Raw genomic sequence first — 55,499 nt, 5'->3', positions numbered from 1 at the left:
TGGGCTGCAATGCCCGATCCAGCAGGGGGCTGATATGCGCCACTTCCGTCACATGCTCACAGTTTGTCTGGCTGTCCTTGCCGCCGGACCCGGCGTGGCAGAGGTCGACGCCGATGCGGTTGCGCGGATGCGCGCCGCCGATATCGTCATCCTGGGCGAGGTGCATGACAATGCCGCGCACCACATTGGACAGGCGGAACTGATTGCCCGGATCGCGCCAAAGGCCATTGTTTTCGAAATGCTGTCACTGGAGCAGGCAACACAGGTCAATGCGGACAGCCGCGAGGATCTGACCGCACTGGCGCAGCAGATCGGCTGGGCGGAGTCGGGCTGGCCGGATTTTGCGCTCTACCGTCCGGTGTTCGAGGCGGCAGGGCAAACCCCCGTGGTTGGCGCCGCCCTGCCCCGTGACAAGGTGCGTGCGGCTTTTGAACGCGGCGCGGCAGAGGTGTTCGGTGCCGGGGCCTGCCGGTTCGGATTGGATGCCCCCCTGCCGCCGGCCGAGCACGAGGCGCGCGCGGCATTGCAGTTCGAGGCGCATTGCGCGGCGATGCCGATGGAAATGATGGGCGGCATGGTCGAGGCGCAGCGCCTGCGCGACGCCGCCTTTTCCGCAGCGACACTCGACGCGCTTGCCACCTATGGCGCGCCCGTGGTGGTGATCACCGGCAACGGACATGCGCGCAAGGATTGGGCCATGCCGGCCCTGATTGCCCGCGCCGCAGCGCAGACCAGGGTGCATGTGACGGGCTTTGTCGAAGCCCCCGCAGAGGGCGGTGATCCGCGTTATGATACCACCATCGTCACCGCCCCGGCGGACCGGCCAGATCCCTGCGCCGCATTCAACAAGTAAGGACCTGCCATGTACATCGCGATGAACCGTTTCACCGTCCCGTCGGAAAACGCCGAAGCCTTCGAGGCGCTCTGGCTGGGCCGCGACAGCCATCTCAAGGAGATGGTGGGCTTTGTGGAATTCCACATGCTGCGCGGTCCCGAAAAAGACGGCAAGGTGCTTTTCGCCTCGCATACGGTCTGGGCGTCGGAGGATGCCTTTCGCAACTGGACCCGCAGCGACGCTTTCCGGGCCTCGCACAAGAGCGCGGGCACCACGGCAAAGTTGCATGAGGGTGCTCCGGTCTTTGAAGGGTTTTCGACGATCCAGCATATCACCTGACCTCATTGCCCCTGCCACGCTTGCGCTTTGCCTCCCGCCCCTTCATATTCAAGGTTACGAATTTTTAACGGGGAGGACAGGCGATGCATATCACCAGACGGCGTTTCGTGGCGGGCAGCATCGGCGCGGCGGGCATGGCCGGGATTGGCCTTGGGCCGCGGGTTGCACATGCGCAGATTGATCTGGGCAATGTCCGGCTTGATGTGGTCAGCGACGGCGCGCTTGCACTGCCGGGCAGCTTTGTCTTTGATCCGATGCCCAAGGATGAACTGCAGGCCGTGCTGGAGGCGCAGGGCATCTCTCCCGAGGTGCTGACCCCGCCCTGCAATGTGACCCTGATGCGCAGCGGTGACCGGACGGTGCTGTTCGATGTGGGCTCTGGCCCGGATTTTGCGGCGACCGCCGGAACCCTGGGTGCCTCACTGGATGCCCTGGGCGTCGCGCCGGAGGAGGTGACCGATGTGGTTTTCACCCATGGCCATCCGGACCACCTTTGGGGGCTTCTGGATGATTTCGGCGATCCGCTGTTTGCCGGGGCGCGCTATATGATGGGGCGGGCGGAGTGGGACTATTGGCTCAACCCCGCCACGGTCGATCAGATTGGCGAGGCGCGTGTCGCCTTTGCGGTGGGGGCGGAGCGGCGTTTGCGGATGATCGAAGAGGACATGACATTGTTCGATGACGGCGACGAGGTTCTGCCGGGTGTTCTGGCCCGCGCCACATCGGGTCACACGCCGGGCCATATGGCGCTGGAAGTGCGGGACGGCACGGAATCCGTGATGATCCTGGGTGATTGCATCGGCAACCACCATGTCGCCTTTGCGCGGCCGGGCTGGTTGTCGGGGTCGGATCAGGATCAGGAACTTGCCGCCACAACGCGGGTGGCCCTGCTGGATCAGCTGGCACATGAACAGACCCGCATCATCGGCTTTCACCTGCCGCAGGGGTTCGGCCGGGTGGAAAAGACGGCGGATGCCTATCGCTTTGTGCCGGGGGTCGACTGACGCGCTGCGGTGCGGGTCAGATCCAGCGCCGGACCCGGGCGCAATAGGCGTCTGCCTCCTCCCCGAAGGTCTGGCGCAGCAGGGCCTCTTCCGGCGCGGCAAAACGACGGTCGAGCACCAGCCAAAGCACAGCTGTCAGCACAAAGCCCAGCAGTGACCCGTTGCCCATGGCAAAGGACAATGTGAGCATCACCAGCGCGAGGTAGATCGGGTTGCGGGACCATTGAAACGGCCCCTCCTCGATCAGGACCTTGGGGGTGTGATGTGGCTCTATCGTGGTTTTGCGGGCAAAGAAGTACCAGGCGGACCAGATGATGATCGCCAGCGCCGCCAGAAGCACGAGCCAGGACAGGGCATCCAGCCACCAGATGTCCGGGTGCAGGCCGGGCGCGACGAACTTGAACAGATAGATCGCGGCAATGCTGCCAAGCCACCAGACCGGCGGCAGATCGGGAAAGGCGCGCATCAGTTGGCCACGGCCTCTTGCACGATCTCATCCAGCAGGGCCTGAACCTCCTGCATCGGGCCTTCGGGATAGGTCCGGTATCCCACGACGACCTCTCCCTCGCGGTCCGCCACGAAGATGCCATAGGGGCAATGGGCGATGTTCATCGGATCCGCCTCCATCACCTTGCGGGACAGAACGGCAGAGCAGAACAGGAACACATCCGCAGCATCGAAAATCCTGGTATCGCTGCCAACATCGCTTGCCGTGCGGCTCAGCATTTCGCCGGTATGGCTGACATGGTCGATGACCAGCCCCTGACCGACTATCGCGCTTTCCACATTGAAGGTGGCGTCGTCAAAGCTGCCGTCAAAAGGATAGGTAACCGCCTCCTGCGCGAGGGCCGGGGCGGCGCAGCAGATCAGAGCGGCAAGGATGAGGGGCTTCATGACGAGTCTCCGTTATGCGGGGTCTGGAAAGTGTAGCAGAAAACCGGGGGAAATGGGAAAGGCCAAAGCCCCGGCCGCGAGTTTCAGCCGAAGATTTCTGCGGCGGGGAAGGGTTTGCCGCAGGTTGCGTGAACCTCCGGTCAGGGGCCTTTCGGCCATTCTTCAGATGAACTTTTCAAAAAACACGCGGTTGAAACCATCTTCTGTCTTTCGCTCGGTCTCCCGATAGCCAAGATGCGGGTAGATCGACAGATTTTCAGTCATCTTCTCATTCGTATAGAGCTTGACCGAGGTTGCGTTTGATCGTTTTGCCTCTGCTTCGCAAAAGGCGATCAGGTGTTTTCCAATACCGCGACCCGCTGCGGTTGGGCGCACAGCGACGTTTTCAAGAAGAACTTGCTCACCCTCCTGATAAAACACGATAAATCCGAGCACCTCTGCATCCTGCCCGACAGCAACATGCACCACCCCGGCGGCGATCAGGGCGGCAAAATCGGCGACCATCGGGGCGGGCTTCCTGCCCATTGCCGCAACGTAGCGTTCATAGGCACCTTCGGCGCATTCCCTGACAGCCGTTTCATCCGCAGCCTGCGCCTGCCTGATGTCAAAACCCTTGTCCAAACGCGCTCCATACCGGCTTTGTTTTGATGGTACTGCTGGCACGCAGCGATAGGCAAGGAGCGTTCCAAGCGGCATTTGCCATGGCCCCGTTTGGCGCAGCGGCCACATAAAGCCCCTGCCCGGCGCAAGCCGGGTCAGTCACCGGCCGACTTGAGATATTCGATCACGGCGGTCAGGTCTTCCTGCTTGTTCAGCCCGCGAAAGGACATCCGGGTGCCTTTCATGTAGCTTTTCGGTGCGGCGAGGAAGCTGGAGAGCTCCGCCTCGTTCCAGATCAGACCCTCCCCGGCGGCGGAGGTCATCGCCCGTGAATATTTGAAACCGTCCACGGCAGCGGCGGCGCGGCCGACCACGCCGGTCAGCAGCGGGCCGGATCGGTTCTTGGCCCCCGCACCGATCTGGTGGCAGGATTTGCATTTGCGAAAGACCTTTTCGCCTGCCTTGGCCAGTTCGGGGTCGAATGCGGCGGCGGCTGCCGGCGCTTCCTCTGCCGGTGCTTCCTCTGCCGATGCCACTTGCGTCGCAGTGGCTTTTACCACCTCTGCGGAAGACGCCTGCGGCTCTGCGTCCTCGTCCTGCGGTGTCACATCCAGCACCATGGCGCGCATGGTGACCTTGACGGGCGCATCCTTGCAATTCTCCATGCAGGGCTCGCCCTGCCAGAGTGCATATTCAGTCTCGGCCCGGTCATCGACGATGAAACCACCGGCATTGGGCATTTCGACATCCATCAGGTTCTGGTCTGACAGTTCAAATTCACCGTCCACCAGATCGTTGGAATAGAGGATATAGGCGGTGATCGCATAGACTTCGTCATCGGTCAGCGTGCCTGCATTGCCATATGGCATGGACCGGCGGATGTAGTCGAAAGCCGTGGTCAGATGCGGCCAGTAGGAACCTACGGTCTTGAGCGGATCGTCGCGGTCGAGTGTGCCCCGGCCCCCGGCCAGTTTCGGCCAGTTGCCGATACCTTCGGCAAAATCGCCATGGCAGGATGCGCATCTTTCGGCAAAGATCTCTTCCCCTTCCATGACGCTGCCAGCGCCTGCCGGCAGGTCCGCGCCGGAGGGGTCGATGTCATGGTTCCAGGCCGCGATCTCTTCGGGCAGGGCGGGACGGCCAAGGCCAAGCCCCTGTGCCAGACCGGGGCCGGCACCGGTGGCGAGCATTGCAATAAGTGTTGCGGACTTAAGAAACCTCGACATTTTCCGCCTCCCCGTTGGCACGCACCAGCCAGGTCTGGATGCCGTTGTTGTGATAGATTGAATTCAGCCCGCGCACCTCGCGCAGCTGGGTCTTGGTCGGCTGGACATAGCCGGTGTCATCCATGGCGCGCGATTGCAGCATCATCTCCTGCCCGTCCCAGGTGGTGTCCAGGTAGAAGCGGGTCAGCGCCATCTTTTCGCCGGGCCTCGCCAGACGCGCGGTTTCCCATGTCATGCCCCCGTCCTTTGAGACGTCCACACGGGTGATCGCACCGCGCCCGGACCAGGCGAGGCCGGTAATCACCAGCGGGCCCGCGCCATGGGCAATCGGGGCCTGCGGGCTGGGGGAGGTGACAACGGATTTCGCATCCATCGCCCATGTCCATTTGCGGCTGGTGCCGTCTTCCAGCGTGTCGGTATACTTGCTGGTTTCCTCGCGGCTTTCGACGGGGCCATCCGTGACCTCGATCCGGCGGATCCATTTGACCCACATGTTGCCTTCCCACCCCGGCACCACGAGGCGCACGGGATACCCGTGTTCCTTGCGCAGGGCCTCGCCATTGGCCTTGAAGGCCACCAGCACATCGTTCAGCGCCTTTTCCATCGGAATCGACCGCCCGTTGGAGGAGGCATCGGCACCTTCGACAAAGACCCATTTGTCCTTGAGATCACCAGCGGCATCCAACCCCGCTTCCTCAAGCAGGCTGCGCAGCGGCACGCCGGTATATTCCATGTTGTGGATCATGCCATGGGTGAATTGCGCGCCGTTAAGCTGTGCGCCGGCCCATTCCATGCCGGAATTGGCCGCGCATTCGCAGAAATAGACGTGATTTTCGCGCGGGAAACGTTCGAGATCGGCATAGGTGAAGACCAGCGGCTGATCGACCAGACCGTTGATCATCAGGCGGTAGTCTTCCTTGCGCAGTTCGATGGCGCCCGAGTGGTGCCGTTCAAAGGCGCAGCCCTGCGGGGTGATCGTACCATCCAGCGCGTGGATCGGGGTGAAGTTGATGGAACTGACGGTATCGGCGGTCAGCCATTCGACATTGCGCCGGATCACGTCACCCTCGAACCGGATCGGCAGGCCATAGGGGGTTGCATCCACACCATCGCCAAATTCCCGCGCCCAGGGCTGGACTTCGGTGATCAGCGGATCGGCCGATTGCGCCCGAGCCGTGCCTGCAATGGAGGCTGCTGCCCCTGCCGCAAAGCCATGCTTCAAAAACGCTCTGCGCGATGTGCGATCTGTCATCATCGTCTCCGTTAGCTTCGTATTCCGGCCTTTGCCCGCGCCCTTCAGGGGCGGATGTAGGCGTAGTTGTCTTCCTGCAGTTCGATCAGCCGCACCACGCCCGAGGGCACGACATTGGCTTCGTCCATCACGGAGATCTCATGGCCCGCATTCTTGCTCATGGCGCGCAGGGTGTTGCCGCAGGCTGCGAATGTCAGGTTTTCCAGTTCCAGCGACATGGCGGAAATGCGGTTTTCCACCGGGCTTTTGCCGGGGATCAGCATGTTCAGGCCGGGGCCATAGGCGACCACTTCGACCACCACGCTGTCACCCTGGGATTCGTAATAGCTGGCGACATTGGCGACATTGTTCAGCGCCATGTTCATCACCTGCGGATCGTTCTGATCCACATGTATGGCGACATAATGCGTCTTGCCCTCGGCCCATGCGCCGGTGGCGATCGTGGCGGCCAGTGCCGCTGCTGTCATCAGTTTCTTCATTGCCGTATCTCCTTGATCAAGGGTTACGTGCCTGCGACGGTCACGCTGGTATTCGGGTTCAGACTGATGGTGCCCTGTTTGGCGATATGCGCCTCGACCACATCCCAGATCGGCGGGCCTTCGGTGCCTTCGTTGACAGAGGCCCAGCCCGCGACCTGATAGGTCCTGGCCGGGTCGATCAACTCTCCGGTTTTCAGGAGGGTCATTTCGGTGATCCGCTCGCCTTGCGGTTTGGTCACGTCGATGCGGTAGCCCAGCCCGCCGGTGCGGACCATGTCGCCGCCCTGCTGGTAATAGGGATCGGGATTGAACAGGTTGTCGGCCACGTCTTCCAGCACCACATGTAGGAATTCGCCGGTCATTTCGGTGCGATAGGCCTGCGGATAGGTCATCGAGGTCACGTTCCAGATGTCCTCGCGGGTGATGTCCTGCCCGGGCAGGATCGACGGGCCCCAGCGCACGCCGGGGCTGAGCGCGATTTCGGCCTCGCGTTCGGACAGGAGCGCATCGCAGATCAGATCGTCCCAGGTGCCGTTGAAATTGCCGCGCCGGTAGAGGGTCTGATCCTCTGCCGTTTTCCCGATCACCTCTGACATTGCGTCCAGATAGGGCGCGCGCTGTTCGTCGATCAATGCGGTCATGGGCGCATCCGGGGCGATCACGTCGGAAAAGATCGGGATCAGCTTGTGACGGAAGCCCATCATGCGCCCGTCGCGCACATCCAGATCGACGCGGGACACGAATTTGCCGTTGGAGCCGGAGGCGATGATGATCGTCTGCCCCACAAGGACCGGTTCGGGCAGGGCGTCATGGGTGTGGCCCGACAGGATCACGTCGATGCCGGTGACCTTGCCCGCCATCTGCTTGTCCACGTCGAACCCGTTATGCGACAGGCAGACCACCAGTTCGGCCCCTTCGGCGCGGACCTCGTCCACCATTTCCTGCATGCGTTCGTCGCGGATCCCAAAGGAGTATTCCGGGAACATCCAGCCGGGGTTGGCGATGGGCATATAGGGAAAGGCCTGGCCGATCACGGCGATCTTCACGCCGCCGCGCTCAAAGAACTTGTAGGGCGGGAACAATTCGGCCGGCTCGTCCCATTCGGCGTCAAAGATGTTCTGGCCCAGGGCGGCAAAGGGCAGCCCCTCGACAATCTCGGCCACGCGGTCGGCGCCCAGGGTGAATTCCCAGTGGAAGGTCATCGCATCGGGTTTCAGCGCGTTCATGACGTTGACCATGTCCTGGCCTTCGGTCTGATAGCAGGTGTAGCTGCCGTGCCAGGTGTCGCCGCCATCCAGCAGCAGCGCATCGGGGCGGTCGGCGCGGATGGCATTGACCACGGTCGCCACACGGTCCAGCCCGCCGACCCGCCCGTATGCCCGCCCGAGTGCTGCAAAGTCATCACAGGTCAGCGCATAGGCCGAAGGGCTGCCATCGTCGATGCCGTAGAGCCTGCGGAAATCGGCGCCGGTGACATGGGGCACCGCCCCCTTGTTGCCGCCCACGCCGATGTTGACCTCCGGTTCCCGGAAATAGACCGGCTTGAGCTGCGCGTGGATGTCCGTGACGTGGATCAGCGACACATTGCCGAAGGTATCGAACTCCAGCAGCCTGTCCTGCGTCAGCAATTGCTGGGCGGCCAGCCGGGACCAGTTGCCGAAGCCGGAAGCGCCATAGATCGACGCCGCAGCCATGGAAGTCTGTAGGAAGTCGCGACGCGAAATCATAGGGGGCTCCTTCACGCAGATATATATGCGCATCTATGAATTTGTCTGGGGCGAAAAACCCCGTGCGGCGCGGCACACGGGGGTCTTCAGTTATCAGTTACGGACAGAGGGGCCTTCGACCGAAAGGCCATTGCCCCGCGAGGCCACGTAAAGCTCAAGTGCCACGAATTCCGGGCTGCCCGGCGCATAGGTTTCCGCGCGGGTGTCGCGGATACAGCCCTTGAAGCGGGAATGCGATCCGTTCAGCTTGGTGTTCTTCAGGCGGTAGACCGGAAAGCCGTTGATCTGGCCCTGGCTGAGGTGGTCGGCGCGGATCATCCGGCCGAAGTTGTCCTCATGGCAATTGGCGCAGGACAGTTCGAGCTGGCCGGTGCGGGTGTAGTACAGCTCCCTGCCCTGTTCCCAGGTTGATTGCGCCGGACCGTCGATCGCCACGTTGACCGGCAGGCCGCGCGACACGGATGCAAGCGCCGCTTCCATGTTGATCGCGTCGCCCTTGTCGTATTTCCAGGCTTCCGCGCCCATCCGGTTGGTGCGGCAGTCGTTGACCTGCATCTGCAGCGTGCGCACCTCGCCCGCGGCCTCGTTCCATTTCGGATAGGTCGCCTTGACGCCTGCCATGCTTTCGATGTCGTTGTGGCAGGAGGAACAGGACTTGCCTTCGGTGCCGTCCGCTGTCTCCCAGGCTTCAAGCGCCTTTTCGACAAAGATCATGCCGGGGTTGTCGAAATCATCGGCCTGCATGATCCGGGTTTCGTCACCCCGGAACAGCCATCCCGACAGGATCTCGTCAAACCTGTCCGAAAGATGGGCGGGTGCCGCCGTGCGCGTCACCATTTCCGTTTCATCGTTGAGGATCAGCGTATCGTCAACCGGGTCGGCCTGCGCCGACATTCCCATTGCGATCAGCGCACCCACGCCGGCCATTCTTGCCAGTCTTTTCATTATCCGTCCCTCCCTGAAACGTGTCGTTCAGCCGATCGCGATGGCCTTGGTTTCCTCGTAGACCGAACCGTCGTCGTCATACCAGGTGAACTTGAACTCACCTTCTTCCGGCACGATGGCCTCGAATTCGAAGTAGGGGTTCGTGGAAATCGCCGGCTCCATCTTGACGTCGATCACGTTCTCGCCGTTGAAGTCGCAGACAAAGCGGTTGATGATCGAACGCGGAATGGCGTTGCCGTCATCATCCTTGCGCTGGCCGCTTTCCATCTGGTGACTGATCAAGGTCTTGATCGTGATCGCCTCACCGGCAGCCGCTTTTTTCGGGACTTTGACGCGCGGTTTTACACCTGATGCCATGATAGTTCTCCTTGAATGCCTTAGCCGCCGCAGCCGCCAATTGTGACCTTGACCGTTTTCGACGCCTTGGCGAAGGACCCATCGGCCATCTTTGCGATGGCGACAACCTCCTGCGTCCCGGCGAGGCGAATGCGGGTTGAGGCCTGCTGGGATGCGGCCAGCTTGCCGAATTTGAAGGTGGCCACGGGCGGGGTCGGGTTGCCCATTGCCAGCACCATGATCTCTGTCGCGCCTTCGGCAGAGACTTCGATTGGCACGGTATTGCCGTTTTCCGCGATTTCGGGCGCGGTCAGCTCAATGCCGCCTTCGCCCAGATTGGCACCACCGGTGAAGGCCGCGATTTCCTCTTCGCCCTTGGCGAAACCCCTGATGGGCAGCCCGGCAAGGACAAGGGCCCCTGCCCCGACCGCCAGCGCATTGCGTCGTGTAAATTCCATTCCGATCTCCTATCGTTCAGGCCGCGTCGGGCGCGGTTCGTTCCGTGAGCGTGCCGCCTGTCGTGCGGCTCAATCCTTGAGCGTCGCGAGGTAGGCGACGACATCTTCGATCTGCTGGGCGGTCAGGATGGGACCAAAGGTGTCATCCGCCGCTTCCCCCGTATAGGCATTGCCCGGACGGATAAATCCTTCGGTCTTGTAGAAGGAGGGCATCATGCTGTCCTCGAACATCACCTTGGCATTGGCGACGATGCCGCGCAGCTCTGCCTCGCTCCAGCGGTCGCCGGCTCCGTCCAGCATCGGACCGATTTCACCGTGGAAGGGGATCTCAGCCAGATCGCTGACCTGATGGCAGGCAACGCAATTGCCCTTTTTCTTGTTACCGACGATATCGCGCCCCTCGGCAGGGTCGCCGGGCGTTCCTGTCAGGGATGTGGCAATGGCCCCGTCCTCAAAGCTGACATTGGTCGGCTCGATGATTTCCGCCACCGCCACGGATGCCAGCAAGGCCGCGATGCCCGCAGCTGTTCCTAGAATTTTCATGGTTCCTCCCTCGCCCTTCGGCTTTTGCCTTAACGTAGCCCACAGCTTTGTGAACAGGCAACAACAAATTCAAAAAATCGAATTAATATAGGTTTTGATCGTCAAAACCTCTTTGTTCCCAGCCTATTGGCTTTGCTCGGCAAATTTGCGGGCGTGATATTTCTGAAAGCTCTCGTCGCCGTCATAGCCCTTTTCGACCACCCAGTTGAACATGTTGAAGGTGGTATGACGCCCAAAGGCCCCGGGCATGACGGTCACGGCCGCCTGCGCCGCCGTGGCATCCTCCGCCACAGTTTCGGGCATGAAAAGCACGGTGGGGGTGAACAGGACACCCCATTTGCGCACCATCTCCTTTTCGGGCAGGGCTTCACCATCGAAATCGGTCACTTCGATGTCGCCGAACATGTTGATCTGCACGACAAAGAAGTTCTCTTCGATGTAATCGGCGATTTCGGGGATCGGATAGACCTCTTCGTGCATCTTGCTGCAATAGATGCAGCCGCGCTGTTCGACCATGATCGCCATGCGCTTGCCTTCGCTGTTGGCCTCGGCCAGGTCCTCCGACAGGTCCTTGAAGGTATCGCGCATCCAGGGGGCCTTGTGCAGCCCGTCGTCGCCCAGGTCCGCGAGGGCCGCCTGTGTCATTGTGATCAGGGCCGCAAGGGCCAGTGCGATTGGTCGCATGTCGTTCCTCCGCTTAGCGCAACGTGCCGATGTCCGGCGCGATCTCCAGCATCCATTGCGCGATATAGTTGATGGTGTTTGTGGCTATCAATATCCCGAACAGGATCAGCATCACACCCATGAGCTTTTCGATCAGGCCAAGGTGGCGGCGGAACCGGGCCATCCAGCGCATGAAGGGGCCGATGAACAACGCGGCGAGGACAAAGGGCGCGGTCATGCCCAGCCCGTAGACGAACAGCAGCAGCGCGCCGCTGCCCGCGGTATCTGCCCCGGCTGCGGTGAACAGGATCGCCGCCAGCACCGGCCCCACGCAGGGCGTCCAGCCAAAGGCGAAGGCCAGACCGATGACATAGGCCCCCAGCAGGCTGACATTGGAGGTATCGCCCGCATCGGCGCGGAATTGTCTGTAAAGCAGGCCGATCCGGATGACGCCCAGGAAATGCAGCCCCATCGCGATGATGATCGCCGCCGCGATCCAGCGCAGGATGTCGAAATATTCGCGCACGATCTGGCCGAATGCCGTGGCCGCCGCCCCCAGCCCCATGAAGATCGTGATCACCCCTGCCGCGAACATGCAGGCCGCCAGCACCGCGCGCCGCCGCACCGCGCTGTCTACGGGGGCATCTGCCGATATCTGGTTCATGCCCACGCCGGCCAGGTAGCTGAGGTAAAACGGCACGATCGGAAGGATACAGGGCGACAGAAAGGACAATAATCCGGCAATCAGCGCGCCAGCGAGGGTGATATCCATCATGTTCCGGGGTCCGTGCTTGAGTAATTCACATATTCATATTAAGTGTTATTTAACGGAAAGGTCAAACCGACATGTTGCTGCGCGCGCTGTTACTGCCTGCCTTTGTTGTCGCCGGATGGGTGCAGGTCGCCTCTGCGGAGCTTGCGCTTGTGATGGTCCAGGAAAAGGGCTGCATCTGGTGTGCCAGGTGGGACCGCGAAATCGCGCCCAAGTACCCCAAGACAGCCGAGGGGCGCGCCGCCCCGTTGCGGCGCTATGACATTGATACGCCGGTGCCGACGGACCTTGCCTTCGCAGGTCCGCTGCGCTTCACGCCGACCTTTGTCCTGGTTGAGGACGGGCGCGAATTGTCGCGGATCGAAGGCTATCCGGGCGAAGATTTCTTTTGGGGTTTGCTGGGTGCAATGATCACCCGCGCCGATCCCGGGATCAAAATGAACTGACGGTCCGACTGGCCGCGCCCATGCAGGCGCTGTCCGGTCCGAAACAACGAAGGAAGCAGGTTGATGGGGTTGCCGGTTTTTCACGACGACATGTGTGCGGAAGATATGGACAGGATGGCCGCCAGCGCGGTGCAGGCCTCCAATTTTCTCAAGGCGATCAGCCACGAGGGGCGGCTGATGATCCTGTGTCATCTCACCACCGGAGAGAAATCAGTGACCGAGCTGGAAGAATTGCTGTCTGCCCGACAGGCCGCAGTGTCGCAGCAATTGTCGCGGCTGCGGCTGGAAGGGCTGGTCACCCCCCGGCGTGATGGCAAGACGATCTATTACAGCCTTGCCGACGACCGCCCGAGAAAGATCATGGAAGTGGTCTATGACCTGTTCTGCCAGGAGAAATAACTGAGCCTTTTCGATATCCAATGCGTGAAGGGAGGGGTCACGTGCTGAATTATCTGACGGAGCCGCAGGCGGTTGCGCTGATCGGCGGGCTTGGCGGCCTGTTGCTGGGCCTTGCCGCGCGGATCGGAAGGTTTTGCACGCTGGGCGCCATCGAAGATATCTATTACGGCAACTCCAGCCTGCGGCTGCGCATGTGGGGCGTTGCCATCGGGGTGGCGGTGATGGGCACCTTCGGGCTGGCGGCATCGGGGCTGCTCGACCTCGGGCAGACCCTCTATCTTGGGCGCGGCTGGACCCCGCTCGCCTGTGTGGTCGGCGGACTGACCTTTGGCTATGGCATGGCGCTGGCGGGCAACTGCGGCTATGGCGCGCTGGCCCGTCTGGGCGGCGGTGATCTCCGCTCTTTCGTCATCGTGCTGGTGATGGGGTTGGCGGCCTATATGACCCTGGGCGGTCCGCTGTCGGGATTGCGGCTGTGGCTGTTCGATGCCGCCGACACCCCCGGCCCGATGCCGGGGTTTGCAGATGCGTTGTCAGCCCTGACCGGCCTGCCGGTTCATGCCACGGGCATGTTGATCGGGGCGCTGATCCTGCTGCTGACGCTTATGCATGGGCCGATGCGCCGGGCCTATGCGCATGTGTTCTGGGGGGCGGTTGTCGGTCTCGCGATCGTTTCGGGATGGGCAGGCACACAATGGGTGGCCAATGTCGGTTTTGATGCCGCGCCGGTTGTGAGCCATACGTTCTCCGCACCTCTGGGGGAAACCATGCTTTACGCGATGACCTCCTCGGGCAATACCATCAGCTTTGGCACCGGGTCGGTCCTGGGGGTGCTGCTGGGCGCCTTTGCGGGCAGTCTTTTCAAGGGGCATTTCCGCTGGGAGGCCTGTGACGACCCGCGCGAGCTGGGCCGTCAGATCCTGGGGGCCGCGCTGATGGGGTTCGGCGCCGTGATCACCGTCGGCTGCAGCGTGGGCCAGGGGCTTTCCGCATTTTCGGTACTGGCCTACAGCGCGCCGCTGACAATGGCCTGCATCATGGCCGGTGCCGCGGTTGGATTGCGCCAGCTGATCCTGGGATTCGCGCCGGGAGTCTAGGCCGCTGGCCTGCTGCACCGGGGCCGCCAACCGCCACCTTCGTGATCACACCTTGACCATTCATAACCTGCTTTGCGCAAAAAGCCACCGTCAGGCCCGGATCGGATCACCGGATATTGCCAGCGCGGACCGAATATGGGAGTAGTTCGCGCGGTATTAATTGGAAGAAAATTAATGAAAATTGCTGTTTTTGGAATTGGGTACGTGGGTTTGTCGAACGCAGTCCTGCTGGCCCAGCACAACACTGTCACGGCGGTGGATTTGTCGGCGGAGCGCGTGGCGCAATTGAATGCCCGGACCTCGCCGATCGAAGATGTGGAACTGGAACAATGGCTGGCCACGAAGGAATTGGACCTGACAGCCACCATCGACGGCGCGACCGCCTGCCGGGAGGCGCGTTTCATCGTGATCGCGACGCCGACGGATTACGACCCCGAAACCAACTTCTTCAATACCTCCTCGGTGGAAGCGGTGATCAAGCTGGCGCTTGAGGTCAATCCGACCGCGACCATCGTGGTCAAATCGACCGTGCCCGTCGGCTTTACCGACCGGGTGCGCAAGCTGTTCGGGAGCGAGGACATCATCTTTTGCCCCGAATTCCTGCGCGAGGGTCAGGCGCTGCACGACAACCTCTATCCCTCACGGATCGTGGTCGGGTCGCGCCGGGAAGAGGCAAAGGTCTTTGCCGATTTGCTGGTGCAGGGGGCCTTGGCCAAGGATGTGCCAGTGCTTTACACCGGACCGGCAGAGGCGGAATCGATCAAGCTTTTTGCCAATACCTACCTGGCGCTGAGGGTGGCTTTCTTCAACGAGCTGGACAGCTATGCCCTGGCCGAAGACATGAACGCGCGTGAAATCATCGAAGGCGTCGGCCTCGATCCGCGCATCGGCACCCATTACAACAACCCCTCCTTCGGCTATGGCGGCTATTGCCTGCCCAAGGATACCAAGCAGTTGCTCGCCAATTTCTCGGCGGTGCCGCAGAACCTGATGCGCGCGGTGGTGGATGCGAACCGCACCCGCAAGGATTTCATCGCCGAACGGGTGCTGGCGCGCAAACCTCAGGTGGTGGGGATTCACCGTCTGGTGATGAAGGCCGGGTCGGACAATTTCCGGCAAAGTTCCGTGCAGGGCGTGATCCGTCGCATCCTGGCCGAGGGGATCAAGGTGGTCATCTACGAACCGGCCTACGCGCAGGAGAGCTTTCTCAACTGCACGGTTGTGCGCGACTTGGAAACCTTCAAGCAGCAAAGCGACGTGATCGTGGCCAACCGGGCGTCCGATGATCTTTCGGATGTGGAAGACAAGGTCTTTACCCGGGACATCTTTGGCCTGAGCTGAGACCCAACAGGCGTTGCGGGACCGGCAGCGCCCGGGGCAGGTAGCGCCATTCAAACTGACGAGGGACCATGGCAGACACTCACCGCGCCTTCCTGTCCGGGCTGTTCGACGCGGCGGTTGCTGCCGCCGATCCGCTGAATGCCCTGGGCAGCAATCTGCCGGAAGCCCCACGCGGCCGCACCGTGGTGATCGGTGCCGGCAAGGGGGCGGCGCAGCTGGCGCAGGCCTTTGAGGGGCTGTGGGATGCGCCCTTTGAAGGGGTCGTGGTCACCCGCTACGGCTATGGCGCGCCCTGTCACACCATCCGGGTCATGGAAGCGGCGCATCCGGTGCCGGACGCCGCCGGGCTGGCGGCCGCACAGGCGCTGAAATCGGCTGTCAGCGGGCTGGGGCCGGATGATCTGGTCATCGCGCTGATCTGCGGCGGAGGGTCATCGCTGTTGCCCGATCCGCCCGAGGGGCTGACCCTGACCGATCTGCAGGAACTGAATGCCGCCCTGCTGGAATCCGGCGCGCCGATCTCGGTCATGAATGCGATCCGCAAGCGGTTCAGCGGGATCAACGGCGGGCGGCTTGCGGAACTGGCCGGGGGCGCGCGCATCTGCAACCTGATCGTGTCCGATGTGCCCGGTGACGACCCCGGTGCCGTCGCCTCCGGGCCCACGGTGCCGGGGCGGCCAGGCGCGGCAGAGGTCGCGGCCCTGATCGAGGCGCGGGGGCTGACGCTGCCGCAGGCCTGCATGGATCACCTGCGCCAGCAGCCGGAAGACGAGGCGGCACCGCACCCCGATGTGACGACAAGGATCATCGCCTCTGCCGCGCAGTCGCTTGAGGCCGCCGCCTGCCGTGCCAGCGCCGAGGGCGTGACACCCTGGGTTCTGTCCGACCGGATCGAAGGGGAGGCCCGCGAGGTGGCCCTGGTCCATGCGGCCCTCGCGCGGCAGGCCGCAACCGCAGGCACGCCCTATCCTGCGCCGGTGGTCCTGCTGTCAGGCGGAGAGACGACGGTAACGCTGCGCCACAGGGGCAAGGGCGGACGCAACAGCGCCTTTCAGCTTTCCCTCGCCCTGGCGCTGGAGGGGGAGCCGTGGTTTCACGCCCTTGCGGCCGATACGGACGGGATCGACGGCTCCGAAGACAATGCAGGGGCCTGGGTGGACGGGACAACGGCGGCGCGGATCCGTGCTGCGGGTCTCGATCCGTTGCAATCTTTGCGGCGTGACGATTCCTATTCGGCGCTCAAGGCGGTAAACGGGTTGTTCATGACCGGGCCGACGGGGACCAACGTCAATGATTTTCGGGCCATCCTGATCGGAACGCCCAGAGGCTGATGGCCGCAATGCCCGCGCCCCTGGGCGGGGACGGGCAGCACCGGCTTCCGGACCCTTGAATCACCCCGGCGGCCCAGTGGATTCGCGCGACGCGGGGGTTAGGGCGGTCTGCGGTCTGCCGCTATTACCAAGTATCAACACAAATGAAGACATGTCATTTTTGACATGTCAAAAATGACATGTCTTCATTTGTGTCAGGTTTGGCGCTTGTCAGGAGCGGCGCGCTTGATGGCGATCTGGATTGCATCTGGTCTGCACGTTCACACCTCGACACGCACCCTGAGTGTCAGGCGCTGCCTGACCTGCAAGTTCCGGTGCAGGATGCCGGTCCGGCCAGACCGGCCTCAATCATCCGGCAAGAGCCAGGCCATATCCGCGACCCGACGCTCCCGGTACGTCCTGATCTGCACGGCATGTTGCAGCGTCAGGTCGATGTCATCCCAGCCCCGGATCAGCTTTTCCCGCCACATCTCATCCAGCGCAAAGGCAAAGACCTTTCCCGCCGCATGGATTTCGCAATTGCCCAGGTCGATGGAAACGCGTGCATCGCCGCCGCCCACTGCGCCCGCAAGTGCCGTAATCTCACGCTCCGCCAGCCTTGCGGGCAACAGGCCGTTGTTGACCGCATTGGCGGCAAAGATATCGCCAAAGCCGGGCGCGATCACGGCGCGGAATCCGGCGTCGACCAGGGCGTAAACCGCAGCCTCCCGCGAGGAACCGGTGCCAAAGTTCCGGCCCGCGATCAGGATGCTGGCAGGCTCCACCCCATTCAAGGGGAACTCCGGGCGCAGCACCCCTGCCGCATCCCGCCGCATGTCATGCAGCAGGAATTCGCCATAGCCCTGCACACGGGGCGTCGACATGAACCGCGCCGGGATCAACTGGTCGGTGTCCACATTGTCCTGCGGCAGGTGGACGGCCCTGCCCTCATGCCTGGTCCATCCCGCCATCAGGTCCTCTCCTGCGTGACTTCGCGCACGTCTGACAGCGCGCCGGTCACCGCTGCCGCCGCGACCATGGCGGGCGACATCAGATGCGTGCGCGCGCCGCGCCCCTGGCGCCCCCGGAAATTCCGGTTGGTCGACGAGGCGCAGCGCTTGCCCGGCGCCACCAGATCCCCATTCATGCCGACGCACATTGAACAGCCCGATGCAGCCCATTCCAGCCCTGCGTCCCGGAACACCTTGTCCAGCCCCTCGGCCTCCGCCTGTTGCTTGACCAGCGCCGAACCGGGTGAAACCAGCCCCGGCACCCGCGCCTTGCGGCCCCGCAGGACCGCCGCCGCCGCGCGCAGGTCCTCGATCCGCCCGTTGGTGCAGGAGCCGAGAAAGACCTGATCCACCGGCGTGCCCTTGATCGGCTGCCCCGGTGTCAGCCCCATGTAGTCATAGGCCGCCCTTGCCGCTGCGGCCTTGCCTGAGCCAAGGCTTTCGGGCGCGGGCAGGACCGCGTCGATGCCGATGGCCTGTTCGGGGCTGGTGCCCCAGGTCAGGGTCGGCGCAATCTCGGCGGCGTCAATGACCACCTCGCGGGCGAAATCCGCCCCCGCATCCGTGCGCAGGGCACGCCAGCCGGTCATGGCCGTCTCCCAATCGCCGGGCCCGGGCGCATAGGGGCGGCCCTTGATATAGGCGAATGTCACCGCGTCGGGGGCCACCATGCCAAAGCGGGCGCCGCCCTCGATCGACAGGTTGCACAGGGTCATGCGCCCCTCCATGCTCAGCGCTTCGACCGCCGGGCCTGCGTATTCCACCGCATGTCCCTGCGCCCCGTCGGCACCCAGCCGGGCGATCCAGCCCAGCGCCATGTCCTTGGCGGTGACCCCCGGTGCCAAGACCCCCTCAAAGGTGATCCGCATGGCAGCCGGTTTGCGTTGCCAGACTGTCTGGGTTGCCAGCACATGGGCCACTTCCGTCGCTCCGATGCCAAAGGCCAGTGCGCCGAAGGCGCCGTGGGTCGATGTGTGGCTGTCACCGCAGTTGATCTGCAGCCCCGGCAGGGTCAGCCCCAGTTCCGGCCCGATCACATGCACGATGCCCTGACGCGGGTCGCGCAGCCCGAAGATCTCCAGCCCATGGGTGCGCGCGTTGCCCTCCAGCGTCTCGATCATGCGGGCGATGTCGGGGTCCGTGATCCTGTCGCGCTGCCGGGTCGGGGCATAATGGTCGGTGACGGCAAAGGTCAGGCGCGGCTCTGCCACCGGCTGTCCCCGCGCGGCCAGCTTCGCGAAGGCGTGATGCGACCCTTCATGCACCAGATGCCGGTCCACCCAAAGCAGCGACGTGCCATCTTCGCGGCGCAGAATTTCATGCGCGCCCCAGAGTTTGTCCAGCAGGGTGCTTGGCTTTTTCATGAAAATGCACATAAATGTCCCAAGGCCCAAATGCAACAGAATGTCCCGCCGCTGCAGCACCCTGTCCGGCGGAGATGGTAACCCGAAGGGGGTGTCGTGCCGGTTGTCGAAATTCACCTGACCGACGGAGTTCCGGCTGCGGTGAACGCCAGCCCCGTCGGACCTGCCGTCAATCCGCGCCACCGCCGTGACAAGATCCATGACATCGCCAGGGGGCGCAGAAGACAAGAGGCAGGCCATGGCCGAGATTGACCCGATCACCCTCGCCGTGCTGGCGGGACGGATGGAACAGATCGCCGATGAGATGGACGCGACCCTGTTCCGCGCGGCCTTCAACCCGATCATTGCAGAGGCGCATGACGCCAGCCATGGTCTTTATCACGCATCCACGGGTGACACGCTGGTGCAGGGCAAATCCGGGCTGCCGATCTTTGTCGGGGTCATGGCATTTGCGGTCAAGGCGGTCATCGACAAGGCCGCCGCCGATGGCGATCTGGCCGACGGGGACATCTATATTTTCAACGACGCCCATATCGGCGGCACGCATCTGAGCGACATGCGGCTGGTGCGGCCCTATTATCGCGATGGCAAGCTGTTCTGTTACCTCGCCTCTGTCGGGCATTGGCATGATGTGGGGGGCGCGGTGCCGGGCAATTACAACCCGGCGGCGACGGATGTGTTTCAGGAGGCCTTCAACCTGCCCCCGGTCAAGCTGGCCCGCGCGGGCGAGATCAACCAGGACATCATCGACATCCTGCTGCGCAATACCCGCCTGCCGCAATCGGCAATGGGTGATCTGAACGGCCAGCTGGGCGCGCTGGATCTTGGCATCCGGCGGATGGATGAATTGCTGGACGCCTATGGCGCCGACACGGTGCGCGCGGCACTGGATGCCCTGGGCGACCGGGCCGAGGCGCTGATGCGCGCCGAGTTGGAGGGGCTGCCCGATGGCCGCTGGGAAGCCATGGATTACCTCGACAATGACGGTATCACCGATGAACCGCTGGCCATCCGGGTCGCGCTGGAAATCAACGGCGATGAAATGGTGCTGGATTTTGCAGGCTCCGCCCCGCAATGCGCGGGGCCGGTGAACATCGCCCTGCCCACCACCGTGGCTGCCGCCTATGTGGCGATCAAACATGTCTTTCCGATGCTGCCCGCCAATGCGGGCGTGATGCGCCCCATCGAGGTGCGGGTGCCGGAAGGGTCGATGCTGGCCGCGCAGTTTCCTGCGCCCACCGGCGGCTATACGGAGACGATCCTGCGGATGATCGACGTGATATTCTCTGCTGCCGCACAGGCGGCGCCGGACCGGATCGTCGCCAATGCCTATGGCACGATCAACGCGCTGTCGATTGCGGGCAAGCGCAGTGACGGGCGGCCCTGGGTCATGTTCAGCTTTTACGGCGGCGGGCACGGCGCATCGCTGGAGGGTGACGGGCTGAACCACGGCAATGCGCCGATCTCCACCGCCACCATTCCGCCGATGGAGATCCTCGAAAGCGTCTATCCCGTGATGTTCCGGCAATGGGCCCTGCGCCCGGACAGTGCGGGCAATGGCATGTATCGCGGCGGACTGGGGGCCATCTATGAAATAGAGGTCCTGGAAGAGAATGGCGCGGAGGCCTTCCTGTTTGGCGAACGCGGGCGGTTCGCGCCCAAGGGGATCGCGGGCGGGGCGAACGCGGCATTGAACGTGTTCTCCTATGCGACCGACGAAGGTTTCGCGCATCCACCGCTGGTCTCGAAGATGCGGGGCATCAAGCTGCGGCAGGGGCAATCGGTGCGGCTGGAAACACCCGGCGGCGGCGGCTATGGCCCTGCCGCCGACCGTGCCGCCGCCGCCGTGGCGCGTGACGTGGCGCGCGGATTGATGTCTGCCGAACATGCGGATGAAGCCTATGGTTTGGCCTGGCGGGAGGTCACCATATGAAGATCGTCGGCGTCGATGTGGGCGGTACATTTACGGATGTCTTTGTCCTGAACGAAGCGGACGGCACCGCTGCGGTCGCCAAGGTTCCCACCACGCGCCCGGATCAATCGGGCGGTTTCCTGACCGGGATCGGCGAACAGGTGGAAGACCTTTCCGATATTTCGGTCGTGGTGCATGGCACGACGGCGGGCACCAATGCCCTGCTGGAACGCAAGGGTGCAAAGATCGGCGTGATCACCACCATGGGGCTGCGCGACGTGCTGGAAATGCGCCGCCGGGACCGGCCCCGCACCTGGGGCCTGCGCGGTGATTTCGAACCGGTCGTAGACCGGCGGTATCGTCTGGAAGTGCCGGAACGCACCCTGGCGGATGGCACGATCCGCACGCCCGTCGATCTGGACACCGTGCGCGCGGCGGCAACCACGCTTGCCGGTCAGGGCTGCGCCGCCATCGCCATCCTCTTTGCCAATTCCTATGCCAATCCCGCGAACGAAGCGCTGGCAGTTCAGGCCGTGCGTGCCATCTGGCCCAATGAACATGTCTCCTGCTCCTCGGAAATCCTGCCGGAAATCCGCGAGTTCGAACGTTTCTCCACCACCGCGCTGAACGCCTATCTGCAGCCGGAAGTCTCGGGCTATCTCGACCGGCTGGAAACGGCGCTGAAGCAGGGCGGGTTCGGCGGTGAATTCATGATCGTGCAGTCCAATGGCGGGGTGATGGCTGTCGATACCGCCTGCAAGGTGCCGGTGCGCACTGCATTGTCAGGGCCTGCGGCAGGGGTGATCGCGGCGGGCTACATCGCCTCCACCGCAGGCTTTCCCGATGTGATCACCGGCGACATGGGCGGCACATCCTTCGATGTGTCGCTGATTGCGGGCGGGCAATCCATGCTGTCCCCGCAAACCTCCATCGACTTCGGCATGGTGGTACGCACCCCGATGATCGAGATCACCACCATCGGTGCCGGCGGTGGCTCCATCGCCTGGGTGGACAAGGGCGGGTTGCTGAACATCGGCCCCGAAAGCGCGGGGTCAAATCCCGGACCGGTGGCCTATGGGCTGGGCAACGACCGGCCCACCGTGACCGACGCCAATGTGGTGCTGGGCCGGATCGACCCGGACAATCCCATCGGCGGCAAGCTGACACGGCTGGATGTGGAAGCGGCAGCACGGGCCATCGACGCCCATGTGGGCGCGCCGCTGAACCTCGACACCCATCAGGCGGCAGAGGCAATCCTGCGCGTCGCCAACAGCCGCATGGCGGGGGCGATCCGCCTGGTCAGTATCGAACGCGGGTTTGACCCGAAACGCTTTGCCTTCATGCCCTTTGGCGGTGGCGGTGCGCTGCACGCGGGTGCCATGCTGGCCGAGGTCGGCATCGCCCGCGCCATCGTGCCGCGGTATCCGGGGGTGACATCCGCCATGGGCTGCGTGATCGCGGACATGCGGCAGGACTTTGTCCAGACGATCAACGCACTGGTCGATCAGCTGGATACAGCGGTGCTTACCGGTTTCATGCAGGATCACGTCGACCGGGGCATGGCGATGCTGCGGGCGGCACAAACCACCTTCGAGGCGGGAAAGGTAAGCTTCGAACTGGACATGGCCTATATCGGTCAGACCCATACGGTTGCCGTCCCGCTGGAAGTAACGGTCGGCGATGGCATCGTGCAGCCCCCTGCCAGGGCACAGATCGAGGCCGCATTCGACGCCGCCTATACCGCGACATTCGGGCGGCTCTTGAAGAACGGCGTGCGGCGCGTCCTGAACCTGCGCTCGGCCGTGACGGGCATCCGGCCAAAGTTCGATCTGGAAACGCTGGCCCCCAGGGGCAACAGGATACCTGCCCCCAGGGCCACGCGCCGCGTTCATTTCGGCGATACCTGGCGCGACACGGCGATCTACGACCGGCTTGCCCTGCCTGTCGGCACCGAAATCACCGGCCCCGCGATCCTGGAACAACCCGATACCACGGTGCTGATCGAGCCGGGGCTGAAAGGCCGGGTGGATCGCTTTGGCAACACCATCATCACAGGTGACAGATGACAAAGGCGAAGATGACATGAGCCACCCCGAAACATGGGACCTGACCAGAACGGCCCTGCTGACAATCGACCTGCAAAACGACTTCATCCATCCCGATGGTGCCTATGGCCGCGCCGGTCAGGGCGCAGACAGCATCGCCGCCCTGCCCGACCGCATCGCCCCGCTGGTGCGGGCGCTGCGGGCGCGGGGCGGCACCTATATCTCGGCCCAGTTCACGCTGGTGCCCGGGCCGCAGGGTGTGCCGCTGATCGCAGCCCATCTGAAACAGCTGCGCCCCTTCCTGACCAAAGGGGACTTTGCCCCCGGCAGCTTTGGCCACAGGATCGTCGATATTTTGCACCCGGCGGATTTCGTGGTGGAAAAGGTGGCCTATTCCGCCTTCTACCAGACCCGGCTGGAATACATCATGCGCGCCCTTGGCCTGGAACATCTGATCGTGGGGGGCATCGTCACGAACGGCGGCGTCGCCTCCACCCTGCGGGACGCGCATCTGCGCGATATTGAAACCTGCATGCTGAGTGACGGCTGCGCCGCCTTCCGCGACGATGTGCATGAGGCAACGCTGCTGTCGCTGGGCACGGTGACGCACCAGATGACCTGCGCCGAGGCGCTGAAACTGTTGGAGGACGCATGACCCTGAAATCGCGGCTCGGCACCGGCAAGATCCTTGTCGCTCCGGGCGTCTATGACGGGCTCACCGCCGCCATCGCCCAGGCGGCGGGGTTCGAGGCGCTGTATCTGTCGGGTGCGGCCCTGGCCTATACAAGGCTCGGGCGGCCCGACATCGGGCTGACCTCGGCGACCGAAATGGCCGATACCATGGCGCTGATCGCGGACCGTGTTGAACTGCCGGTGATCATCGACGCCGACACCGGCTTCGGCAATGCGCTGAACGCCCAGCGCACGATGCGGCAATATGAACGCGCAGGCGCGGCGGCACTGCAGATCGAGGATCAGACCTATCCCAAGCGCTGCGGGCATCTGAAGGACAAGACATTGATCAGCGCTGCGGAAATGGCCGGGAAAATCCGCGCCATGACCGACGCCCGCCGCTCCGAGGATACGCTGATCGTGGCCCGGACCGATGCCATCGCGGTCGAAGGGTTCGGGGCGGCGACAGACCGGGCGGAAGCCTATCTGGAAGCCGGTGCTGACGTTCTGTTCATCGAAGCGCCCCGGACCCGCGCGCAGTTGCAGGAGATCACGGCACAGTTCAAGGGCCGCGTGCCGCTGCTGGCCAATATGGTCGAAGGCGGCGCAACCCCGATGCATGATGCCGGTGACCTGGAAACCCTCGGCTTTTCACTGGTGATCTTTCCCGGCGGCATCGTGCGCGCACTGGCCCGGACGGCGCAGGACTATTACGCCAGCCTCGCGACCCACGGAACCAACGCGCCCTTCGCCGGACGGATGCATGATTTCGACGGGTTGAACGAGGTGATCGGCACCACCGAGATGCTCGCGCGCGGCAAAACCTATGAAGGCTGAGATCCCTGGCAGGCCAGGCCGGGGGCGCTGCCCCCGACGCCGCAAGCGGCGTCTCCCCCGGTATATTTGGGGAACAATGAAACGGACAATGGCGCATCGTGCCACATTCATTGTTCCGTAAATACACGGGGTTTGGGGCAAAGCCCCAAGATTCTTTGGATCGAATGCGGCGCAGCCGCTCCTTATGGCAGCAGCTGAATGTTGCGGAAGGCCGCGTCGCAATTGACGATATCCACCCTTTTGTTGGCGATCCTGAGCGATCCGTCGACCAGCGCGAGGTCGTGTTTCGCGGTCAGCGCCAGCAATTGCTGTTCGTCCAGCCGCGTCTCGACGTAATGCATGAAGGTGGTGGTGACGAAGCTGTCGCCGTTCATCTCGTCCACGAAGGGGCGCTGGAGCACGTGGTGGCAGCGGCTTTTGGGTTTCTGGCTGAAGGTGCGCGCGCCGTTGAGGCGCTCCACCCGCAGTTTCAGCATGAAGAGATCCTCATACATCAGCGACGTGACGTTCAGCGGGTCGGTCTGCTGATAATCCAGCGGCATCCAGTAATGGCCGTCGGGCAGCCAGAGCGCCAGCCATTCGGTATAGCGGCCTTCGTCCAGCATCCGTGCCTCATCATAGATGAAGTCGATCACTTGTTCCCTGGTCACGCTCATTCCGCCGCCTCCCGCGCGGGGGTATCCCAGGTCATGAACCGCGCCCATGCGTCGAACTGGTTGCGCATCTGACGCTCGGTCGTGCCGTTCTCCACCACCTCTTCGGAAAAATCCTCTTCGCCCGTCCGCAGCCGCTGGATGTTGACCCATTCCAGGCCGTCGGCCTCCAGCCCCTCCTGCGCGCGTTCGTACATCTCAAGGTCATCATGGCCGACGATGGAGGTGGGCGCGTTGATCATCCGGTTGTACATCGCCGTGCGGGCAGTCAGTTCATCGGGCGCATCGACCAGCCGGTAGATATAGCTTTCCACCAGGGTCTTGTTCGCCGCCAGGGGAATGAAGATGCGCAACTGCTGGATCGGGCCCTTGATCATGATGTTGGGGAAATAGACCGTGTTATGGCGGTTCTCGTCCAGGATCGCCTTTGCCTTTTCCTCGCCATAGCTTTCCACCATCTTTTCGAAATAACCGGGGATCCGGGAATAATTGGAGTGGATCGAGTGGTTCACACCCGTGTGCCCGTGCCCGTTGGGCCAGGTGCGGATGCCCATGTTCTCGAAGAATTCGTAAGGGCTCATGAAAGGTGCGATGATCTCCATCGCCGGGGGTTTGGGCGCGTCTTCGGGCAGGTTCAGCTCTTCGTAGAGCTTTACCGCCGTGCCTGCGGAGGATTCATGGGCCACCATCGGGTGGCAGGTGTCGGTCTGGTTCTCCACCAGCATTTTCCAGTTGCAATGGTGCATGTAGCGCAGCGGCGGGCCTGCAACCTCAAGCCGTCCGGCGGGGGAACGGTCCACCATGTTGTCGAGCGATGACAGGCTGTCGCCGAAGAAATCTTCGAATGAAATGCCCTCATCGGCCAGACGGGCAAAGATGAAACCACGGTAGTTGCGCACCGCGCCCACGGCCTTCATGCCCCTGGCGCTCTCCGTCTGGTCAAGGCCGGTGTCGGCGTAGCCTTTCTTCAACGGGATCGCCAATAGGCACCCGTCGGTCTTGAAGGACCAGGCGTGATAGGGGCAGCGAAAGAACTTGCCGGTGTTGCCCTGCCGGTCGATGACGATCTTGGTGCCCTTGTGCGGACAGCGGTTGTAGAGAACATGGATGTCACCCGTGGAATGGCGCACCTGGATCACCGGTTGGTCGCCGATGGAGGTGGCGAAATAGTCACCCTTTTGCGGTGTCTGGCTTGCGTGACCGACAAAGACCCAGGCATTGGCAAAGACATGTTTCATCTCAAGCCGGAACACTTCCGGGTCGATATAGACATCGCGGTGGACCTGATGGCCCTCGAACAATGCAGCGGCGGCTGCGGGGTTACCGGAATACTTGCCCATCGGGTGCTCCTTCAGATGTCCCGTGTCAGCCGGGCGGATCTGGCCCGGATGACGCAGATATGCGTGACCCTGCCGCTGGCGCATGCCGCCCCGGACAGGTCCAGGGTATCACCGATCTGCGCCGCGATGCGAAATTTGTCGATGCGGCCGGTCAGCGGGGCAACATCGACGATCCTGCCGAACATGGTCTCCATCGGCTGTTCTCTTATGTCAACTAGCATGAAAAATCATATATTAGCCGTCAAGCCCTTTATGTGGTCCCTGTGCTCCGCTACATTGTTCCAAGCAAGTTGCTGCTGAACCAGGGCGGCAGACAGGAAGGAATTTTAAGGATGCAGGCACCGCGCGAGGAAACCGTTTCAGAGGCGGCACCCGGCTTTGTTTCGGACTATCTGCTGTACCTGCTGGCCGCTGCCAGCGAAGCGGCGAGCGCCCAGTTCCACCAGACCGTCCGCGCGGCGGGTCTGCGGGTCCCTGAATGGCGGGTGCTGGCCTGCCTGCTGGACGAAGACGGCGCGATGGTCACGCAACTGGCGACAGTTGCCCTGGCCGAACAGTCGCGGCTGACCCGGATCATCCTGCAAATGGAAAAGCGCGATCTTGTCGTCCGGCGCGGCGACGCCGCCGACAAGCGGCGGGTCCGGGTGCATCTGACACCCGAAGGCCGGCGCCTGGCCACCAGGCTGGTCGCCGAAGCCAAGGTGCACGAGGCGGAACTGATCCGGACATTGTCAGGGGGCGACGGCGCGCGGCTGAAGCCTGCATTGCGATCCCTGCTGGCAGCGCTTGAATCGGGAACTTCCGAAACGGCACGGCCCGGGACAGGTCAGAAAACGGGTTCACAAGTCAAAGAAAATATGGATTAATGAAAATGCATATAAATTTCACGACGGGTGAGTCCGGCTTTGTCGGCGACCGCTTGCGTGAAGGAAAAGGGAGTGAGACATGGGAAAGTTTACCAAATTCTTGACCGGCACGGCGCTGGTTCTCAGCATGGCAACCACGGCACAGGCGGCTGAAACCATCACGATCTCAAGCTGGCTGCCGCCCAGCCATCCGATCAACACAGGGATGCTGCAAGGCCTGATCGACATGATGGAATCCGCGACGGGGGGTGAAGTCACCGGCGAGATCAAGATGGGCCTTGCCCCGCCACCGGCGCAGATGGACCTGGTGATGGATGGCGCGGCGGATATGACGATCATCTTCCACGGCTATCAGCCGGGCCGTTTCGTCGGATCGAAGCTGATCGAAGTGCCCGGATACGAAGGCAGCGCCGAAGCTGCCTCGGTGGCCTATTGGCGGGTGCAGAAGGAATACCTCGATGCGCTGGACGAACACCGTGGGACCAAGCTGGTGGCGCTGACTACCCATGGTCCCGGGCAGATCCACTCCAACAAGGAGGTCAAGACACTGGCCGATCTGCAGGGGCTGAAAACCCGTCTGGGCGGCGGGGTGTCGGCCGATGTCGGGGCGGAACTGGGGCTTGTGGGCATTCAGGTGCCGGCGCCGAAAGTCTATGAGACGCTGGATTCCGGGGCCGCTGACGCCGTGGCCATGAACATGGGCGAGCGGATCAGCTTCAAGCTGAACGAGGTCGCCAAGAACGTCTATGAAATGCCCGGCGGCTTTTATCGCGGGTCTTTCGCGGTGATCATGAGTCAGGATAAATTCGACAGCCTGCCCGAGAACCTGCAGGCCGCGCTGGACGAACAGGTCTTTGGTGAAACGGCAAGCCGGATGATGGGTCAGGTCTGGGACGAAAGCGACGCAGAGGCGCGGGCACAGACCGAAGCGGCGGCAGACAATACCATCGTGACGGCCAGCGCAGAAGACCAGGCCACCTTTGCCGAAATGGGGCAACGGGTGCGTGACAAGGTTCTGGCGGAGCTTGAGGCCGCAGGTGTCGATGCGCAGGCGGCCTATGAGATGGTTGTGGCAGAGATGGCCAAAGAAACCAAATGACTGGTTCGGGCAGGGGTCATCCCTGCCCTTCCCTCACCCCTTGAGGTTCTATGCAACAGGTGATCAGATTCGCCCGCCTTGCTGCGGCCCTTCCGATGGCGGTGGCATCGCTCGCCCTGTTTGCGCTGATGGTGCTGACGTTCTGTGACGTGGTGCTGCGGTCGGCGCTGAATGCGCCGATCGAGGCTGCGACCGAATTGACCCGGATCGCCATCGCGATTGTGGTGTTTTCCGCCCTGCCGATCCTGTCGGCCCGCGAAGAGCATATTGCCGTCGATCTTGCCGATGGCCTCTTTGACCGGCTGCACTTCGCGCAGCTCAGGGATGGATTTGTCAATCTGATCTGTGGCGTGATGCTGTACTGGCCCGCGCAACGGGTCGTGGTGCTGGCCGAACGGGGCCGCAGCTATGGCGACATGACCGAATACCTTTCTATCCCCACATTTTACGTGGAATATTTCATCGCCATCATGACCTTTCTGTCGGCGCTGGTGCTGATCATCAAGGGGCTGCTGCACTGGTTTGCGCCCCGCGCGCTGGAGACCCTGCATGATTGAATCCTGCATCGGCTTTGCCGCCGTCTTCCTGCTGGTCCTGTGCCGCATTCCCATCGCCTTTGCGATGGGGCTGGTGGGCATGATCGGCTTTACCTATCAGACCAACTTCACCGCCTCGATTTCGATGGTGTCACGGTTGCTGATCGACACCTCGCAGGACTACGGGTTGTCCGTGGTGCCCTTGTTCATCTTGATGGGCCTGTTCGTGAACAAGGGCGGGATCAGCCGCGAGCTTTATGCCGTCTCCAATGCCTTTCTCGGGCATTTCCGGGGCGGGCTGGCGATGGCGACCATCGTGGCCTGCGGCGGGTTCGCGGCGATCTGCGGATCATCGCTGGCCACTGCCGCAACCATGTCCAAGGTGGCCATGCCGGAGATGCGCAAGTTCGGATATGCCGACAGCCTTTCGACCGCCTCCATCGCGGCGGGCGGCACGCTGGGCATCCTGATCCCGCCCTCGGTCATTCTGGTGATCTATGGGCTGCTGACGGAAACCTCCATCGGGCAACTTTTTATCGCGGGGATCATTCCCGGCGCGCTTGGCATCCTGCTGTATCTGGCGGCGGTCCGCTATACCGTGGCGCGCAATCCCGGTGCCGGGCCCGCCGGACCACGCGCGGGATGGGCGGAGCGTCTGGCTGCAGTCAAAGGCGTCTGGGCGGTTCTGCTGCTCTTTGGCCTTGTCATCGGCGGGCTTTACGGGGCGCTTGATTTCTGGCCGATCCACCTGGCCTTTTCGCCGACCGAAGCGGCGGGCATGGGGGCCGCAGGGGCGTTTCTGATTGCCCTGGCGCGGGGCGGGCTGAACTGGGCCGGCCTGCGCGATGTGTTGCAGGAAACCACGCTGACCACCGCCAGCCTCTTTGCGGTGCTGATCGGGGCCTGGATCTTTTCCAACTTCGTCAACCTCGCGGGCTTGCCCGAGGCCCTGCGCGCGGCTGTCAGTGCCTATGACGTGTCGCCCTGGGTGGTCATGGCGATGATCATCGCGATCTATATCGTTTTGGGCTGCATCTTTGAATCGATGTCGATGCTGCTGCTGACGGTCCCGATCTTCTTTCCCCTGGTGACCGGCCTTGGCTTTGACCCGGTGTGGTTCGGGATCATCGTGGTGGTGGTCACGGAAATCAGCCTGATCACCCCTCCCGTGGGCCTCAACGTCTTTGTGCTGAAGGGTGTGGTGGGCGATGTGTCCACCGGCACCATCTTTCGCGGGGTGACACCCTTCTGGATGGTCGACATCATCCGGCTGATCCTGCTGCTGGCCTTTCCCGCGCTGGTGCTGTTCCTGCCCTCACAAATGTAACGGAGCGCCATCCGGGGGATGACATCGACGTGCCCGACCATGTGACCGGGGTACGCCTGCCCCATCCCAAGTGGCTTTGACCCTGCGGCGGGGCGGGGAAAAACTTTTTGAAAAGTTTTGCCCGGAATTTTCGAAAATTCCGGCCCCCTTGGCCGTCTATTCGCCCAGGTTCGGCAGCCAGAGCGCAATCTGGGGGAAGATGATCAACAGCACCACCAGCAGAATCGCGCAGCCCATGTAAGGCAAGGCCGCCATGTAGATGTCGCGCATTGTGGTGTCAGGTGGTGCCACCCCCTTCATCACGAAGAGCAGCAACCCGAAGGGTGGCGTGGTAAAGCTGATCTCTAGCGCCATCAGGATGATCACCCCGAACCAGATCAGGTCAAAGCCCAGCGTCTGCGCCAGCGGGAAAAAGATCGGCACCGTCAGCAGCATCATGGAAAGCTGGTCCATGAACATGCCCAGCACCAGCAGGATGCAGAACATGATGACCAGCATCACAATGGGGTCAAAGTCGAACTGTGTCGCCCAGCGGATCAGCCCCGAGGACGCCCCTGAAAACGCCAGCAAGGCAGAGAAGGTGGCGGAACCGAAGATGATCAGCAGTGCCATGGTCGTCACCCGCAGCGCACCGGTGACCGAGGCCACGAAACTGGCCCATGTCAGCTTGCGGTAAACGATGGCCAGCAGCAGCACGCCGACACAGCCGAAGGCGGCGGATTCCGACGGGGTCGCCCAACCGTTCATGATCAGCAGGATCACCCCGACCACGATCGACATCATCGGCATGATGTCAAAGAACAGCAGCCGCATCTTTTCGGAAAACGCGGTCGGCTCGACCTCGTAGACCGGGGCGGCTGTCGGATCCCACAGGCAGAGGCCCAGGATCAGGATCACATAGAAGCACGCCAGCATCAGCCCCGGCACCACGCCTGCAAGCAGCAGGTCGCCCACATCCAGCGTTGCCAGTGTTGCCAGCAGAACCGCCAGCGCCGAGGGCGGAATCAGCATCGCCAGCCCCCCGGTGCCGAGGATCGGACCGATGGCCATGTGCTTCTTGTAGCCCTTCGCTTCCATCTCGGGCACCATGAGCGAGCCGAGCAATGCGGTGGAGCCCAGCGAGGATCCCGACAGGGTGGCAAAGGCCGTCCCCCCGGCGACGGTGACAAAGGAGAGGCGGCCGGGGATGCGGCCCATCAGTTTCTCGACCGCCGCGAACATCTTGTTGCCAAGGCCGGTGTGAAAGAAAATCTCGCCCATCAGCAGGAACATCGGCACCGGCATCAGGTTGAAGGTGGTCACCGTCGGCAGGGCGTTGTTGACCAATTGCCCGATCCCCCGCGACATCTGCCGCAGCAGGTCACCGTTGCCACCCATGAAGTAGGTCGCGCCGATCATGTTGGCGGCGATAAAGGCCAGGGCCACGGGGATGCCCATGAACATCAGGAACAGGATCATCCCCAGAAGGAACGACAGCGCGTAATACCATTCCATCAGAACGGGCCTTTCGAGTTATTCATGAACGCCCGCCTGCCCGGAATGCAAGGTTTCCGCACCAAAGACGAAGCGCAGGAAATTCAGGGCCATCAGGCCAAAGCAGACCGGCATGGAGATCAGCAGCATCCATTTCGGCATGTCGAGCGACCGCATGTCGGCATCGCCAAAGTGATAGGCCCGCAGCGTGGTCGCGCCCGAATACCAGACCAGAACGAGGCAGATCAGCACGCAAAGGAGCGCGACAAAGCGTGAAAACGGCTTGCTTACCGCAGTCGGCAGCGCGGCGGTCAGCAATTCGATGAACACATGCCCCTTCAGCCGGACAAGCCAGGGGGAGGCCGCCATGACGATATACAGCAGCCCGTATTCGGAGAAGGTAAAGATGTGTGACGAGCCGGAATGGTTGAAAGACCGTGCCGTCGCCTGGAAGACGATGCCGAACATGATCGCCACCAGATAGGTCCCGGCAAGGATCGCAAGCAGATTACAGATGGCGTCGAGCAGTTTCAGCACAAGCGGCCTCCGACACGAAGAAGGGCGCGAAGATTACGCTCCGCGCCGCTTCGTTGATCTTATTCAGGGTGATAGAGCTTGCGCATGGTCTCGTAGCTGCCGCCATCGTCGCCCATTTCCTGCAACCGGGTCTCCATCCGGCCCCAGGCGGCGTCTTCGGCCAGCTTGAGATAGGCCGCAGCACCTTCATCGGACATGGCCACGAACTGCATCCCGCGTTTCTCCAGCTCGGCGCGGTCGGCTTTCACCGTCTCCTGCCGGTCGTTGTAGGATTTCTCTTCCCATTCGATCACGACCTGTTCGATCAGTTCCTGGCTTTCAGGCGACAGCGCGTCCCAGCTTTCCTTGTTGAAGATCACACCGATGTCGGTGTTGTAGAAGGGCGGCTCCACCGCGTATTTCATGAACTCGTCCCACTTGAGGTCCATCAGACCGATCTCTGTCCAAGCGGCAGCATCGACAACGCCCTTTTCCAGCGCGGCGTAAACTTCCGTCGCGGGCATGGAGGCCGTGGTGGCGTTCAGCGCCTCGAAGAAGGCGTGATAGATCGGGTTGTCGCGCAGTTTGACCCCGGTCAGGTCCAGCACGCCGTTCTCGTCGAACTTGGGTTCGGTGGAGGTGTAGATGTGGAACTTTACCCCGCCGTCGATCCAGCCCAGGTGCCGCACGCCAAAGCGTTCCTGGTGGGCCATGTCCATCGCTGCCGCTCCGCCATTCGCGCGGGCCTCCAGCGGTGTGACAGTCGCGGCAACCATTGCGTCGATCTCCGGCACGGAGGCGCCGTAGAAGGAACCGGGTATATGGACCATGTCCACCACGCCATCCCGCACGGCGGCGGGCTGCTGGAACATGCCGATCGCCTCGGGGCCGCCGCGCACGTCAATCTGGACGATCCCCTTACCGCGCTCGTTGATGTCATCCACCATGGCGAGGAAAGTCTTTGTATAGACAAGGAATGTCGGGAAAGCATGGGTTGCCGACACCCGATCCTCTGCAAAAGCGGCGGTCGCGGTCAGTGCAAGTGCCGCCACAGCTGTCGTGGCCCTGAAGGCCAACCTGTTGAACATTGTCATTTCAGTACTCCCAGTTGGTCTCGTTTTTATTCTTCCAATATATGCATTTTCATGCAACTAAGACAACGGAAATCGCGAAAGCATATCTGCTTTCAACCGCAGAGCATGTGTTTGCACATAAATTGAAGCCTATCACAAACCATGTGAACAGGAAGGGAGCAAAATATGGAAATTGCAGTTCTTGGAGGCGGCAACGGGTCCGCAGCGGCAGCATTGGACTTTTCTGCCGAAGGACACCGGGTCCGGTACTGGCGGCGCAACGCCGAAGGTGTGGCCGACCTTAACAAGCGCAACAACACCCTGACGCTCAAGGATCACACCGGTGAGAAAGAGGTGCAGATCGCGGTCGTCACGGCCGATATCGAAGAGGCGGTCTCTGGCGCTGCGCTGATTGTCTGCCCCACACCGGCCACCGCGCAGCCCGATATTGCACGGGCGATGGCCCCGTTCCTGAAAGACGGGCAGGTCATCTATCTGCCGCCGGGCACATTCGGCAGCGTCCTGATGGCGCAGATCATCCGGGACGCGGGCAACAGGGCTGACATCACCCTGGCCGAGGCGGGCACCCTGCCCTACCTGACCCGCAAGCACGGGGCGGATACGGTCGCGGTGACCACCCGCGCGACACGCCTGCCATCGGGCATCTTCCCGCGCCGCAATGCGGAACATGCCCTCAAGGTCATCGCGCAGGCCTACCCCTCGGTCGAGGATTGCGGCGATGGCCTGTCGGGCGCGCTGATGAATGCAGGCCCGATCATCCACCCGCCGCTGATCCTGATGAACGCAGGCCCCATTGAACATTTCGACCATTGGGACATCCACAACGAAGGCACACAGCCCGCGATCCGGCGCGTCACGACACGGCTGGACGGCGAGCGGATGGCGCTGCGCGAGGCCCTGGGCTATGGCGCGCCGCATTTTCCGCTGGCGGACCACTATGACCCCGATGGCGAAGAATGGATGTATGGCAATGCCGCGCATGAAAAGCTGACGGATTCAGGGGACTGGCGCGAAAACCTGGTGCTGACCGAACACCGCTACATGCAGGAGGACGTGGCCTGCGGCCTCGCTTTCCTGGTCTCGGTGGGCGATTGGGCCGGTGTGCCGGTGCCGACTGCGCGGGGCCTGCTGGCCGTGGCCTCGGCCATCTGCGACACGGATTTCGAACAGACCGGGCGGACGCTGGGGTCCATGGGCCTTGCAGACCTGAGCCGCGAGCAGATGAAGGCGTTGTTGCAGGAGGGCCTGTGATGGCACAGCGCGAGGTGATCGCTGCTGTCGGCGCGGGGCGGATGGGCCGTGGCATGGCCATCGCCTTTGCCTATGCCGGGCATGAGGTTGTCCTGATCGACGCAAAGCACCGGGACAGCGCCGGATTCGACGCGCTCTGCGCGCAGGTCGACGCGGAATTGCGCGGCACGCTTGGCATGCTCTCGGGGTTCGGCATGTTGAGCGAGACGGAGATTGACAGCGTCCTCGCGCGCATCCGCACGGTTGCCCTGGGCGATTGCGCCTCGGCCCTGGCCGGGGCGGCGGTGATCTTTGAAGGGGTGCCCGAGGTCATGGAGGCAAAGCGCGATGCATTTGCGATGATCTCCGAACATGCCTCGGCGGAGGCGATTGTCGCCTCCACCACCTCCACCATCCTTTCCAATGACCTGCAGGGGTTCGTCACCCACCCGGAACGGTTTCTGAACGCGCATTGGCTGAACCCGGCCTTCCTTGTGCCGCTGGTCGAACTGTCGCCCGGCGAAAAGACCGATCCGGCGGTGACCGCGCGGCTGAAGGCGCTGCTGGAACGCATCGGCAAGGTGCCGGTGGTCTGTGCCGCCAGCCCCGGCTACATCGTGCCGCGCATCCAGGCGCTGGCGATGAACGAGGCCGCCCGGCTGGTGGAAGAAGGTGTCGCCTCGGCCGAGGATATCGACAAGGCGACGAAATACGGCTTCGGTTTCAGGTTTGCGATCCTGGGCCTGCTGGAATTCATCGACTGGGGCGGCGGGGATATCCTGTACCATGCCAGCAATTACATGGCCGGTGCCACGGGCGAAGACCGCTTTGCCGCCCCCCAGATCGTCAAGGACAACATGGCGCAGAACCGCCGCGGCCTGCGCGATGGGCAGGGGTTTCTGGATTACGAAGGGCTGGATCTGCCCGCCTATCAGAACGACAGGCTCAGCGCCTTTGTCGCGATGTTGCGGCATATGGACAAGATGCCGCCCAAGGGCTGAGGTGGACCGCCTGTGCCCGAAAGCTCGGCGGCGGCGCCCCTTGCGCGCGGCGCGCCGGGTATTTTGAGCATAAGGAAGCAGGGGCCCCCGGGGTCAGGCCGGGCCTTCCATGAAGTTCCGGGCGCTTTGCAGCAGAAGGTCGTTCTGATCGGGCGTGCCGAGCGAGAACCGAAGCCAGTCTTCCAGCCCCGCCTCGCGGGTACGGCTGACAATGATCCCGGCATCGTCAAAGAAATGCACGACCAGCGCCTCTGCTGCCTCGGCGCCTTTGCCGTCGACGCGGACCAGCAGGAAATTCGTTCCCGACGGCAGCGCCCTGATCCCCATATCGGCCAGCGCGGCGGCAACGCGGCGGCGTTCAGCCACGATTTCACCCACACGCGCCTTGACCACCGCCAGATCGGCCAAGGCGGCTGTCGCGGCGGCCTGGGCGAGGCGGTTGACGCTGCCCATGCCCCGCGCGGCGTAGAGGCTGGGCATCATCGCGGCAGGCGCATGGGCCCAGCCACAGCGCAGGCCCGCCAGACCATAGGCCTTGGAAAAGGTCCGGGTCACGATGACATTCTCGCGTCCCTCCGCCAGCGCATGCACCTCGGCGCAATGATCAAATCCGGTGAATTCGCCATAGGCAAGGTCCAGCACCACCACCACGTCGGACGGCAACCCCTCGACCAGACGTTTGAGTTCCGACACCGGCAGCACCGTGCCGGTGGGATTGTTCGGATTGGCAAGGAACACCAGCCTGGTGCGCGGTGTCACCGCCCCCAGCAGCGCATCCACGTCCGATGTGAAATCCGCCTCCGCTGCCTTGACCAGGGTCGCGCCCTGTCTGGCGGCAACCATTTCAAACTGGATATAGCCATAGGCCGAGATCAGCACCTCATCCCCGGGCCGCACGAAATTGCGCGCGATGACGTCGAGCAGTTCCTCTGACCCGTTGCCGCAGATGATCTGATCGACATCCAGCCCGTTGGCCTGCGCCAGCGCCGCGCGCAGCCCGTCGCAGAGCGGCGTGCCATAGGAGGCGACCTGCGCCGATGCTTCGGCCACGGCAGCCGCAACTTTCGGGCTGGGGCCATAGGGCAGTTCATTGAAGCCCAGGTTGACCAGCGGCAGCCCTTTTGGCTGAGGCTTTGAGATACGCCCACGCAGTTTGAGGGGCTCCAGGTAGGACCGTGGTCCCGATGTGATGCTGTCTGCCATGTCACGCCGCTCCGCTTACATGTTTCTTGATCAGGTCCCTGTACATGCCCTGTATCGTCCGGGTCACGGGCCGGTCCCCGTTGCCGATGGTCTTGCCGTCGATGGAGGCAACGGGAGTTTGCGCGCCGAAGGTGCCGGTCAGAAACGCCTCGTCCGCGCCATAGGCCTCGTAGAGGGAGAAGTTCTTCTGATGCACAGGGATGCCGTTTTCAAGGCAGAGGTCGATGACCTTGGCCCGGGTCACGCCGTTCATGCAATAGTCCCCGGTCGAGGTCCAGACCTCGCCCCGGCGCACGATGAAGAAGTTGCAGGCATTGGTCGTGTTCACGAATCCATGCGGGTCCAGCATCAGCGCCTCGTCGGCACCGGCGGCTTCGGCCTGCAGGCAGGCGATGATGCAGTTCAGCTTGGAATGGCTGTTCAGCTTTGGATCCTGCGCATGCGGCAACCCGCGCACCTGTGGCACCGATGCCAGCCGGATGCCCGCCGATTGCAGGCGGTTGACCGGTTTGGAATGTTCCATGATGATCACCAGCGTCGGGCCGGAGGTGCTGAGGCCGGGATGCTGGAACGGCTTGTCCTTGATCCCACGGGTCAGCATCAGCCGGCAATGCACGTCATCACTCATCCCGTTCGCCTCTGCCGTGCGGCGCAGCGCCTCGGCGATGCCTGCCTTGTCGGTCCCGACATCCAGGTCGATGGCCTTGCAGGAATTGAAGAAGCGGTCCATGTGTTCGTCAAAGAACGCCCAGGTCCCCTGATAGAGCCGCATCCCTTCCCAGATGCCATCGCCCAGCATGAAGCCCGCGTCATAGACCGATACCTTGGCCTCGTCCCGGTGAACGATATCGCCGTTCACATAAATGCGGATATCGCGGTTGCGGCTGTCTTCATCCGCCTCATGTGTGGTTTGGGCCATCGCCTGTTCCTTTGTTGTCCCGGCGTAGTGTTAACAGGTTTGCGGCCCTGCACCAGACACGCCGGATACATGTCGCAATTGGCGTATCATCCCCCCTGAGGCCCCCTATTCTGGATGCAGCAGCAACGCGGAGGCTCTCATGGCGCAAGGCTTGCCAGACCACATCGACCACTTCATCCGCAACCAGCGGACCGAAGAGATACCGCAGGCGGTTCTGGACCATGTGGCACTGTTATTGCTGGACACATTGGGCATCGCAATTGCCGCGGCCCCGATGCAGGCGGGGCAGATCGCCCGCGAAACCGCGCGGCGGCTTTACGGGGCGGGCAGCCGGGACGATACCGCCTGGATCATGTTCGACGGAGGTGAGGCCAGCCTGGCCGGGGCGGCCTTTGCAACGGCAAGTCAGATCGACAATCTGGACGGGCATGATGGATACAACCCGACCAAGGGGCATACCGGTGTGGCGGTGGTCCCGGCGCTGGTATCCCTTGCGCAGCACCTGCCGGATCTGTCGGGGCGTGACGCGCTGGCGGCACTGGTCACGGGATACGAAGTGGCAGGGCGGGCGGCCATCGCGCTGCATGCTTCGGTCAGCGATTACCATACATCGGGGGCCTGGAATGCCCTTGGCGTCACCGCACTGGGGGCGCGGTTGCGGGGCAGTTCGGCGGCACAATTGCGCGACGCGCTGGGTATTGCGGAATATCACGGGCCGCGCAGCCAGATGATGCGCGAAATTGCGACCCCCACGATGCTGCACGACGGGTCGGGGATGGGCGCGCTGGTGGGGGTCTCCGCCCTGATCATGGCCGAGATGGGTTTTACCGGTGCGCCCGCGATCACCGTCGAGGCGGCGGAGGCGCAGGAACATTGGGCGGACCTGGGCCGGTTCTGGCAGGTGCTGCACCAATATATCAAACCCTACCCGATCTGCCGCTGGGCGCATGCCAGCATAGATGCCGTGCGTGAAATCTGCCTTGCGCATGATGTCTCGGCAGAGCAGGTCGCCGCCATCGACATCCGCAGCTTTCACAACGCGGTACAGCTTTTTCCCGGCGTCCCTGAGACGACCTCTCAGGCGCAATATTCGCTGCCCTTTGCCGTGGCGGTCATGATCGCCCGGGGCGACATCCGGCTGGAGCATATCGCGGGCGCGGGGCTGCAGGACCCGGTGGCCGCGCAACTGGTAGCGATGACAACGATGCGCGTGGGGCCGGAGCATGAGGCACGTTATCCCGCCGGGCGATGGGCCGATGTCACCCTCACGCTGAAAGACGGGCGAATCCTGTCCTCGGGCGAGGTCCATGCGCGCGGCGGGCCGGAACGTCCTTTCGCCGCACAGGACATCACCGACAAGTTCATGCGCTTTGCCGCGCCCGTGATCGGGCGACACAGGGCAGAGGCCATCATGGCAGCCTGTCTGGCGCTGCCTCGGGCGGGCACGCCCTTTGCCAGCCTGCTTGATCTGCTGCAGGCGCCGCCCGAGCATCAGGCGTAATCCGTCCGGACCCGTGCTGCTGCCGAAAGCGCCCCGCCTTGAACTTGAATCGGCGATACCGGATATATCAGGTTAAAGGCGGGACGCTGTAAAGGCGGGGCCACCACCTGCACCTTTGGAAAAATACCTTGAAACGCCCTATCCTCCGGCGCGCCTGCAGGCTATGACGCGGACCATGTCTCAGCTGCCGGAAAGACTGCCATGACCTTTGACCGCTCCGTGAAAATCGCCCCCTCCATCCTCGCCGCCGATTTCGCCAACTTCGGGGCGGAATGCGCCGCGGTGGAAGCGCAGGGCGCGGATTGGATTCATGTTGACGTGATGGACGGGCATTTCGTGCCGAACATCAGCTTCGGCCCGACCACATGCGCCGCGATCCGGCCCCATATCAAGGGGGTGATGGACGTGCATCTGATGATCGCGCCGGTCGACCCCTATATTGACGCTTTTGCCGATGCCGGTGCCGACATCATCACCGCCCATGTGGAGGCGGGGCCGCACATCCACCGCACCCTGCAGGCGATCCGGGGGGCCGGGTGCAAGGCCGGTGTGGCGCTGAACCCGGGCACCCCGGCCAGCGCGGTGGAATACCTGCTGGATGATGCCGACCTGGTCTGCGTGATGACGGTGAACCCCGGCTTTGGCGGGCAGAAGTTCATCCCCCTTGCCCACAAGATCGCAACCCTGCGCAACATGATCGGCGACCGTCCCGTGCATATCGAGATTGACGGTGGCGTGACCGTCGATACCGCCCCCGAATGCGTGAAGGCGGGCGCGGATGTGCTGGTGGCGGGATCGGCGGTGTTCAAAGGCGGCTCGGCCGGTAACCCCGCGCCTTACGGCGAGAACATCCGCGCCATCCGGCAGGCGGCTGTCGGCACTTACGTCTGATTTCTGCTGATCAGTCCCTGATCTGATCGGCAAAGGCGTCGAGCAGCCGGTGCTTGAGAATCTTGCCCGTCGGCGCCGCAGGCAGGCTGGTGCCGACGATGATCTGGCTGGGCCGTTTGTAGCCCGCCAGCCGTTCCTTGACAAAGGCGCGCAGTTCTTCCGCATCGGGGATGTCGCCCTCGGCCACCTGCACGAAGGCCAGGACTTCCTCGTCGCCGTCCTTCATCCGGCCGATCACCGCAGACTGGATCACCTGCGGATGATCGTTCAGCGCCGCCTCCACCTCGGGCGGATAGACGTTGAACCCGCCATGGATGATCAGCTCTTTCGACCGTCCCAGGATGTGCAGACGCCCCTCGGCGTCGATCTTGCCCAGATCGCCGGTGTGCAGCCAGCCGTCCGCATCCACCGCCTTGGCGGTTTCTTCGGGGTTGCGGTAGTAGCCCTTCATCACATGGGGACCACGGATCAGCACCTCGCCCTGCCCTTCGCCGCCGCCGGGCACGGTTTCGTCGATCATCGCTTCAGTGCCGGGGGTAACGGGCCCCACCGAGGTATCGGGCGAGCCGATCGCATTCACCGTGGCCGAGGCGCCGGAGGTGGTCTCGGTCATGCCGAACCCGTTCTGCAGGGGCAGTTCGTAAAAGGCTTCTGCCTTGCGCTTCCAGGCCGGGTCCAGCGGCGCGCCGCCGGAAGAGACATAGCGCAGGCTGGGTGAGCCCAGCCGATCCAGCCCCTTTTCCTTGGTATATTGCATCACCAGCGCATGCATCTGCGGCACCGCCGGGATGATGGTGACCCCGTCATGCGCCGCCTCGAACAGCTTTTGCGCGGAAAACCGTGCCTCTAGCCGCACATGGGTGCCCGCAAAGCAGGCCGCCGTGATGACAGAGACAAGGCCGAAGACATGGCTCATCGGCAGCGCGCCATAGATCACATCGTCATGGGTCATGCTGCGCAGTGCGGCGGAGGCCTGACCGCCAAACCGCATCCCCGAATGGGTCAGCATCACACCCTTGGGATCGCCCGTGGTCCCGGTGGTATAAAGCAGCACCGCGACGTCGTGGAGGTCGTCATCAGGGTTGCTGGGTCCGGGCGTGGCGATGTGGACAGTACCGAACATCCCGGTAATCTCGCGTGCTTCCATCCGTTCGGCGTGTCTGGCGGCATCCCCGGAGACCGCGCTGGTCATCAGCACGGCAGCGGGGGTGGCGTGGTTGAGGATCTTCTGTACCTCGCCTTCGGTCTGGCGGGCGTTGAAGGGGATGATCACCGCGCCCAGCTTCCAGGCCGCATGCAGGGCGGCAACGGCGGCGGCACAATTTTCGGCCAGCAGCAGCACCCGGTCGTTGGCCTGCACGCCGGCGTCCTGAAGCTCTGCCGCCAGAACATCGCTGGCCGCGTCCAGATCGGCGAAGGTCCAGAGGACTCCCGTGCTGTCGCTGAGCGCCGTGGACAGGGGCGCGCGCGCCACCTGATCGGCGAGAAATTTCTCCACCCGTGCCATTGTCACTCCTCCCCCCGAAACCGCTCAGCGATAGACGGGTTTGCGTTTTTCCAAGAAGGCCGCAATCCCTTCGGCGGCCTCGTCCTTGCCGGACGCCGCTGCCATTGCGTTGCGTTCGGCATCCAGTTGCTCCGCCTCGGTCGTTTCATAGGCGTCGGCAACAAGACCCCGGATTGTGCTTTGCGCGTCGCGCGGGCCATCGGCCAGCCCGTCTGCCAGCATCATGGCCTCTTCCAGTGCCTTGTCGGGTTTGCTGATGCGGTTGACCGCGCCAAGTTCGGCAAAGCGAAGGGCATTCACCGGGCGGCCCATCAGGCACATCTCCATCGCCAGGGGGCGCGGCAGCATCCGTGCCATGGCAGAGGTCAGCCCGCCATCCGGCACCAGCCCCGCCTTGACATAGGCGGCGGTAAAACGCGCCTCCTCGGAGGCGACGATCAGGTCGCAGGCCAGCGCGAGGGACAGGCCGGCACCCGCCGCACCACCCTCCACCGCGGCGATGACCGGGACCGGGCAGGACCGTATCGCGCGGATCAGATCGTGCAGCCCGTCAATTTTCTCGCGGCGTTCCGCCTCGGGCAGGCCGCGCCGTTCGATCAGGACGTTCAGATCCCCTCCGGCGCAGAAAAACGGACCTTCGGAGGTGAGGATAACCGTGCGAATGCGCCGGTCATGCGCCTGTTTCACCGCCTCAAGGATGCAGTCGTAAAGCTCAGGGCTGAGCGCCCCGCGTTTGGCGGTGTTGCCATTCCAGACAATCAGGCGGTCGCCCTTGTCCTCCAGCCGTGCGCTCATTTCAGTTTCTCCTTGGGAACCCGTTTGAAGACCCCCGATGCGGTGGCGATCAGACGGTCGTTTTCATCCACCAGATCGGCGGCGATGAACAGCGTGCTGCGCCCGCCGCCCACGACACGGCCCGTGGCGGTGACACGGGTGCCTGCCCGCGCCGGTGCGACGAACTGCACATTCATGGAAATCGTCAGGAACGGCGCCTTGCCGGTGGCATCGACCGTCAGTGATCCGGTGGTCCCGCAGGCATTGTCCAGCACCGCCGTCGCGATGCCCCCGTGCAGCACATTGTGCCGGTTGGTGTGCTGCGGCCCGATGTCCAGCCAGACCCGCCCCCGACCGTCCGGGTCGCTGACATCGACGACATAGCCGATCAATGTCTGCGTCCCGGTCTCGTTCTCGATCAGATGTGCGGTCTCAGGCAGCGGAGAGGGCAATGAACCGCTCCAGATGGTGGTCGGTGTCGCCAAAGCGGTGGTCCGCCATGACGATCCGCTTGGCGATATGGGCCAGCTCATATTCCTGGGTCATGGCAATGCCGCCGTGCATCTGGATCGAATCCTCTGCCACCAGTCGGCCCGCCCGGCCCATCAGGTTCTTGGCCGCCGAGACATGGCTTTCGCGGACCGAACGGTCCGATTCCAGATGCCCCGCCGCGTTGATCACGGCAGAGCGCGCCTGCTCCATCTCGATCAGCAGGTCGGACATGCGGTGCGCCAGCGCCTGAAAGGTGCCAATGGGGCGGCCGAATTGCTTGCGCGTTCCCAGGTAATCCTTGGTCAGCCGGGTCGCGGTCTCCATCGCGCCCAGGGTTTCGGCGACCTGTGCCACGGATGCCGCTGCCACCCGGGCCTCGATGGCGTCAAAGGCCTTGCCGGCCGCGCCAAGACGGGCAGAGACAGGGATTTTCACATTGTCCAGCATCACCTCGGCGGCGCGGCCCCCGGCCAGCAGGGCATAGCCCTGAATGGTCACACCCTTGGTATCCGCAGGGATCAGTAACAACGAGATGCCGTCGTTGTCGCCCGGCTCCCCGCTTTCGCGGGCCGAAACGACCAGCATGTCGGCCGCTTCGGCATTCACCACCACGGCCTTGTGGCCGTTCAGCACGATGTCGTCGCCATCGGGTTTTGCCGTGGTTTGCACGCGGTTCAGGTCATAGCGGCTGGTCGGTTCGCCATGGGCGAAGGCCAGTTGCAGGCTGCCCGCGATGACCTCTTCCACATGGGCCTGCTGGTCGTCGTTGCCCAGATCGGCGATCAGGCCACCGGCCAGCACAGCGGTATCCAGAAAGGGTTCGACCACGCCCGCGCGGCCCAGTTCCTCGAACACCGTGGTGAGGTCGAAACCCTTGCCGCCGAAACCGCCCTGCTCTTCGGTGAAAAGCGCGCCGATCACGCCCAGTTCGGCCAGTTCCGCCCAGATCGCGGCACTGTAGCCCGTGTCACTTTCAATGATCTTGTTGCGCGTGGCAGTGTCGTATTTCTCGCGCAGGTAGCGGCGCAGGGTGTCCTGCAGCATCTGGCGTTCTTCAGTCAGCTCGAAATTCATCTGTTATCCTCCCATCGTGACCTTGGCGATGATGCCACGCTGGATTTCGTTGGAGCCGCCAAAGATCGACAGCTTGCGGTTGTTGAAATACTGCGCGGCCACAGGGCCAGCGGACAGCGGATCGGGCAGGCCCGCGTTGGAGCCTTCGATCGCTTCGGAGGCGAAGGGCATCGCATAGGCCCCGGCGGCGCGCCGCGCGAGGTCGTTGATCTCCTGCCGGATGATCGTGCCCTTGACCTTGAGCATGGAGGATTCCACCCCCGGCGCCGTGCCCGCCGCCGCCTTGGAGATGATGCGCAGGTTGGTGGTGGACATGGCCTGCAGGTCGATCTCCACCTGAGCCAGACGCGCCGCGAAATGCGGGTTCTGGATCAGGGGCTTGCCGCCTGCCATCTCGGCCCTGGCGAGGCGTTTGACCGCTGTGAGGCCGGCCTGCGAGAATCCGACGCCCGCGATATTCGTCCGCTCGTGGGTCAGCAGGTACTTGGCATAGGTCCAGCCCTTGTTCTCTTCTCCCACAAGGTTTTCGACAGGCACTTTCACATCCGTGAACCAGACCTCGTTCACCTCGGCCCCGCCGTCCAGCAGGACAATCGGGCGCACTTCGATACCCGGCGTGTCCATGTCGATCAGCAGGAATGAGATGCCTTCCTGCTGCTTGACCTCCTTGTCCGTGCGCACCAGGCAGAAGATCATGTTGGCGTGCTGGCCCAGCGTGGTCCAGGTTTTCTGGCCGTTGACGATGTAGTGGTCGCCGTCGCGGACCGCCGTTGTCTTGAGCGAGGCGAGGTCGGAGCCGGCGCCCGGCTCGGAATAGCCCTGACACCACCAGTCATCGCCATTCAGGATGCGCGGCAGCCAATAGTCGTTCTGTTCCTTCGAGCCGAACTTCTGCAGCACGGGCGCCAGCATCGACAGGCCAAAGGGCACGATACGCGGCGCGTGGTGGGCGGCGGCCTCTTCCTCGAAGATGTGGCGCTGCACGGCGTTCCATTCGGCCCCGCCGAACTTCTTGGGCCAGTTCGGTGCCAGCCAGCCCTGTTCGTTCAGGATGGCATGCCAGCGTTCGATGTCGGCCTTGCCCAGCTCACCGCCATAGCGCACCTTGTCGCTCAGCTCCTTGGGCAGTTTGTCTTTCAGAAACGTGCGGACTTCCTCGCGGAAGGCTTTCTCTTCTTCGGAATAGCTCAGATCCATGTCGGTGCTCCTATCGTGAATTCGCCTGGTGCATGGGGGTCAGTTGGCCTTGTTCAGGTCGTCGAATGTACGGCCCTCGGCCACAAGTTCCTGCAGCAGCGGTGCGGGTTGCCAGAACCAAGCATCCTCCTGCGCATAGCCTTCGATGTCGGCCAGCACCTTGTCCAGCCCCTGAATATCCGCCCATTTCATCGGTCCCCCCCAATAGCGTGGAAAGCCGTAGCCGAAGAGCAGAACCATATCGACGTCCAGAGGACGACGCGCGATGCCTTCGCCAACAACCTTGGCCGCTTCGTTCACCATGGCACACATGTAGCGCCGCACAATCTCTTCGTCGGTGAAGTCACGTGGCGTAATTCCGCGCTCTGCCTGTTCCTCGGCGACCAGTGCGGCGATCTTGGGGTTCGGCGTGCCGCCGCGCTTGCCCTTTTCGTAGATGTAATAGCCTTCGCCGGTCTTCTGGCCGAAATGACCCTCTTCGCAGAGCCGGTCGATATAGGTCGGCACACGTTCCGCCGGGTGGCGGTGCGGCGCCTTGCGCTTGCGCGTGGCCCAGCCGATGTCGAGCCCGGCAAGGTCGGCCACGGCAAAGGGGCCCATGGCAAAGCCGAAATCGGTCAGCGCCTTGTCGATCTGGTAGGGCGATGCGCCGTCCAGCACCATATGGTCCGCCGCGGTGCGGTAGACCGCCAGAATACGGTTGCCGATGAAACCGTCGCAGACGCCCGCGCGCACGCTGATCTTGCCCAGTGCCTTGCCCAGCGCAAAACCGGTGGCAACGACATCCGGCGCGGTCTTTTCCGCCACCACGACCTCAAGCAGTTTCATCACATGTGCGGGCGAGAAGAAATGCAGGCCGATCACGTCTTCGGGCCGCGAGGTGGCGGCGGCGATTTCGTCCACATCCAGATAGGAGGTGTTGGAGGCCAGCACGCAGCCCGGCTTGCACACGGCGTCGAGCTTGCCGAAAACCTCGCGTTTCACGCCCATGTCCTCGAACACCGCCTCGACCACCAGATCGACGTCGCGCAGGCTGTCGTAGTTGATCGACACCTCCAGCCCGGTGGTCATCATCGCGTCGAATTTGTACTGGGAAATCTTGCCGCGTTTCAGCGCGCCCTGAAGATTGCCGCCAATGCGGTCCCGCGCGGCATCCGCTGCCTCCTGCTTCATCTCGATCAGGATGACATTGAGGCCGGCCAACAGGGCAGCAGTGGCAATGCCCGCCCCCATCGTCCCGCCGCCGATGACACCAATGGATTGCAGGGCGCGCGGCTCCACGCCCTTGAGTTCCGGCAGGTTGCCCACGGCGCGTTCGTTGAAAAAGGCATGGATCATGCCCTTGCGCTGGTCGGTTTGCATCAGGTCCATGAAATGCGCCCGCTCGCGTTTCATTCCTTCGGCAAAGGGTTGCTCGGCGCTGTCCTGCACCGCGCGCACGGCGGTGGCAGGGCTGATCTGGCCCCGGCCCTTTTTCAGCACCGCGTCATAGGTGGCATCCCAGTCGATGGGGTCCGGGCCGGGCAGTTCGCTGACCGGGCGGCGCGGTGCATTGGCACCGAGAAGCTCTTGCACATAGGCAAGCCCCATCGCTTCGGGATCACCTTCGGCCACGCGGTCGATCAGGCCCATTTCCTGCGCCTCTGCCGCCTTGATCTGACGACCGGAGGTGATCATCTCGATCGCCTTTTCCGCCCCTGTCAGACGTGGCACGCGCTGGGTCCCGCCCGCGCCGGGGATCAGGCCCAGATGCACCTCGGGCAGGCCCACCCGCGCGTCGGGCTGGGCGATGCGGTAATGCGCGCCCAGCGCCACCTCAAGCCCGCCGCCCAGCGACACCCCGTGCATGGAGGCCACCACCAGCAGCGGCGATCCTTCGATCCTTGTGCAGAGGTCCGGCAGGAAGGGTTCCTGCGGGGGTTTGCCGAATTCGGTGATGTCGGCACCCGCGATGAAGGCGCGCCCTTCACCCACGATCAGGACCGCCCTGACACCTTCCTCGGCCTCGGCCCGGTCCATGGCGTCGGACAGCCCCTGGCGCACGGCCTGTGACAGCGCGTTGACAGGGGGATTCCGGATGCGCAGGACGGCGATGTCGTCGTGGCGGGAATAGTCGATCTTGTCGGTCATTTCAGGTCTCCTTGAAGTCTCAACCGCGCCGTATCAGCGCAGCAGCATGTCCGGTGTTCTGCTCAAGCGCGCGCACGGTATCGCGCAGGGCGGGGCCGACCTCTGCCAGCATGCGGTGCGTCGGCAGGTCAGCAGGTGATGCGCCACAGGTAAAGGCAACGGATTCACCAAATTCATTCGCAAAATAGGGTACGCTCACCGCGTTGACAGTACCTGTGTAGCGCAGGTCGCGGGGGGTGATGACAAATCCCTGCCCCAGCAGCTGGTCGTAGCCCTGCCTGCGAAAGGACACCAGGGTGTCGGCGTTTTCAAGTCCCGCGAACCTGTCGTCATCCATCGAGGCCAGCACTGCCATGCCGGAGGAAGAACCGTACATCGGAATGCGGTAGCCCGGATCCAGCCAGATGGTCGATTTCCCTTCGGGCCGCCAGGTTTTTGCCAGCAGCATCCGCGCACCGTCGCGCACGGCTATCAGCGCCAGCGTGCCGGTCCGGTCCGCGAGCGCCTGCATCTGTTCCGAGGCATGATCGACAAAGCCGACGGAAAGCCCCGCAACAGACCCAAGGGCCACGGCGGCCGGGCCCAGGCGGAACCGGTCGTTGCGCCCGCCATGGACGAGATAGCCCAGTTCGCACAGCGTATAGGTCAGCCGCGAGATCGTCGGCTTGGGCAAACCGGTACGTTTGGCGATTTCTGCATGGGTCAGCCCGTTGTCGCTGGCACGAAAGGCCCGCAACACGCCAAGGCCCCGGGCAAGCGTGTTGGCAAACTTGCGGTCGGTGGTCCCGGATTCTGTCTGACCGGATGTCATTTGCACGGACATGCCCCCGCGCTGATGCGAGATGGCCGCAGGCAGGCAACGGCAAGGGCGACCAAGCGGGTCACCCCCGGCCTGCGCGGTCTCAGCGGTGCGGGCAATTCCGGCAAAGCAATCCTCCCCATTGCTGTTTCGCATTGCAAAACACTGTTTCGCAAAATTCATCGGAACATAGGTTCACGGTTTCAAAGGCACAAGACCAAAAACAAAGGGATGGGCAAGGACGGGGCGTCATCCTGGGTCTGCCCATGCCGGGACCCTGGGGCCCTGCCTCTGAGCGGGTCAGATTGTGGCCCACCCTTTCAGATGCCGGGCAAGCCGGTTTGTGTCAGAGTGCTGTCGCCGGGCGGGGATGTTTTGGGGCATTGGCATCGCCAAACGGAACGGCGGGAAAGCTCCGGTTCAGGTCTGAAACACCTGGCAGTTGATGTCGCTTCGCCTCTCCGCATCACAGAGAAGATACAGAAACCCGTCGCATCGAATGAAACATGCGTGGCTTTCGACCCTCCTGTGATGACATGTCATTTTTGACATGTCATCACAGGAGGGTCTTCTGGATGCACTGTCCCGTTGGCCCCATCGGCCGCATTGGCGACACTGGCAACATCGGCGACATGTATACGACTGGCAGGATCATCCTTACCGCAAGTAAATCGACACCGGAACAGAACCTGTTTCGGATCAACAACCATGCGCCGGACCGGGGAGCAGCCAGCCCCTAGCCGTAGATGAAACACCGCCCCGGCACCGCCTCTGGCGGCAATTCCTGCTCCTGCAAACGCTCGAAATACATCCGGTCCGATGACACCATCAGGCCTCCCGGCGCCAGAAGCGGCTCGATCAGGGGCGAGACAAGCCGCGCGAAAGCATCGTTCTTGGACAGGTTGTGACCGCCCAGATCGGCATGAATCAGCGCCACCGTCGGCCCGAACCGCGCAAGCGCCTCAACCAGCGTTTCGCGCACATCGCCCAGAATCAGCATCTCGTCGGCCGGTGTGCTGTCAGGATGGGCGGCAACGGCCCGCTCAAACACAAAGATGTCGCGGCCCGGCATCGTCTCGCGCATGTGGTGATAGGTGCGGCCATTGCCCAGCCCCAGTTCGAACACCGGTCCGGGGAAGTCGGCAGTCCGCGCGGCGGCGTGATCCAGACAGGCGCGCTGCGACACCATCCGGTTGATAAAGACATCTAGGCGGCTCATGCGGTACTCCTGTAACATTTCCGGCCCTACATGGCGCAGGTGCAGCACAAAGTGAAGCATTGACGCCTGACGCCGCGCGCCTCTGGACCTGTGGCGCGGAATAGGCTTCACTTCAAGTTCTGTACTCTTGGCCCCGACAGGAACCCGATGACCTCACTGCTCGATGTTGACGCACTTACGATCGGCTTTGGCATGGCCCCGCCGGTGGTCAGCAACGTGAGCTTTTCGGTACACGCGGGCGAGACCCTTGCGCTGGTCGGCGAAAGCGGATCGGGCAAGACGCTTTCCTGCCGCGCGATCCTGCGCATCCTGCCGGAGACGGCGCAGGTCCGGGGCGGCGGGATCACCTTCAACCAGCCTGACGGGGCGACCGACCTGCTGACCTGTTCCAGCAGGCAAATGCGGCGCATCCGGGGCAACCGGATCGCGATGATCTTTCAGGAGCCGATGCGCTCGCTGTCACCGCTGCACCGGCTGGGCAATCAGGTCGGCGAGGTGCTGCGGATTCACCGCAATCTCGGCGGCGCCGAGACAAAGCGCCGGGTCCTGGCCCAATTCGAGAAAGTCGGCTTTGCAGATCCTGAACGGGCATGGCGGAGCTATCCCTTCGAAATGTCGGGCGGGATGCGTCAGCGCGCCATGATCGCCATGGCCATGGTTGCCGAACCGGAGTTGTTGATCGCGGATGAGCCCACCACCGCCCTGGACGTCACGACGCAGGCGCAGGTTCTGGGGCTGATCCGCAGCTTGCAGAAGGATACCGGCATGGCCGTCATCCTGGTGACCCATGATCTGGGCGTTGTGGCCAATATGGCGCAACAGGTCGTGGTCATGAACAAGGGCCGTGTCATGGAAAGCGGCGGCGCCAGCGGCATTCTGGGGGCGCCTGCACATGGCTACACGAAAAAGCTCTTTGCCGCCGCGCCGATGATCCCGGAGGTCGCGCAACCCGCGCGGGCACTGGATCGCAAGGACATCATTCTCGACCTCAGGAACGTGTCCAAGACCTATACCATGCGGGCCGGGGGCTGGCGCAAACCGGTACAGATCGCGGCCTGCCGGGACGTGAACCTGCAGGTGGTGCGCGGCAAAACACTGGCCGTGGTGGGCGAAAGCGGCTCGGGCAAGACGACCTGCGCGCGCATCGCCCTTGGCGCGGAACGCCCCGATCCCGGCGGAGAGGTGCTGTTTGCCCCGGACCGGGACGATGCGCCGCTGCCCGTGCACGACATGACGCGCGCCCAGCGCACCGCCTTTCAGCGTCAGGCGCAGATGGTGTTCCAGGACCCCTATTCCTCCCTTTCCCCCCGGATGCGGGTGCAAAGCGCGATGATCGAGCCGATGCAGATTCACAACATCGGCAGCCGCGCGGAGCAGCTTGAAAAAGCGGCGGAAATGCTGCGCTGGGTCGGGCTGGACCCGGACATGCTGCGCCGCTATCCGCATGCGTTTTCCGGTGGTCAGCGACAGCGCCTGTCAATCGCCCGGGCGCTGACCCTCGATCCCAGGCTGCTGATCTGTGACGAGCCGACCTCGGCGCTGGATGTTTCGGTGCAGGATCAGATCCTGACCCTGCTCGAAGACATCCGCGACCGTGCCGCGCTGAGCTATCTGTTCATCAGCCACGATCTGGCCGTGGTCGCGCGGATCGCCGATGAAGTCGCGGTGATGCGTGCCGGGGTGATCGTGGAACAGGCGCCGCCCGAAACGCTGTTCTACAACCCCTGCCACCCCTACACCCGGGCCCTGATCGCCGCACAGCCGGAACCGGACCTTTCGCGCCCCATCGACCTTGCCCTGGTCGCAAAAGGCGCCGGATCACCGGCAAGCTGGCCGGACCGGTTCCGCTTTGAAGGCGCTGACGCACCCATCCTGCGCGAGCTGGATCCCGGACATCTGGTGAGGTGCCATGTTTAGGTGCATCGCCCTCTGTCTCGCCCTGATCACGGGCCTCTCCGCCTCTGCCCAAGAGATGCCGGCGCCTCAGGAAAGCTCCTTCTGGCAGATGGAGATCAACCAGGGCCACCTGCCCCCGATCGCAGAGCGTTTGCCGGAAACGCCGCTGATCGTCGATCTGCCCGCCAAGGGGCGCAGCTTTGGCAGGCAGGGTGGCACCCTGCGCACCATGGTCTCGCGTGCCAAGGACGTGCGCCAGATGGTGGTGTATGGCTATGCCCGCCTGGTCGGCTATGACACCAACTACGAACTTTACCCCGACATCCTGCGCGACATCGAGATCGAGGAAGACCGCAGGTTCACCATGCATCTGCGCCCCGGCCACCGCTGGTCCGACGGCGCGCCCTTCACGTCGGAAGATTTCCGCTATTGGTGGGAATATGTCGTGAACAATGAAAAGATCACGCCAACCGGGCCGCCGGAGTTCATGTATGTCGACGGCGTCCTGGGCAGCGTGACCTTTCCCGATGCCTATACGGTGGTATTCGAATGGCCCACCGCCAATGCAAACTTCCTGCCGTTGCTGGCACAGGCGGCCCCGCCGTTCATCTATCGGCCCGCACATTACCTCAGACAGTTTCACGGCGACCTCGCGGATCCCGCCGCGCTGAAACTGGAAACCCGCAAGGCGCGGGTCAAGAGCTGGGCCGCGCTGCACAACCGTCGTGACAGCATGTACAAGTTCGACAACCCGCAGCAGCCGACCCTGCAGCCCTGGATCAACGCCAGCGGCACCACCTCGCGGCAGGTTTTCGTGCGCAACCCCTATTATCACAGGATCGACGCCCGGGGTGTCCAGTTGCCCTATATCGACATTGTCGAGATGAGCATCGTGGGCGGCGGGCTGGTTGCGGCCAAGGCCAATGCGGGCGAGGCGGACCTTCAGGCACGCGGCCTCGATTTCCCGGACATTTCGATCCTCAAGAAGGGCGAATCCGACGGCGGCAACTACCGCACGCTGCTCTGGGGCAACGGGGCTGCCAGCCAGATCGCGATCTACCCCAACCTCAACTTCAACGATCCCGTCTGGCGCGAGGTGATGCGCGATGTGCGGTTCCGCCGGGCGCTCAGCATGGGCATCGACCGGCATATGATCAACCGCGCCCTCTATTTCGGCCTGGCGCTGGAGGGGGGCATGACCGCCCTGTCATCCAGCCCCCTGTTCAACCGCGCCGATCTGTCGATGTGGGCCACCATGGACATCGACGCGGCCAATGCCCTGCTGGACGAGATGGGCCTGACCGACCGCACTCCGGACGGGTTGCGCAGGCTGCCGGACGGGCGTCCAATGGAGTTTATCGTGGAAACGGCAGGCGAACGGCAAGAGGTCGAGAATGCCCTGGCCATCGTCACGGACACCTGGCGCGACCTCGGGATCAAACTGGTGATGCGCCCGCTTGACCGCGACATCCTGCGCAACCGTGTTTATGCCGGTGTGTCGATGTCGGCGGTCTGGTTCGGCTGGGACAACGGGCTGCCCTCCGCCTCGACCTCGCCGATGTATCTTGCCCCCACCAACCAGGAATTCTTTGCCTGGCCGAAGTGGGGCCAGTACTTCCAGTCGGGTGGCGAGGTCGGCGAAGCCCCGGATCTGCCGGAGGCGAAACGCCTGCTGGCGCTGTCGGACCAATGGAACCATACCTTCGACCGGGATGAACGCCGCGCCATCTGGGCTGAGATGCTGGACATCCACGCAGAGCAGCAATTCGCGATTGGCATCCTGTCCGAAGCCCCGCAGCCCGTGGTGGTCAACAAGCGGCTGCGCAACGTGCCCGAGACGGCGATCTGGGCGTTTGAACCCGGCGCGCATTTCGGCGTCCACCGCATCGACGAATTCTACTTTGAAGATGCCTTGCAACAGGTGACGCAATGACCTTTCTCAAATACGCGGTCTATCGCTTTTTCACCATGCTGCTGACGCTCTGGATCGTGTCGATCCTTGTCTTCACCATCATCAACCTGCCGCCCGGCGATTATCTGTCCAACCAGATTGCCGAGCTGCGTGCCACCGGTCAGGCCGAAGGTGTGGCCAAGGCCGAATTCCTGCGCACCGAATATGCGCTGGACCGGCCGATCTGGGAGCAATACCTGATCTGGGTCGGCTTTGCCCCCGGCCCCAACGGGTTTTCCGGGCTGATACAGGGTGATTTCGGCTGGTCCTTCGAATTCGACCGGCCGGTCGGGGAAATCGTGGGCGATGCGCTCTGGCTGACCGTGCTGGTCAACCTCGCTGCCGTGCTCTTTGTCTATGTGGTCGCCCTGCCGCTGGGCGTGCTGGCCGCTGCGAAGGCAGAGACCTGGGCAGACTACACCGCCGGTTTCGCGGGGTATCTTGGCCTTGCCACACCCAACTTCCTGTTGGCGTTGATCCTGTTCTACTATGGGCACAAGTATTTCGACATCCCCATCGGCGGCCTGATGGACGCCAGTTTCGAGGGCGAACCGCTGAGCTGGGCCAAGGTCAAATCCATTGCCGTCCACCTGATCGTGCCCACCTTCGTCATCGGCACCTCGGGGGCGGCGGCGATGATGCAGCGCCTGCGCGCAAACATGCTGGACGAGCTTAGCAAACCCTATGTGGAGACCGCCCGCGCCAAGGGGCTGGCACCGGCGCGCCTGTTGGCCAAATATCCCCTGCGGATGGCCTTCAACCCCTTTGTCGCGGACATCGGCAACCTGCTGCCGGCCATGGTCTCCGGCTCGGTGCTGGTGTCGGTCGTCCTGGCCCTGCCGACCATCGGCCCTGCCCTGCTGGCCGCGCTGAAAAGCCAGGATCAGTTCCTTGCCGCCTTCGTGCTGATGTTCGTGGCCCTGCTGACACTGGTCGGCACGATGATCTCGGACTTGATGCTGGTGCTGCTCGATCCGCGCATCCGCTACGGGAGCCGTGACACATGAGCATTCAGCCGGACAACCGTTATGTCGATGCAGAAGCCTGGTCCGATGACACCGACATCAGCGCGCCCGAACGCGCGGACATGGATGCGCCGGCCTGGCTGCTGACCTGGCGCAAGTTCAAACGCCACCGGATCGGACTGATATCGGGCATTTTCCTGCTGTTGTGCTATCTGATGCTGCCCATTGCCGGTTTCATCTCCCCCTATACCCCCAATCAGCGCAGCGCCGACTATCTCTATGCGCCGCCGCAAAGCGTCAACCTGTGGCACGAGGGGTCGTTTGTGGGGCCTTACGTCTATCCGATCACGGCAGAGGCCGATCTGGTCAATTTCCGCTGGACCTATACCACCGACACATCCACCCCGATGCCGCTGGAATTTTTCTGCGAAGGGGCGGATTACAACCTCTTCGGCCTGATCCCCTCCGACACCCATCTGTTCTGTGCGCCGCCGGGGGCCACGATCTTTCTCTGGGGGTCAGACAGGCTGGGCCGGGACGTGTTCAGCCGTATCCTCTATGGCGCGCAACTGTCGCTGACGGTCGGGCTGATCGGCATCACCGTCTCCTTCCTGCTTGGCATCACCTTCGGGGCGCTTGCGGGTTACTTTGGCGGGCGCACCGACTGGATCATCAACCGGGCCATCGAAATCCTGCGCTCCCTGCCGGAACTGCCGCTCTGGCTCGCCCTCTCGGCGGCGGTGCCTTCCAACTGGAGCCCGGTCGCGGTGTTCTTTATCATCTCGATCATTCTCGGCATCCTGGACTGGCCCGGCCTCGCCCGGGCGGTGCGGTCGAAATTCCTGTCGCTGCGCGAGGAGGAATTCGTGAAAGCGGCGGAAATGATGGGGGCCAGACCGGCGCGGATCATCAGCAGGCATCTGCTCCCGAACTTCATGTCGCATCTGATCGCCAGCGCAACCCTGTCGATCCCGGCAATGATCCTGGGTGAAACGGCGCTGAGCTTCCTCGGCCTCGGCCTGCGCGCCCCGGCCGTCAGCTGGGGTGTCATGCTGAACGACGCCCAGAACCTGGCCAGCATCGAAATCTACTGGTGGACGGCCATCCCCATGCTGCCCATCATCATCGTTGTCCTGGCATTCAACTTCCTGGGCGACGGCCTGCGGGCATCGCTCGACCCCTACAAGGGGTGAAAGCCAACGTTTTTATCCTCAAAATACCTCCGGGGAGCGGGGGGGGGGGGGCCCCCCCCCCCCCCCCCCGCGCCGGGGGGGCGACCCGAGCCAAGCGCAAACAACGCAAAAACAGGAGCAGCGCAGTAGATCAAAACAGGACCGCCC

General features: G+C 63.2%; 55 protein-coding genes. 24 read left to right on the top strand and 31 right to left on the bottom strand.

Features of this window, described 5'->3' with window-relative positions; translation table 11 throughout:
* Window positions 1-52: 52 nt before the first annotated feature.
* The 3 genes from O4H53_RS17015 (at window position 53) to O4H53_RS17005 (ending at window position 2,178) form a co-directional block, all read left to right on the top strand.
* Complete coding sequence (locus O4H53_RS17015; RefSeq protein ID WP_269365685.1) at window positions 53-853, top strand: ChaN family lipoprotein; 801 nt, start codon at window positions 53-55, stop codon at window positions 851-853.
* Window positions 854-862: 9 nt separating this feature from the next.
* Window positions 863-1,174, top strand: coding sequence for an antibiotic biosynthesis monooxygenase family protein (locus O4H53_RS17010; RefSeq protein WP_269365683.1), 312 nt, complete (start codon window positions 863-865; stop codon window positions 1,172-1,174).
* A gap of 83 nt (window positions 1,175-1,257) precedes the next feature.
* Window positions 1,258-2,178 carry an MBL fold metallo-hydrolase gene (locus O4H53_RS17005; protein WP_269365681.1) on the top strand — a complete coding sequence of 307 codons (921 nt, stop codon included), beginning with the start codon at window positions 1,258-1,260 and terminating at the stop codon, window positions 2,176-2,178.
* Window positions 2,179-2,194: 16 nt separating this feature from the next.
* On the opposite strand, the gene O4H53_RS17000 is transcribed toward O4H53_RS17005, so the two are convergent.
* From O4H53_RS17000 to O4H53_RS16940, 13 genes are all read right to left on the bottom strand, one after another.
* Window positions 2,195-2,644 (bottom strand): methyltransferase family protein, encoded by a 450-nt coding sequence (locus O4H53_RS17000; RefSeq protein ID WP_269365679.1) that lies wholly within the window; start codon window positions 2,642-2,644, stop codon window positions 2,195-2,197.
* Window positions 2,644-3,072 carry a DUF302 domain-containing protein gene (locus O4H53_RS16995; RefSeq protein ID WP_269365677.1) on the bottom strand — a complete coding sequence of 143 codons (429 nt, stop codon included), beginning with the start codon at window positions 3,070-3,072 and terminating at the stop codon, window positions 2,644-2,646. The genes O4H53_RS17000 and O4H53_RS16995 overlap by 1 nt, the downstream gene beginning before the upstream one ends.
* Before the next feature lie 162 nt (window positions 3,073-3,234).
* Window positions 3,235-3,693, bottom strand: a complete 459-nt coding sequence (locus O4H53_RS16990) for a GNAT family N-acetyltransferase (protein WP_269365675.1) — start codon at window positions 3,691-3,693, stop codon at window positions 3,235-3,237.
* 134 nt (window positions 3,694-3,827) lie between these two features.
* Window positions 3,828-4,898 (bottom strand): c-type cytochrome, encoded by a 1,071-nt coding sequence (locus O4H53_RS16985; RefSeq protein ID WP_269365673.1) that lies wholly within the window; start codon window positions 4,896-4,898, stop codon window positions 3,828-3,830.
* Window positions 4,882-6,150: a sulfite dehydrogenase gene (gene soxC / locus O4H53_RS16980; protein ID WP_269365671.1), complete on the bottom strand. Its 1,269-nt coding sequence runs from the start codon at window positions 6,148-6,150 to the stop codon at window positions 4,882-4,884. Before soxC ends, O4H53_RS16985 begins: the two co-directional genes overlap by 17 nt.
* A gap of 44 nt (window positions 6,151-6,194) precedes the next feature.
* Window positions 6,195-6,629 carry a DsrE family protein gene (locus tag O4H53_RS16975; RefSeq protein ID WP_269365669.1) on the bottom strand — a complete coding sequence of 145 codons (435 nt, stop codon included), beginning with the start codon at window positions 6,627-6,629 and terminating at the stop codon, window positions 6,195-6,197.
* Window positions 6,630-6,652: 23 nt separating this feature from the next.
* Window positions 6,653-8,356 (bottom strand): thiosulfohydrolase SoxB, encoded by a 1,704-nt coding sequence (gene soxB / locus O4H53_RS16970; RefSeq protein WP_269365667.1) that lies wholly within the window; start codon window positions 8,354-8,356, stop codon window positions 6,653-6,655.
* A gap of 93 nt (window positions 8,357-8,449) precedes the next feature.
* The gene (gene soxA / locus O4H53_RS16965; RefSeq protein ID WP_269365665.1) at window positions 8,450-9,301 is read right to left on the bottom strand and encodes a sulfur oxidation c-type cytochrome SoxA; all 852 of its coding nucleotides are present in this window, start codon (window positions 9,299-9,301) and stop codon (window positions 8,450-8,452) included.
* Between the two features lie 27 nt (window positions 9,302-9,328).
* The gene (soxZ, locus tag O4H53_RS16960) at window positions 9,329-9,658 is read right to left on the bottom strand and encodes a thiosulfate oxidation carrier complex protein SoxZ (protein WP_114275008.1); all 330 of its coding nucleotides are present in this window, start codon (window positions 9,656-9,658) and stop codon (window positions 9,329-9,331) included.
* 20 nt (window positions 9,659-9,678) lie between these two features.
* Window positions 9,679-10,095: a thiosulfate oxidation carrier protein SoxY gene (gene soxY, locus O4H53_RS16955; protein WP_269365664.1), complete on the bottom strand. Its 417-nt coding sequence runs from the start codon at window positions 10,093-10,095 to the stop codon at window positions 9,679-9,681.
* Between the two features lie 69 nt (window positions 10,096-10,164).
* Window positions 10,165-10,638 carry a sulfur oxidation c-type cytochrome SoxX gene (soxX, locus tag O4H53_RS16950; protein ID WP_269365662.1) on the bottom strand — a complete coding sequence of 158 codons (474 nt, stop codon included), beginning with the start codon at window positions 10,636-10,638 and terminating at the stop codon, window positions 10,165-10,167.
* 123 nt (window positions 10,639-10,761) lie between these two features.
* Complete coding sequence (locus tag O4H53_RS16945; protein WP_269365661.1) at window positions 10,762-11,322, bottom strand: thioredoxin family protein; 561 nt, start codon at window positions 11,320-11,322, stop codon at window positions 10,762-10,764.
* 13 nt (window positions 11,323-11,335) lie between these two features.
* A complete protein-coding gene (locus O4H53_RS16940; protein ID WP_114275012.1) occupies window positions 11,336-12,076 on the bottom strand; it encodes a cytochrome c biogenesis CcdA family protein in 741 nt (246 codons plus the stop codon).
* 71 nt (window positions 12,077-12,147) lie between these two features.
* Between O4H53_RS16940 and O4H53_RS16935 the strand changes: the two genes are divergently transcribed.
* The 5 genes from O4H53_RS16935 (at window position 12,148) to O4H53_RS16915 (ending at window position 16,687) form a co-directional block, all read left to right on the top strand.
* Window positions 12,148-12,519, top strand: a complete 372-nt coding sequence (locus O4H53_RS16935; RefSeq protein ID WP_269365659.1) for a hypothetical protein — start codon at window positions 12,148-12,150, stop codon at window positions 12,517-12,519.
* A gap of 63 nt (window positions 12,520-12,582) precedes the next feature.
* Window positions 12,583-12,918: an ArsR/SmtB family transcription factor gene (locus O4H53_RS16930; protein WP_269365657.1), complete on the top strand. Its 336-nt coding sequence runs from the start codon at window positions 12,583-12,585 to the stop codon at window positions 12,916-12,918.
* Window positions 12,919-12,959: 41 nt separating this feature from the next.
* Window positions 12,960-14,015, top strand: a complete 1,056-nt coding sequence (locus O4H53_RS16925) for a YeeE/YedE family protein (RefSeq protein WP_269365655.1) — start codon at window positions 12,960-12,962, stop codon at window positions 14,013-14,015.
* A gap of 174 nt (window positions 14,016-14,189) precedes the next feature.
* On the top strand, window positions 14,190-15,356 hold the full coding sequence (locus O4H53_RS16920; protein ID WP_269365653.1) for a nucleotide sugar dehydrogenase: 1,167 nt from the start codon (window positions 14,190-14,192) through the stop codon (window positions 15,354-15,356).
* A gap of 68 nt (window positions 15,357-15,424) precedes the next feature.
* The gene (locus O4H53_RS16915) at window positions 15,425-16,687 is read left to right on the top strand and encodes a glycerate kinase type-2 family protein (protein WP_269365651.1); all 1,263 of its coding nucleotides are present in this window, start codon (window positions 15,425-15,427) and stop codon (window positions 16,685-16,687) included.
* A gap of 344 nt (window positions 16,688-17,031) precedes the next feature.
* Here the strand turns inward: O4H53_RS16915 and leuD are convergent, their stop codons facing one another.
* Entirely contained in the window at window positions 17,032-17,637 is a 606-nt protein-coding gene (leuD, locus tag O4H53_RS16910; RefSeq protein ID WP_269365650.1) for a 3-isopropylmalate dehydratase small subunit, read from the bottom strand.
* Window positions 17,637-19,040 carry a 3-isopropylmalate dehydratase large subunit gene (gene leuC, locus O4H53_RS16905; protein ID WP_269365648.1) on the bottom strand — a complete coding sequence of 468 codons (1,404 nt, stop codon included), beginning with the start codon at window positions 19,038-19,040 and terminating at the stop codon, window positions 17,637-17,639. The genes leuD and leuC overlap by 1 nt, the downstream gene beginning before the upstream one ends.
* Before the next feature lie 238 nt (window positions 19,041-19,278).
* On the opposite strand from leuC, the gene O4H53_RS16900 reads away from it, so the two are divergent.
* From O4H53_RS16900 to O4H53_RS16885, 4 genes are read left to right on the top strand one after another with little or no spacing between them, the layout of a single operon-like run.
* Window positions 19,279-20,973 (top strand): hydantoinase B/oxoprolinase family protein, encoded by a 1,695-nt coding sequence (locus O4H53_RS16900; protein WP_269365646.1) that lies wholly within the window; start codon window positions 19,279-19,281, stop codon window positions 20,971-20,973.
* Window positions 20,970-23,018 carry a hydantoinase/oxoprolinase family protein gene (locus O4H53_RS16895; protein ID WP_269365644.1) on the top strand — a complete coding sequence of 683 codons (2,049 nt, stop codon included), beginning with the start codon at window positions 20,970-20,972 and terminating at the stop codon, window positions 23,016-23,018. The genes O4H53_RS16900 and O4H53_RS16895 overlap by 4 nt, the downstream gene beginning before the upstream one ends.
* A gap of 16 nt (window positions 23,019-23,034) precedes the next feature.
* Complete coding sequence (locus O4H53_RS16890) at window positions 23,035-23,652, top strand: cysteine hydrolase family protein (protein WP_269365775.1); 618 nt, start codon at window positions 23,035-23,037, stop codon at window positions 23,650-23,652.
* The gene (locus O4H53_RS16885; RefSeq protein WP_269365642.1) at window positions 23,649-24,506 is read left to right on the top strand and encodes an isocitrate lyase/PEP mutase family protein; all 858 of its coding nucleotides are present in this window, start codon (window positions 23,649-23,651) and stop codon (window positions 24,504-24,506) included. The genes O4H53_RS16890 and O4H53_RS16885 overlap by 4 nt, the downstream gene beginning before the upstream one ends.
* Window positions 24,507-24,688: 182 nt before the next feature.
* Here O4H53_RS16885 and O4H53_RS16880 read toward each other — a convergent pair whose 3' ends face one another.
* From O4H53_RS16880 to O4H53_RS16870, 3 genes are read right to left on the bottom strand one after another with little or no spacing between them, the layout of a single operon-like run.
* Window positions 24,689-25,162 (bottom strand): aromatic-ring-hydroxylating dioxygenase subunit beta, encoded by a 474-nt coding sequence (locus O4H53_RS16880; protein ID WP_269365640.1) that lies wholly within the window; start codon window positions 25,160-25,162, stop codon window positions 24,689-24,691.
* Entirely contained in the window at window positions 25,159-26,499 is a 1,341-nt protein-coding gene (locus tag O4H53_RS16875) for an aromatic ring-hydroxylating dioxygenase subunit alpha (protein WP_269365637.1), read from the bottom strand. Before O4H53_RS16875 ends, O4H53_RS16880 begins: the two co-directional genes overlap by 4 nt.
* 11 nt (window positions 26,500-26,510) lie before the next feature.
* Window positions 26,511-26,720 carry a hypothetical protein gene (locus tag O4H53_RS16870; protein WP_269365635.1) on the bottom strand — a complete coding sequence of 70 codons (210 nt, stop codon included), beginning with the start codon at window positions 26,718-26,720 and terminating at the stop codon, window positions 26,511-26,513.
* Window positions 26,721-26,831: 111 nt separating this feature from the next.
* Between O4H53_RS16870 and O4H53_RS16865 the strand changes: the two genes are divergently transcribed.
* From O4H53_RS16865 to O4H53_RS16850, 4 genes are all read left to right on the top strand, one after another.
* Window positions 26,832-27,365, top strand: a complete 534-nt coding sequence (locus O4H53_RS16865) for a MarR family winged helix-turn-helix transcriptional regulator (protein WP_269365633.1) — start codon at window positions 26,832-26,834, stop codon at window positions 27,363-27,365.
* Between the two features lie 79 nt (window positions 27,366-27,444).
* Window positions 27,445-28,464: a TRAP transporter substrate-binding protein gene (locus O4H53_RS16860; RefSeq protein WP_269365631.1), complete on the top strand. Its 1,020-nt coding sequence runs from the start codon at window positions 27,445-27,447 to the stop codon at window positions 28,462-28,464.
* A 50-nt stretch (window positions 28,465-28,514) separates the two neighbouring features.
* Entirely contained in the window at window positions 28,515-29,021 is a 507-nt protein-coding gene (locus tag O4H53_RS16855) for a TRAP transporter small permease (protein ID WP_269365629.1), read from the top strand.
* Window positions 29,014-30,327: a TRAP transporter large permease gene (locus O4H53_RS16850; RefSeq protein WP_269365627.1), complete on the top strand. Its 1,314-nt coding sequence runs from the start codon at window positions 29,014-29,016 to the stop codon at window positions 30,325-30,327. Before O4H53_RS16855 ends, O4H53_RS16850 begins: the two co-directional genes overlap by 8 nt.
* A 156-nt stretch (window positions 30,328-30,483) precedes the next feature.
* On the opposite strand, the gene O4H53_RS16845 is transcribed toward O4H53_RS16850, so the two are convergent.
* The 3 genes from O4H53_RS16845 to dctP are packed head-to-tail and all read right to left on the bottom strand — an operon-like array spanning window position 30,484 to window position 33,410.
* Window positions 30,484-31,821 carry a TRAP transporter large permease gene (locus O4H53_RS16845; protein ID WP_269365626.1) on the bottom strand — a complete coding sequence of 446 codons (1,338 nt, stop codon included), beginning with the start codon at window positions 31,819-31,821 and terminating at the stop codon, window positions 30,484-30,486.
* A gap of 18 nt (window positions 31,822-31,839) precedes the next feature.
* The gene (locus tag O4H53_RS16840) at window positions 31,840-32,337 is read right to left on the bottom strand and encodes a TRAP transporter small permease (RefSeq protein WP_269365624.1); all 498 of its coding nucleotides are present in this window, start codon (window positions 32,335-32,337) and stop codon (window positions 31,840-31,842) included.
* A 59-nt stretch (window positions 32,338-32,396) separates the two neighbouring features.
* Window positions 32,397-33,410, bottom strand: coding sequence for a TRAP transporter substrate-binding protein DctP (dctP, locus tag O4H53_RS16835; RefSeq protein ID WP_269365623.1), 1,014 nt, complete (start codon window positions 33,408-33,410; stop codon window positions 32,397-32,399).
* A 165-nt stretch (window positions 33,411-33,575) separates the two neighbouring features.
* Here dctP and O4H53_RS16830 point away from each other — a divergent pair, with 165 nt between their 5' ends.
* Window positions 33,576-34,661 carry an NAD/NADP-dependent octopine/nopaline dehydrogenase family protein gene (locus tag O4H53_RS16830; protein WP_269365621.1) on the top strand — a complete coding sequence of 362 codons (1,086 nt, stop codon included), beginning with the start codon at window positions 33,576-33,578 and terminating at the stop codon, window positions 34,659-34,661.
* Window positions 34,661-35,641, top strand: coding sequence for a 3-hydroxybutyryl-CoA dehydrogenase (locus tag O4H53_RS16825; protein ID WP_269365620.1), 981 nt, complete (start codon window positions 34,661-34,663; stop codon window positions 35,639-35,641). Before O4H53_RS16830 ends, O4H53_RS16825 begins: the two co-directional genes overlap by 1 nt.
* Before the next feature lie 93 nt (window positions 35,642-35,734).
* Here the strand turns inward: O4H53_RS16825 and O4H53_RS16820 are convergent, their stop codons facing one another.
* Window positions 35,735-36,844, bottom strand: a complete 1,110-nt coding sequence (locus O4H53_RS16820; protein ID WP_269365618.1) for a pyridoxal phosphate-dependent aminotransferase — start codon at window positions 36,842-36,844, stop codon at window positions 35,735-35,737.
* 1 nt (window position 36,845) lies between these two features.
* Complete coding sequence (locus O4H53_RS16815; RefSeq protein ID WP_269365616.1) at window positions 36,846-37,763, bottom strand: aminotransferase class IV; 918 nt, start codon at window positions 37,761-37,763, stop codon at window positions 36,846-36,848.
* Between the two features lie 139 nt (window positions 37,764-37,902).
* Between O4H53_RS16815 and O4H53_RS16810 the strand changes: the two genes are divergently transcribed.
* Together O4H53_RS16810 and rpe are read left to right on the top strand one after the other, a co-directional pair.
* Window positions 37,903-39,264, top strand: a complete 1,362-nt coding sequence (locus tag O4H53_RS16810) for an MmgE/PrpD family protein (protein ID WP_269365614.1) — start codon at window positions 37,903-37,905, stop codon at window positions 39,262-39,264.
* Window positions 39,265-39,465: 201 nt separating this feature from the next.
* Window positions 39,466-40,155 (top strand): ribulose-phosphate 3-epimerase, encoded by a 690-nt coding sequence (rpe, locus tag O4H53_RS16805; protein WP_269365612.1) that lies wholly within the window; start codon window positions 39,466-39,468, stop codon window positions 40,153-40,155.
* A gap of 10 nt (window positions 40,156-40,165) precedes the next feature.
* On the opposite strand, the gene O4H53_RS16800 is transcribed toward rpe, so the two are convergent.
* The 8 genes from O4H53_RS16800 to O4H53_RS16765 all read right to left on the bottom strand — a co-directional run bounded on the left by O4H53_RS16800 (window position 40,166) and on the right by O4H53_RS16765 (window position 49,347).
* Window positions 40,166-41,662 (bottom strand): class I adenylate-forming enzyme family protein, encoded by a 1,497-nt coding sequence (locus tag O4H53_RS16800; protein WP_269365610.1) that lies wholly within the window; start codon window positions 41,660-41,662, stop codon window positions 40,166-40,168.
* A 24-nt stretch (window positions 41,663-41,686) separates the two neighbouring features.
* Complete coding sequence (locus O4H53_RS16795; protein WP_269365608.1) at window positions 41,687-42,457, bottom strand: oxepin-CoA hydrolase, alternative type; 771 nt, start codon at window positions 42,455-42,457, stop codon at window positions 41,687-41,689.
* Window positions 42,454-42,888, bottom strand: coding sequence for a PaaI family thioesterase (locus O4H53_RS16790; RefSeq protein WP_269365606.1), 435 nt, complete (start codon window positions 42,886-42,888; stop codon window positions 42,454-42,456). Before O4H53_RS16790 ends, O4H53_RS16795 begins: the two co-directional genes overlap by 4 nt.
* Entirely contained in the window at window positions 42,869-44,002 is a 1,134-nt protein-coding gene (locus O4H53_RS16785; protein WP_269365604.1) for an acyl-CoA dehydrogenase family protein, read from the bottom strand. Before O4H53_RS16785 ends, O4H53_RS16790 begins: the two co-directional genes overlap by 20 nt.
* A 3-nt stretch (window positions 44,003-44,005) precedes the next feature.
* Complete coding sequence (locus O4H53_RS16780; protein WP_269365602.1) at window positions 44,006-45,199, bottom strand: acyl-CoA dehydrogenase family protein; 1,194 nt, start codon at window positions 45,197-45,199, stop codon at window positions 44,006-44,008.
* A 39-nt stretch (window positions 45,200-45,238) separates the two neighbouring features.
* Window positions 45,239-47,329, bottom strand: coding sequence for a 3-hydroxyacyl-CoA dehydrogenase NAD-binding domain-containing protein (locus tag O4H53_RS16775; protein ID WP_269365599.1), 2,091 nt, complete (start codon window positions 47,327-47,329; stop codon window positions 45,239-45,241).
* 19 nt (window positions 47,330-47,348) lie between these two features.
* Window positions 47,349-48,284 (bottom strand): IclR family transcriptional regulator, encoded by a 936-nt coding sequence (locus O4H53_RS16770; protein ID WP_269365597.1) that lies wholly within the window; start codon window positions 48,282-48,284, stop codon window positions 47,349-47,351.
* Between the two features lie 580 nt (window positions 48,285-48,864).
* Complete coding sequence (locus O4H53_RS16765; RefSeq protein ID WP_269365596.1) at window positions 48,865-49,347, bottom strand: class I SAM-dependent methyltransferase; 483 nt, start codon at window positions 49,345-49,347, stop codon at window positions 48,865-48,867.
* Between the two features lie 147 nt (window positions 49,348-49,494).
* Between O4H53_RS16765 and O4H53_RS16760 the strand changes: the two genes are divergently transcribed.
* The 4 genes from O4H53_RS16760 to O4H53_RS16745 are packed head-to-tail and all read left to right on the top strand — an operon-like array spanning window position 49,495 to window position 55,352.
* A complete protein-coding gene (locus O4H53_RS16760) occupies window positions 49,495-51,264 on the top strand; it encodes a dipeptide ABC transporter ATP-binding protein (RefSeq protein WP_269365594.1) in 1,770 nt (589 codons plus the stop codon).
* A complete protein-coding gene (locus tag O4H53_RS16755) occupies window positions 51,257-53,176 on the top strand; it encodes an ABC transporter substrate-binding protein (protein WP_274574174.1) in 1,920 nt (639 codons plus the stop codon). The genes O4H53_RS16760 and O4H53_RS16755 overlap by 8 nt, the downstream gene beginning before the upstream one ends.
* On the top strand, window positions 53,173-54,201 hold the full coding sequence (locus tag O4H53_RS16750) for an ABC transporter permease (protein ID WP_269365591.1): 1,029 nt from the start codon (window positions 53,173-53,175) through the stop codon (window positions 54,199-54,201). Before O4H53_RS16755 ends, O4H53_RS16750 begins: the two co-directional genes overlap by 4 nt.
* Window positions 54,198-55,352, top strand: a complete 1,155-nt coding sequence (locus tag O4H53_RS16745; RefSeq protein WP_269365590.1) for an ABC transporter permease — start codon at window positions 54,198-54,200, stop codon at window positions 55,350-55,352. The genes O4H53_RS16750 and O4H53_RS16745 overlap by 4 nt, the downstream gene beginning before the upstream one ends.
* Window positions 55,353-55,499 lie beyond the last annotated feature (147 nt).

This window comes from Sulfitobacter sp. G21635-S1, assembly GCF_027213915.1.
Taxonomy (GTDB): domain Bacteria; phylum Pseudomonadota; class Alphaproteobacteria; order Rhodobacterales; family Rhodobacteraceae; genus Sulfitobacter.
This window is presented reverse-complemented; position numbering and strand designations above follow the sequence as displayed.

What these genes read in the sequence shown, in the direction of transcription:
- O4H53_RS16775 (WP_269365599.1), bottom strand. Translation starts at nt 47,329, where the DNA reads ATGACCGACAAGATCGACTATTCCCGCCACGACGACATCGCCGTCCTG.
- O4H53_RS16800 (WP_269365610.1), bottom strand. Translation starts at nt 41,662, where the DNA reads ATGGCACGGGTGGAGAAATTTCTCGCCGATCAGGTGGCGCGCGCGCCC.
- O4H53_RS16765 (WP_269365596.1), bottom strand. Translation starts at nt 49,347, where the DNA reads ATGAGCCGCCTAGATGTCTTTATCAACCGGATGGTGTCGCAGCGCGCC.
- O4H53_RS16825 (WP_269365620.1), top strand. Translation starts at nt 34,661, where the DNA reads ATGGCACAGCGCGAGGTGATCGCTGCTGTCGGCGCGGGGCGGATGGGC.
- O4H53_RS16770 (WP_269365597.1), bottom strand. Translation starts at nt 48,284, where the DNA reads ATGCGAAACAGCAATGGGGAGGATTGCTTTGCCGGAATTGCCCGCACC.
- O4H53_RS16750 (WP_269365591.1), top strand. Translation starts at nt 53,173, where the DNA reads ATGACCTTTCTCAAATACGCGGTCTATCGCTTTTTCACCATGCTGCTG.
- O4H53_RS16915 (WP_269365651.1), top strand. Translation starts at nt 15,425, where the DNA reads ATGGCAGACACTCACCGCGCCTTCCTGTCCGGGCTGTTCGACGCGGCG.
- O4H53_RS16875 (WP_269365637.1), bottom strand. Translation starts at nt 26,499, where the DNA reads ATGGGCAAGTATTCCGGTAACCCCGCAGCCGCCGCTGCATTGTTCGAG.
- O4H53_RS16920 (WP_269365653.1), top strand. Translation starts at nt 14,190, where the DNA reads ATGAAAATTGCTGTTTTTGGAATTGGGTACGTGGGTTTGTCGAACGCA.
- O4H53_RS16995 (WP_269365677.1), bottom strand. Translation starts at nt 3,072, where the DNA reads ATGAAGCCCCTCATCCTTGCCGCTCTGATCTGCTGCGCCGCCCCGGCC.
- soxC (WP_269365671.1), bottom strand. Translation starts at nt 6,150, where the DNA reads ATGACAGATCGCACATCGCGCAGAGCGTTTTTGAAGCATGGCTTTGCG.
- O4H53_RS16780 (WP_269365602.1), bottom strand. Translation starts at nt 45,199, where the DNA reads ATGGATCTGAGCTATTCCGAAGAAGAGAAAGCCTTCCGCGAGGAAGTC.
- O4H53_RS16865 (WP_269365633.1), top strand. Translation starts at nt 26,832, where the DNA reads ATGCAGGCACCGCGCGAGGAAACCGTTTCAGAGGCGGCACCCGGCTTT.
- soxA (WP_269365665.1), bottom strand. Translation starts at nt 9,301, where the DNA reads ATGAAAAGACTGGCAAGAATGGCCGGCGTGGGTGCGCTGATCGCAATG.
- soxZ (WP_114275008.1), bottom strand. Translation starts at nt 9,658, where the DNA reads ATGGCATCAGGTGTAAAACCGCGCGTCAAAGTCCCGAAAAAAGCGGCT.
- soxB (WP_269365667.1), bottom strand. Translation starts at nt 8,356, where the DNA reads ATGATTTCGCGTCGCGACTTCCTACAGACTTCCATGGCTGCGGCGTCG.
- O4H53_RS16975 (WP_269365669.1), bottom strand. Translation starts at nt 6,629, where the DNA reads ATGAAGAAACTGATGACAGCAGCGGCACTGGCCGCCACGATCGCCACC.
- O4H53_RS16830 (WP_269365621.1), top strand. Translation starts at nt 33,576, where the DNA reads ATGGAAATTGCAGTTCTTGGAGGCGGCAACGGGTCCGCAGCGGCAGCA.
- O4H53_RS16815 (WP_269365616.1), bottom strand. Translation starts at nt 37,763, where the DNA reads ATGGCCCAAACCACACATGAGGCGGATGAAGACAGCCGCAACCGCGAT.
- rpe (WP_269365612.1), top strand. Translation starts at nt 39,466, where the DNA reads ATGACCTTTGACCGCTCCGTGAAAATCGCCCCCTCCATCCTCGCCGCC.
- dctP (WP_269365623.1), bottom strand. Translation starts at nt 33,410, where the DNA reads ATGACAATGTTCAACAGGTTGGCCTTCAGGGCCACGACAGCTGTGGCG.
- O4H53_RS16820 (WP_269365618.1), bottom strand. Translation starts at nt 36,844, where the DNA reads ATGGCAGACAGCATCACATCGGGACCACGGTCCTACCTGGAGCCCCTC.
- O4H53_RS16900 (WP_269365646.1), top strand. Translation starts at nt 19,279, where the DNA reads ATGGCCGAGATTGACCCGATCACCCTCGCCGTGCTGGCGGGACGGATG.
- O4H53_RS16940 (WP_114275012.1), bottom strand. Translation starts at nt 12,076, where the DNA reads ATGATGGATATCACCCTCGCTGGCGCGCTGATTGCCGGATTATTGTCC.
- O4H53_RS17015 (WP_269365685.1), top strand. Translation starts at nt 53, where the DNA reads ATGCTCACAGTTTGTCTGGCTGTCCTTGCCGCCGGACCCGGCGTGGCA.
- O4H53_RS16760 (WP_269365594.1), top strand. Translation starts at nt 49,495, where the DNA reads ATGACCTCACTGCTCGATGTTGACGCACTTACGATCGGCTTTGGCATG.
- O4H53_RS16870 (WP_269365635.1), bottom strand. Translation starts at nt 26,720, where the DNA reads ATGCTAGTTGACATAAGAGAACAGCCGATGGAGACCATGTTCGGCAGG.
- leuC (WP_269365648.1), bottom strand. Translation starts at nt 19,040, where the DNA reads ATGAAAAAGCCAAGCACCCTGCTGGACAAACTCTGGGGCGCGCATGAA.
- O4H53_RS16945 (WP_269365661.1), bottom strand. Translation starts at nt 11,322, where the DNA reads ATGCGACCAATCGCACTGGCCCTTGCGGCCCTGATCACAATGACACAG.
- O4H53_RS16745 (WP_269365590.1), top strand. Translation starts at nt 54,198, where the DNA reads ATGAGCATTCAGCCGGACAACCGTTATGTCGATGCAGAAGCCTGGTCC.
- O4H53_RS16755 (WP_274574174.1), top strand. Translation starts at nt 51,257, where the DNA reads ATGTTTAGGTGCATCGCCCTCTGTCTCGCCCTGATCACGGGCCTCTCC.
- soxX (WP_269365662.1), bottom strand. Translation starts at nt 10,638, where the DNA reads ATGAAAATTCTAGGAACAGCTGCGGGCATCGCGGCCTTGCTGGCATCC.
- O4H53_RS16985 (WP_269365673.1), bottom strand. Translation starts at nt 4,898, where the DNA reads ATGTCGAGGTTTCTTAAGTCCGCAACACTTATTGCAATGCTCGCCACC.
- leuD (WP_269365650.1), bottom strand. Translation starts at nt 17,637, where the DNA reads ATGGCGGGATGGACCAGGCATGAGGGCAGGGCCGTCCACCTGCCGCAG.
- O4H53_RS17010 (WP_269365683.1), top strand. Translation starts at nt 863, where the DNA reads ATGTACATCGCGATGAACCGTTTCACCGTCCCGTCGGAAAACGCCGAA.
- O4H53_RS16880 (WP_269365640.1), bottom strand. Translation starts at nt 25,162, where the DNA reads ATGAGCGTGACCAGGGAACAAGTGATCGACTTCATCTATGATGAGGCA.
- O4H53_RS16795 (WP_269365608.1), bottom strand. Translation starts at nt 42,457, where the DNA reads ATGAGCGCACGGCTGGAGGACAAGGGCGACCGCCTGATTGTCTGGAAT.
- O4H53_RS16785 (WP_269365604.1), bottom strand. Translation starts at nt 44,002, where the DNA reads ATGAATTTCGAGCTGACTGAAGAACGCCAGATGCTGCAGGACACCCTG.
- O4H53_RS16895 (WP_269365644.1), top strand. Translation starts at nt 20,970, where the DNA reads ATGAAGATCGTCGGCGTCGATGTGGGCGGTACATTTACGGATGTCTTT.
- O4H53_RS16855 (WP_269365629.1), top strand. Translation starts at nt 28,515, where the DNA reads ATGCAACAGGTGATCAGATTCGCCCGCCTTGCTGCGGCCCTTCCGATG.
- O4H53_RS16860 (WP_269365631.1), top strand. Translation starts at nt 27,445, where the DNA reads ATGGGAAAGTTTACCAAATTCTTGACCGGCACGGCGCTGGTTCTCAGC.
- O4H53_RS17000 (WP_269365679.1), bottom strand. Translation starts at nt 2,644, where the DNA reads ATGCGCGCCTTTCCCGATCTGCCGCCGGTCTGGTGGCTTGGCAGCATT.
- O4H53_RS16810 (WP_269365614.1), top strand. Translation starts at nt 37,903, where the DNA reads ATGGCGCAAGGCTTGCCAGACCACATCGACCACTTCATCCGCAACCAG.
- soxY (WP_269365664.1), bottom strand. Translation starts at nt 10,095, where the DNA reads ATGGAATTTACACGACGCAATGCGCTGGCGGTCGGGGCAGGGGCCCTT.
- O4H53_RS16935 (WP_269365659.1), top strand. Translation starts at nt 12,148, where the DNA reads ATGTTGCTGCGCGCGCTGTTACTGCCTGCCTTTGTTGTCGCCGGATGG.
- O4H53_RS16930 (WP_269365657.1), top strand. Translation starts at nt 12,583, where the DNA reads ATGGGGTTGCCGGTTTTTCACGACGACATGTGTGCGGAAGATATGGAC.
- O4H53_RS16885 (WP_269365642.1), top strand. Translation starts at nt 23,649, where the DNA reads ATGACCCTGAAATCGCGGCTCGGCACCGGCAAGATCCTTGTCGCTCCG.
- O4H53_RS16845 (WP_269365626.1), bottom strand. Translation starts at nt 31,821, where the DNA reads ATGGAATGGTATTACGCGCTGTCGTTCCTTCTGGGGATGATCCTGTTC.
- O4H53_RS16850 (WP_269365627.1), top strand. Translation starts at nt 29,014, where the DNA reads ATGATTGAATCCTGCATCGGCTTTGCCGCCGTCTTCCTGCTGGTCCTG.
- O4H53_RS16890 (WP_269365775.1), top strand. Translation starts at nt 23,035, where the DNA reads ATGAGCCACCCCGAAACATGGGACCTGACCAGAACGGCCCTGCTGACA.
- O4H53_RS17005 (WP_269365681.1), top strand. Translation starts at nt 1,258, where the DNA reads ATGCATATCACCAGACGGCGTTTCGTGGCGGGCAGCATCGGCGCGGCG.